52 protein-coding genes, 1 tRNA gene, 3 rRNA genes and 1 riboswitch (2 of these 57 running past the window's edge) are annotated in these 57671 nt (G+C 46.9%); of the genes, 37 read left to right on the forward strand and 19 right to left on the reverse strand.

From position 1 onward, the window contains the following. The 13 genes from MHH57_RS00430 to MHH57_RS00490 form a co-directional block, all read left to right on the forward strand. A 16S ribosomal RNA gene (locus MHH57_RS00430) occupies positions 1 to 18 on the forward strand (it extends 1538 nt beyond the left edge of the window). Between the two features lie 394 nt (positions 19 to 412). Next, positions 413 to 3340 (forward strand): 23S ribosomal RNA (locus MHH57_RS00435). Positions 3341 to 3490: 150 nt separating this feature from the next. Beyond that, positions 3491 to 3607 (forward strand): 5S ribosomal RNA (gene rrf, locus MHH57_RS00440). The 16S, 23S and 5S rRNA genes sit together here, the layout of an rRNA operon. 346 nt (positions 3608 to 3953) lie before the next feature. Continuing rightward, positions 3954 to 5411 carry an IMP dehydrogenase gene (guaB, locus tag MHH57_RS00445; RefSeq protein WP_013308172.1) on the forward strand — a complete coding sequence of 486 codons (1458 nt, stop codon included), beginning with the start codon at positions 3954 to 3956 and terminating at the stop codon, positions 5409 to 5411. Positions 5412 to 5747: 336 nt separating this feature from the next. After that, positions 5748 to 7136, forward strand: coding sequence for a D-alanyl-D-alanine carboxypeptidase family protein (locus MHH57_RS00450; RefSeq protein WP_029514963.1), 1389 nt, complete (start codon positions 5748 to 5750; stop codon positions 7134 to 7136). 131 nt (positions 7137 to 7267) lie between these two features. Beyond that, positions 7268 to 8149, forward strand: a complete 882-nt coding sequence (gene pdxS / locus MHH57_RS00455; RefSeq protein WP_025720037.1) for a pyridoxal 5'-phosphate synthase lyase subunit PdxS — start codon at positions 7268 to 7270, stop codon at positions 8147 to 8149. A 16-nt stretch (positions 8150 to 8165) separates the two neighbouring features. Further along, a complete protein-coding gene (gene pdxT / locus MHH57_RS00460) occupies positions 8166 to 8732 on the forward strand; it encodes a pyridoxal 5'-phosphate synthase glutaminase subunit PdxT (RefSeq protein WP_029514961.1) in 567 nt (188 codons plus the stop codon). Positions 8733 to 8767: 35 nt separating this feature from the next. Beyond that, entirely contained in the window at positions 8768 to 10051 is a 1284-nt protein-coding gene (gene serS / locus MHH57_RS00465) for a serine--tRNA ligase (RefSeq protein ID WP_025720034.1), read from the forward strand. Between the two features lie 89 nt (positions 10052 to 10140). Further along, positions 10141 to 10229 (forward strand) — tRNA-Ser (locus MHH57_RS00470). A 144-nt stretch (positions 10230 to 10373) separates the two neighbouring features. Further along, positions 10374 to 10715 (forward strand): hypothetical protein, encoded by a 342-nt coding sequence (locus tag MHH57_RS00475; protein WP_029514958.1) that lies wholly within the window; start codon positions 10374 to 10376, stop codon positions 10713 to 10715. A gap of 28 nt (positions 10716 to 10743) precedes the next feature. Beyond that, positions 10744 to 10914 carry a hypothetical protein gene (locus tag MHH57_RS00480; RefSeq protein ID WP_007428073.1) on the forward strand — a complete coding sequence of 57 codons (171 nt, stop codon included), beginning with the start codon at positions 10744 to 10746 and terminating at the stop codon, positions 10912 to 10914. A 72-nt stretch (positions 10915 to 10986) separates the two neighbouring features. Further along, entirely contained in the window at positions 10987 to 11142 is a 156-nt protein-coding gene (locus tag MHH57_RS00485; protein WP_029514956.1) for a small acid-soluble spore protein P, read from the forward strand. 198 nt (positions 11143 to 11340) lie between these two features. Beyond that, entirely contained in the window at positions 11341 to 12417 is a 1077-nt protein-coding gene (locus MHH57_RS00490; protein WP_165150530.1) for a hypothetical protein, read from the forward strand. Between the two features lie 87 nt (positions 12418 to 12504). Here MHH57_RS00490 and MHH57_RS00495 read toward each other — a convergent pair whose 3' ends face one another. Beyond that, positions 12505 to 13071, reverse strand: a complete 567-nt coding sequence (locus tag MHH57_RS00495) for a GNAT family protein (protein WP_069011492.1) — start codon at positions 13069 to 13071, stop codon at positions 12505 to 12507. A gap of 60 nt (positions 13072 to 13131) precedes the next feature. Next, a complete protein-coding gene (gene tadA, locus MHH57_RS00500) occupies positions 13132 to 13632 on the reverse strand; it encodes a tRNA adenosine(34) deaminase TadA (protein ID WP_342434701.1) in 501 nt (166 codons plus the stop codon). Between the two features lie 328 nt (positions 13633 to 13960). Here tadA and MHH57_RS00505 point away from each other — a divergent pair, with 328 nt between their 5' ends. Both MHH57_RS00505 and rluF read left to right on the forward strand, forming a co-directional pair. Continuing rightward, the gene (locus tag MHH57_RS00505; protein WP_029514948.1) at positions 13961 to 16237 is read left to right on the forward strand and encodes a PAS domain S-box protein; all 2277 of its coding nucleotides are present in this window, start codon (positions 13961 to 13963) and stop codon (positions 16235 to 16237) included. A gap of 51 nt (positions 16238 to 16288) precedes the next feature. Next, a complete protein-coding gene (gene rluF / locus MHH57_RS00510; RefSeq protein WP_029514947.1) occupies positions 16289 to 16990 on the forward strand; it encodes a 23S rRNA pseudouridine(2604) synthase RluF in 702 nt (233 codons plus the stop codon). A gap of 134 nt (positions 16991 to 17124) precedes the next feature. Here the strand turns inward: rluF and MHH57_RS00515 are convergent, their stop codons facing one another. Both MHH57_RS00515 and motA read right to left on the reverse strand, forming a co-directional pair. Next, a complete protein-coding gene (locus tag MHH57_RS00515; RefSeq protein ID WP_029514945.1) occupies positions 17125 to 17952 on the reverse strand; it encodes a flagellar motor protein MotB in 828 nt (275 codons plus the stop codon). Further along, a complete protein-coding gene (gene motA, locus MHH57_RS00520) occupies positions 17945 to 18739 on the reverse strand; it encodes a flagellar motor stator protein MotA (RefSeq protein WP_029514943.1) in 795 nt (264 codons plus the stop codon). The genes MHH57_RS00515 and motA overlap by 8 nt, the downstream gene beginning before the upstream one ends. Positions 18740 to 18926: 187 nt before the next feature. Here motA and MHH57_RS00525 point away from each other — a divergent pair, with 187 nt between their 5' ends. Then, positions 18927 to 19220, forward strand: coding sequence for a hypothetical protein (locus tag MHH57_RS00525; RefSeq protein WP_013308186.1), 294 nt, complete (start codon positions 18927 to 18929; stop codon positions 19218 to 19220). Between the two features lie 117 nt (positions 19221 to 19337). Then, entirely contained in the window at positions 19338 to 19637 is a 300-nt protein-coding gene (locus MHH57_RS00530) for a 4a-hydroxytetrahydrobiopterin dehydratase (protein WP_007428083.1), read from the forward strand. 78 nt (positions 19638 to 19715) lie between these two features. Here the strand turns inward: MHH57_RS00530 and MHH57_RS00535 are convergent, their stop codons facing one another. The 4 genes from MHH57_RS00535 to MHH57_RS00550 form a co-directional block, all read right to left on the reverse strand. Next, complete coding sequence (locus MHH57_RS00535) at positions 19716 to 20222, reverse strand: GNAT family N-acetyltransferase (RefSeq protein WP_322253038.1); 507 nt, start codon at positions 20220 to 20222, stop codon at positions 19716 to 19718. 301 nt (positions 20223 to 20523) lie between these two features. After that, positions 20524 to 21024 carry a C40 family peptidase gene (locus tag MHH57_RS00540; protein WP_029514939.1) on the reverse strand — a complete coding sequence of 167 codons (501 nt, stop codon included), beginning with the start codon at positions 21022 to 21024 and terminating at the stop codon, positions 20524 to 20526. Between the two features lie 5 nt (positions 21025 to 21029). Further along, positions 21030 to 21167: riboswitch (cyclic di-AMP (ydaO/yuaA leader) on the reverse strand. A gap of 276 nt (positions 21168 to 21443) precedes the next feature. Further along, on the reverse strand, positions 21444 to 22271 hold the full coding sequence (locus MHH57_RS00545; RefSeq protein ID WP_029514937.1) for a hypothetical protein: 828 nt from the start codon (positions 22269 to 22271) through the stop codon (positions 21444 to 21446). An 11-nt stretch (positions 22272 to 22282) separates the two neighbouring features. Next, positions 22283 to 24295, reverse strand: coding sequence for a M1 family metallopeptidase (locus MHH57_RS00550; RefSeq protein ID WP_069011489.1), 2013 nt, complete (start codon positions 24293 to 24295; stop codon positions 22283 to 22285). Positions 24296 to 24419: 124 nt separating this feature from the next. Between MHH57_RS00550 and MHH57_RS00555 the strand changes: the two genes are divergently transcribed. Together MHH57_RS00555 and MHH57_RS00560 are read left to right on the forward strand one after the other, a co-directional pair. Next, entirely contained in the window at positions 24420 to 24926 is a 507-nt protein-coding gene (locus MHH57_RS00555; protein WP_029514934.1) for a YwhD family protein, read from the forward strand. 438 nt (positions 24927 to 25364) lie between these two features. Next, positions 25365 to 25871, forward strand: a complete 507-nt coding sequence (locus MHH57_RS00560) for a PTS glucose transporter subunit IIA (protein ID WP_029514933.1) — start codon at positions 25365 to 25367, stop codon at positions 25869 to 25871. A 100-nt stretch (positions 25872 to 25971) separates the two neighbouring features. Here the strand turns inward: MHH57_RS00560 and MHH57_RS00565 are convergent, their stop codons facing one another. Beyond that, on the reverse strand, positions 25972 to 26718 hold the full coding sequence (locus MHH57_RS00565; protein WP_342434702.1) for an MBL fold metallo-hydrolase: 747 nt from the start codon (positions 26716 to 26718) through the stop codon (positions 25972 to 25974). 141 nt (positions 26719 to 26859) lie between these two features. Here MHH57_RS00565 and MHH57_RS00570 point away from each other — a divergent pair, with 141 nt between their 5' ends. Then, positions 26860 to 27405 (forward strand): histidine phosphatase family protein, encoded by a 546-nt coding sequence (locus MHH57_RS00570; protein ID WP_250241640.1) that lies wholly within the window; start codon positions 26860 to 26862, stop codon positions 27403 to 27405. Between the two features lie 57 nt (positions 27406 to 27462). Continuing rightward, the gene (locus tag MHH57_RS00575; RefSeq protein WP_318628410.1) at positions 27463 to 27816 is read left to right on the forward strand and encodes a hypothetical protein; all 354 of its coding nucleotides are present in this window, start codon (positions 27463 to 27465) and stop codon (positions 27814 to 27816) included. 225 nt (positions 27817 to 28041) lie between these two features. Here MHH57_RS00575 and MHH57_RS00580 read toward each other — a convergent pair whose 3' ends face one another. After that, positions 28042 to 28854 carry a pentapeptide repeat-containing protein gene (locus tag MHH57_RS00580; RefSeq protein WP_069011488.1) on the reverse strand — a complete coding sequence of 271 codons (813 nt, stop codon included), beginning with the start codon at positions 28852 to 28854 and terminating at the stop codon, positions 28042 to 28044. Between the two features lie 118 nt (positions 28855 to 28972). Further along, positions 28973 to 29365, reverse strand: a complete 393-nt coding sequence (locus MHH57_RS00585) for a VOC family protein (protein ID WP_341038287.1) — start codon at positions 29363 to 29365, stop codon at positions 28973 to 28975. Between the two features lie 118 nt (positions 29366 to 29483). Between MHH57_RS00585 and MHH57_RS00590 the strand changes: the two genes are divergently transcribed. Beyond that, complete coding sequence (locus MHH57_RS00590) at positions 29484 to 30560, forward strand: hypothetical protein (protein WP_342434703.1); 1077 nt, start codon at positions 29484 to 29486, stop codon at positions 30558 to 30560. Positions 30561 to 30668: 108 nt separating this feature from the next. Next, positions 30669 to 31133 (forward strand): transporter, encoded by a 465-nt coding sequence (locus MHH57_RS00595; protein ID WP_069011486.1) that lies wholly within the window; start codon positions 30669 to 30671, stop codon positions 31131 to 31133. Between the two features lie 146 nt (positions 31134 to 31279). Here the strand turns inward: MHH57_RS00595 and MHH57_RS00600 are convergent, their stop codons facing one another. Next, positions 31280 to 33337, reverse strand: coding sequence for a PBP1A family penicillin-binding protein (locus MHH57_RS00600; protein WP_029514921.1), 2058 nt, complete (start codon positions 33335 to 33337; stop codon positions 31280 to 31282). 282 nt (positions 33338 to 33619) lie between these two features. On the opposite strand from MHH57_RS00600, the gene speE reads away from it, so the two are divergent. Continuing rightward, positions 33620 to 34447, forward strand: coding sequence for a polyamine aminopropyltransferase (gene speE, locus MHH57_RS00605; RefSeq protein ID WP_029514919.1), 828 nt, complete (start codon positions 33620 to 33622; stop codon positions 34445 to 34447). Positions 34448 to 34719: 272 nt separating this feature from the next. Further along, positions 34720 to 36012 (forward strand): MFS transporter, encoded by a 1293-nt coding sequence (locus tag MHH57_RS00610; protein WP_069011485.1) that lies wholly within the window; start codon positions 34720 to 34722, stop codon positions 36010 to 36012. A gap of 149 nt (positions 36013 to 36161) precedes the next feature. Here MHH57_RS00610 and MHH57_RS00615 read toward each other — a convergent pair whose 3' ends face one another. The 4 genes from MHH57_RS00615 to MHH57_RS00630 form a co-directional block, all read right to left on the reverse strand. Beyond that, the gene (locus MHH57_RS00615) at positions 36162 to 36743 is read right to left on the reverse strand and encodes a TIGR00730 family Rossman fold protein (RefSeq protein ID WP_029514915.1); all 582 of its coding nucleotides are present in this window, start codon (positions 36741 to 36743) and stop codon (positions 36162 to 36164) included. Positions 36744 to 36756: 13 nt separating this feature from the next. After that, positions 36757 to 37071, reverse strand: coding sequence for a MazG-like family protein (locus MHH57_RS00620; RefSeq protein ID WP_029514913.1), 315 nt, complete (start codon positions 37069 to 37071; stop codon positions 36757 to 36759). A 205-nt stretch (positions 37072 to 37276) separates the two neighbouring features. Continuing rightward, entirely contained in the window at positions 37277 to 39016 is a 1740-nt protein-coding gene (locus MHH57_RS00625) for an ABC transporter ATP-binding protein (RefSeq protein WP_069011484.1), read from the reverse strand. Then, the gene (locus MHH57_RS00630) at positions 39013 to 40767 is read right to left on the reverse strand and encodes an ABC transporter ATP-binding protein (protein ID WP_340931155.1); all 1755 of its coding nucleotides are present in this window, start codon (positions 40765 to 40767) and stop codon (positions 39013 to 39015) included. The genes MHH57_RS00625 and MHH57_RS00630 overlap by 4 nt, the downstream gene beginning before the upstream one ends. A 153-nt stretch (positions 40768 to 40920) precedes the next feature. Here MHH57_RS00630 and MHH57_RS00635 point away from each other — a divergent pair, with 153 nt between their 5' ends. The 3 genes from MHH57_RS00635 to argS all read left to right on the forward strand — a co-directional run bounded on the left by MHH57_RS00635 (position 40921) and on the right by argS (position 44020). Further along, on the forward strand, positions 40921 to 41811 hold the full coding sequence (locus MHH57_RS00635; RefSeq protein ID WP_165150572.1) for a LysR family transcriptional regulator: 891 nt from the start codon (positions 40921 to 40923) through the stop codon (positions 41809 to 41811). A 92-nt stretch (positions 41812 to 41903) separates the two neighbouring features. Beyond that, positions 41904 to 42338 (forward strand): DUF1934 domain-containing protein, encoded by a 435-nt coding sequence (locus tag MHH57_RS00640; RefSeq protein WP_318628405.1) that lies wholly within the window; start codon positions 41904 to 41906, stop codon positions 42336 to 42338. Between the two features lie 2 nt (positions 42339 to 42340). Further along, the gene (argS, locus tag MHH57_RS00645) at positions 42341 to 44020 is read left to right on the forward strand and encodes an arginine--tRNA ligase (protein ID WP_307354303.1); all 1680 of its coding nucleotides are present in this window, start codon (positions 42341 to 42343) and stop codon (positions 44018 to 44020) included. A gap of 110 nt (positions 44021 to 44130) precedes the next feature. Here the strand turns inward: argS and MHH57_RS00650 are convergent, their stop codons facing one another. Together MHH57_RS00650 and MHH57_RS00655 are read right to left on the reverse strand one after the other, a co-directional pair. Then, a complete protein-coding gene (locus tag MHH57_RS00650) occupies positions 44131 to 44991 on the reverse strand; it encodes a hypothetical protein (RefSeq protein ID WP_069011481.1) in 861 nt (286 codons plus the stop codon). Between the two features lie 126 nt (positions 44992 to 45117). After that, entirely contained in the window at positions 45118 to 46011 is an 894-nt protein-coding gene (locus tag MHH57_RS00655) for a LysR family transcriptional regulator (protein WP_029514902.1), read from the reverse strand. A gap of 202 nt (positions 46012 to 46213) precedes the next feature. On the opposite strand from MHH57_RS00655, the gene MHH57_RS00660 reads away from it, so the two are divergent. The 4 genes from MHH57_RS00660 to MHH57_RS00675 are packed head-to-tail and all read left to right on the forward strand — an operon-like array spanning position 46214 to position 51360. After that, the gene (locus MHH57_RS00660) at positions 46214 to 47212 is read left to right on the forward strand and encodes an ABC transporter ATP-binding protein (RefSeq protein WP_340883995.1); all 999 of its coding nucleotides are present in this window, start codon (positions 46214 to 46216) and stop codon (positions 47210 to 47212) included. A 20-nt stretch (positions 47213 to 47232) separates the two neighbouring features. Next, complete coding sequence (locus MHH57_RS00665; protein ID WP_029514900.1) at positions 47233 to 48303, forward strand: ABC transporter substrate-binding protein; 1071 nt, start codon at positions 47233 to 47235, stop codon at positions 48301 to 48303. Positions 48304 to 48307: 4 nt separating this feature from the next. After that, positions 48308 to 49978, forward strand: a complete 1671-nt coding sequence (locus MHH57_RS00670) for an iron ABC transporter permease (protein ID WP_318628402.1) — start codon at positions 48308 to 48310, stop codon at positions 49976 to 49978. Further along, the gene (locus tag MHH57_RS00675; RefSeq protein WP_029514896.1) at positions 49975 to 51360 is read left to right on the forward strand and encodes an MBL fold metallo-hydrolase; all 1386 of its coding nucleotides are present in this window, start codon (positions 49975 to 49977) and stop codon (positions 51358 to 51360) included. The genes MHH57_RS00670 and MHH57_RS00675 overlap by 4 nt, the downstream gene beginning before the upstream one ends. Positions 51361 to 51374: 14 nt before the next feature. On the opposite strand, the gene MHH57_RS00680 is transcribed toward MHH57_RS00675, so the two are convergent. Beyond that, a complete protein-coding gene (locus tag MHH57_RS00680; RefSeq protein WP_342434704.1) occupies positions 51375 to 52535 on the reverse strand; it encodes a S8 family peptidase in 1161 nt (386 codons plus the stop codon). A gap of 404 nt (positions 52536 to 52939) precedes the next feature. Between MHH57_RS00680 and rpoE the strand changes: the two genes are divergently transcribed. From rpoE to MHH57_RS00705, 5 genes are all read left to right on the forward strand, one after another. After that, on the forward strand, positions 52940 to 53485 hold the full coding sequence (gene rpoE / locus MHH57_RS00685) for a DNA-directed RNA polymerase subunit delta (RefSeq protein ID WP_029514893.1): 546 nt from the start codon (positions 52940 to 52942) through the stop codon (positions 53483 to 53485). Between the two features lie 402 nt (positions 53486 to 53887). Beyond that, on the forward strand, positions 53888 to 55489 hold the full coding sequence (locus tag MHH57_RS00690; protein ID WP_013368772.1) for a CTP synthase: 1602 nt from the start codon (positions 53888 to 53890) through the stop codon (positions 55487 to 55489). 220 nt (positions 55490 to 55709) lie between these two features. Then, positions 55710 to 56078, forward strand: coding sequence for a response regulator (locus tag MHH57_RS00695; protein WP_342434705.1), 369 nt, complete (start codon positions 55710 to 55712; stop codon positions 56076 to 56078). Between the two features lie 248 nt (positions 56079 to 56326). Next, entirely contained in the window at positions 56327 to 57181 is an 855-nt protein-coding gene (fba, locus tag MHH57_RS00700; RefSeq protein WP_013308219.1) for a class II fructose-1,6-bisphosphate aldolase, read from the forward strand. A gap of 226 nt (positions 57182 to 57407) precedes the next feature. After that, positions 57408 to 57671, forward strand: partial view of a UDP-N-acetylglucosamine 1-carboxyvinyltransferase gene (locus tag MHH57_RS00705; RefSeq protein ID WP_029514892.1) — the 5' end (the start) only. 990 nt of this gene lie beyond the right edge of the window; 264 of the gene's 1254 nt are visible here — the first part of the coding sequence; it begins with the start codon at positions 57408 to 57410; the stop codon falls past the right edge of the window.

Here is a 57671-nt window from a genome sequence, read left to right on the forward strand (position 1 = left end):
GGCTGGATCACCTCCTTTCTATGGAGAATCGTTTCCTGCGATGGAAACATTCAAATCAGCAGGTACATGTACCTGCGACCGGATATTCAATTCGGTTCATCACGTTCATGTGAATGAAATGAATATCCTAAACTTACTCACTCGTTGCTCAGTTTTGAGAGCTCAAACTCTCAAGCTTCGACGGATACTTCATTCACACATCCGTGTGGAACCGAAATATTCATCGGGTTTCGCTTCGATGAAGCGAATTGCACCTTGAAAACTGGATACCGAAACGAATTTGCGTTTTAGAATATTCCTTTAAGCTGATCTTGTGTAAACAAGTGAAATAAAGGTAGCTGCCTTGAATTTCATTCACACATTCGTGTTGAACCGAAATTCAAAGCAAATCGTATTTACGATGTAAATACTAGGTTAAGCTACAAAGAGCACACGGAGGATGCCTAGGCGCCAGGAGCCGACGAAGGACGTGGCGAACAACGATAAGGCCTCGGGGAGCTGTAAGCAAGCTTTGATCCGGGGATGTCCGAATGGGGAAACCCGGCTGTCTTCATCGACAGTCACTTTCTGCTGAATACATAGGCAGAATAGAGGCAGACCAGGGGAACTGAAACATCTAAGTACCCTGAGGAAGAGAAAACAATAGTGATTCCGTCAGTAGCGGCGAGCGAACGCGGATTAGCCCAAACCAAGGAGCTTGCTCCTTGGGGTTGTGGGACGTCTCACATGGAGTTACAAAGGAACCGGTTAGATGAAGAGGTCTGGAAAGGCCCGCCAGAGAAGGTAAAAGCCCTGTAGTTCAAAACTTGTTCTCTCCGAGACGGATCCCGAGTAGTGCGGGGCACGTGAAACCCCGTATGAATCCGGCAGGACCATCTGCCAAGGCTAAATACTCCCTGGCGACCGATAGTGAAGCAGTACCGTGAGGGAAAGGTGAAAAGCACCCCGGAAGGGGAGTGAAATAGATCCTGAAACCGTGTGCTTACAAGAAGTCAGAGCCCAATTTAGGGGTGATGGCGTGCCTTTTGTAGAATGAACCGGCGAGTTACGTTCCCGTGCAAGGTTAAGGTGAAGAGCTGAAGCCGCAGCGAAAGCGAGTCTGAATAGGGCGAATGAGTACGTGGACGTAGACCCGAAACCGGGTGATCTACCCCTGTCCAGGGTGAAGGTGCGGTAACACGCACTGGAGGCCCGAACCCACGCATGTTGAAAAATGCGGGGATGAGGTGGGGGTAGCGGAGAAATTCCAATCGAACCCGGAGATAGCTGGTTCTCCCCGAAATAGCTTTAGGGCTAGCCTCGGAAAGAAGAATCGTGGAGGTAGAGCACTGATTGGGTGCGGGGCCCGCAAGGGTTACCAAGCTCAGTCAAACTCCGAATGCCATAGATTTAGTTCCGGGAGTCAGACAGTGAGTGCTAAGATCCATTGTCGAAAGGGAAACAGCCCAGACCATCAGCTAAGGTCCCCAAGTGTGTGTTAAGTGGGAAAGGATGTGGAGTTGCACAGACAACCAGGATGTTGGCTTAGAAGCAGCCACCATTGAAAGAGTGCGTAATAGCTCACTGGTCGAGTGACTCTGCGCCGAAAATGTAACGGGGCTAAACACACCACCGAAGCTATGGCTTGATGCTTGCATCAGGGGTAGGGGAGCGTTGAATGCGGGTTGAAGGTGTACCGTAAGGAGCGCTGGACTGCATTCAAGTGAGAATGCCGGTATGAGTAACGAAAAGATCTGTGAGAATCAGATCCGCCGAAAGCCTAAGGGTTCCTGAGGAAGGTTCGTCCGCTCAGGGTAAGTCGGGACCTAAGGCGAGGCCGATAGGCGTAGTCGAAGGACAACAGGTCGAAATTCCTGTACCACCGTAATCCGTTATGAGCGATGGGGTGACGCAGTAGGGTAGTGACGCGGACTGATGGATGTCCGTCTAAGCAGTGAGGCTGGTGTGTAGGCAAATCCGCACATCGTTAAGGCTGGGCTGTGATGGGGAGCGAAAATTGTAGTAGCGAAGGTCATGATCTCAGACTGCCAAGAAAAGCCTCTAGCCAGGAGAAGGTGCCCGTACCGCAAACCGACACAGGTAGGCGAGAAGAGAATTCTAAGGCGCGCGGAAGAACTCTCGTTAAGGAACTCGGCAAAATGACCCCGTAACTTCGGGAGAAGGGGTGCCTCGGTAGGGTGAATAGCCCGAGGGGGCCGCAGTGAAAAGGCCCAAGCGACTGTTTAGCAAAAACACAGGTCTGTGCGAAGCCGCAAGGCGAAGTATACGGGCTGACGCCTGCCCGGTGCTGGAAGGTTAAGGGGAGTGGTAAGCTCGCAAGAGCGAAGCTATGAACCGAAGCCCCAGTAAACGGCGGCCGTAACTATAACGGTCCTAAGGTAGCGAAATTCCTTGTCAGGTAAATTCTGACCCGCACGAATGGCGTAACGACTTGGGCGCTGTCTCAACGAGAGATCCGGTGAAATTTTAATACCTGTGAAGATGCAGGTTACCCGCGACAAGACGGAAAGACCCCATGGAGCTTTACTGCAGCTTGATATTGAATTTGGGTACGATCTGTACAGGATAGGTGGGAGCCGTAGAACTTTGAGCGCCAGCTTGAAGGGAGGCATCCTTGGGATACCACCCTGATCGTATCTAGGTTCTAACTTGGTACCGTGAACCGGTGCGAGGACAGTGTCAGGTGGGCAGTTTGACTGGGGCGGTCGCCTCCTAAAGAGTAACGGAGGCGCCCCAAGGTTCCCTCAGAATGGTTGGAAATCATTCGAAGAGTGCAAAGGCAGAAGGGAGCTTGACTGCGAGACCTACAAGTCGAGCAGGGACGAAAGTCGGGCTTAGTGATCCGGTGGTACCGCATGGAAGGGCCATCGCTCAACGGATAAAAGCTACCCTGGGGATAACAGGCTTATCTCCCCCAAGAGTCCACATCGACGGGGAGGTTTGGCACCTCGATGTCGGCTCATCGCATCCTGGGGCTGAAGTAGGTCCCAAGGGTTGGGCTGTTCGCCCATTAAAGCGGTACGCGAGCTGGGTTCAGAACGTCGTGAGACAGTTCGGTCCCTATCTGTCGTGGGCGTAGGAAATTTGAGAGGAGCTGTCCTTAGTACGAGAGGACCGGGATGGACGTACCGCTGGTGTACCAGTTGTTCCGCCAGGAGCACCGCTGGGTAGCTATGTACGGAAGGGATAAGCGCTGAAAGCATCTAAGCGTGAAGCCCCCCTCAAGATGAGATTTCCCAATTAGTAAGACCCCTTGAAGACGACGAGGTAGATAGGTTGGGGGTGGAAGTGCAGTAATGCATGGAGCTGACCAATACTAATCGGTCGAGGGCTTATCCTAAGATAAAACGCAATGAGTTTCGGATCCAGTTTTCAGGGTGTAACCTTGAACGTATGTACAAGTGACATACAACAAATGCATGGCTATTCGTTCACACGATATATCGTGAAGCGAATAACCGTACGATAGAATTTGCACAGCAAATTCATGTTTGGTGGCGATAGCGGAGGGGTTCCACACGTACCCATCCCGAACACGACCGTTAAGCCCTCCAGCGCCGATGGTACTTGGACCGCAGGGTCCTGGGAGAGTAGGACGTCGCCAAGCAACAAGTAAAGAGGACCATGATCTCAATGAGATCATGGTCCTCTTTGGTATATTAGGGTACAAACCACTTGTATAATTGCTTCTATGCTGCGCATTCAAAGAAGAGATACGCTCTTGTGAATAGCTATTACTCTTAAAAACGCTTATTTTTAAAGGTTGTCCTCCGTAGGAGTACAGTTGTTTGTACAGGGAAATACTAAAGGTTAGGGCTATTGTTGAAGGCTTGACACCCCTATACCGCTTTGCTAAGATTGCAATAATATATTTTCAGAGAGCCTTGATTTGTCCATGTCGGACAGACAACAAGACCAATACAGACTAAACAATTTGAAGGAGGATCATCTTGGTGTGGGAAGATAAATTCGGTAAGGAAGGCCTTACCTTTGACGATGTTTTGCTGGTACCTCGCAAGTCGGTGGTTCTGCCCAAAGAAGTAAGCGTGGCGACACGTTTGAGTGATAACGTAAAGCTGAATATTCCTTTGATGAGTGCTGGTATGGATACTGTTACTGAGGCAGTGTTGGCAATCGCGATGGCTCGTGAGGGCGGTATCGGTATTATTCATAAAAATATGTCGATTGAACAGCAAGCGGTAGAGGTGGATCGGGTTAAACGTTCTGAGAGCGGTGTTATCACCAATCCATTCTCATTGACTCCGGATCATTTGGTATCTGATGCTGAAGCAGTTATGGGTAAATACCGTATTTCTGGTGTACCTGTTGTAAACGAAGAAAACAAACTGGTGGGTATTATTACTAACCGTGATCTTCGCTTTATTCACGATTTTAACCTTAAAATCAGTGAAGTCATGACGAAGGAAGAACTGGTAACTGCACCTGTAGGTACGACTTTACAGGAAGCGGAAGTCATTTTGCAAAAGCATAAGATTGAAAAGCTCCCTTTGGTTGATGATGAAAATTATCTCAAAGGTCTTATCACCATTAAAGATATTGAGAAAGCTATTCAATTTCCGAACGCAGCGAAAGATGCACAAGGTCGTCTTCTGGTCGGTGCGGCTGTTGGTATTTCCAAGGATACATTTGATCGGACTGAAGCACTTGTAAAAGCGGGTGTGGATATGATTGTTGTGGACTCTGCTCACGGCCATCATATTAACATCATTGAAGCGGTCCGCAAGCTGCGTGAAGCTTATCCTGATCTGACGATTGTAGCAGGTAATGTAGCTACTGGAGACGGAACGCGCGAATTGATTGAAGCAGGAGCATCGGTCGTAAAAGTCGGTATTGGTCCAGGCTCCATCTGTACAACACGCGTAATCGCAGGGATAGGTGTTCCACAAGTAACAGCAATTTATGATTGTGCAACAGTAGCACGTGAATATAATATTCCGATTATTGCAGACGGCGGTATTAAATACTCCGGTGAAATTACAAAGGCCATTGCGGCAGGCGCTTCTGCGGTAATGCTGGGAAGTCTTTTTGCAGGTACGGAAGAAAGCCCGGGCGAATCTGAAATTTATCAAGGACGCCGCTTTAAAGTATATCGTGGTATGGGCTCTATGGCTGCGATGAAGCAAGGTAGTAAAGATCGTTATTTCCAAGATGACGACAAGAAATTGGTACCGGAAGGCATTGAAGGACGCGTTGCTTATAAAGGACCACTTTCCGACACTGTCCATCAGCTGTTGGGCGGTCTTCGTTCCGGTATGGGTTATTGCGGTACAGCTAATATTGAGGAGCTTCGTAACGATACAAGCTTTATCCGTATTACAGGTGCTGGTCTGCGTGAGAGCCATCCGCATGATGTGCAAATTACGAAAGAAGCACCAAACTACTCTCTATAAAGTTCGGCTGTAGTAGACTTGACGACAGGCAGAGCGTATTTCGCTCTGCCTGTCTTTTTTTAGAGATACCCCTGTGATAGAATAGACAAGTGTCCGCCTTTATGACGAAATTATTGACGAATTAGGGCACGTAGGTCTTTTGGATGATTCCTACCAGTAAAGAAGATTCGAGCAGAAAATGCTCATGACAGGATACAACTAAGAAAACGAAATAAAACGAAATGAAACTGGATTTTAACACTAAAACATTAATTACATTGGCCAAGTAGAGGCTGTAACCACCGTCTCGTTGTACATAACGGATCGGGTTGAGGTACGAGAGGAGTTTGTATTCATTTGAAAGCGAACAATTTAAAGCAAAATACAAAACGCAGCATGATTAAAAAGAGCGTGACTGCAGTCATGGTGCTCAATATGATGTATATGTCGGCATTGCCTGTTGTAGGCAATTTCGATCCGAGCGTGGCTACTTTTGCAGCTGGAGCGGCAACACAGGCAACCAATATTACGGGGACAGGTTCTATTAACCCCCCTAGTCTGGCACTACGTTCTGCCATTTTGATCGAGCCTTCCACGGGGCAAGTATTGCTGTCTATGAATCCAGATGAGCCACTTCCACCAGCAAGTATGACTAAAATGATGACAGAATACATCGTGGCTGAACAGGTTAAGCAAGGCAAACTCAAGTGGACGGATAAGGTTACGGTTAACGAGAATGCTTCTAAGAGCATTGGATCACGTATTTTTTTGGCTCAAGGGGATCAACATACGGTAGAAGAGCTTTATATTGCCATGGCGGTAGGTTCTGCTAATGATGCAACAGTAGCCCTTGCTGAACGCGTATCCGGAACTGAGCAGGATTTTGTAAAACTAATGAATGAAACAGCTCAGAAAATGGGCATGAAAAATACGTATTTTATCAACTCGACTGGTTTGGACCGTGGTGATATGCCGAAAGGCTTCCAGCCGGATACAGACCGGGAAACGGTGATGACAGCGAGAGATGCAGCTACTCTGGCTGGTTACATCATTAAAGATCATCCGGATTACACACGATTCACGACAATTCAATCTTACAAATTCCGTCCTACTGACAAGGCGCCGATTATTAACTATAACTGGATGCTGGAAGCAAACAAAAATATTACTAACTTTAGAAAGTTTGCTTACCCAGGTTTAGACGGGATGAAAACAGGCCATACGGCCAATGCTGGCAACTGTTTTACAGGAACCGCTGAACGCAATGGAATGCGTCTCATCAGTGTAGTTATGGGAGCTGATTCAGATGCACACCGTTTTACAGAGACAGCTAAAGTGCTGAACTATGGTTTTGATAATTTTGAAGTGAAGCAGGTTATTGCCCCAAAGACGGTGGTTAAGGGTGTTGAGAATGTGCCAGTGACCAAAGGTACGGAAACAGAAGTGCCGATCGTTACAAAAGATGCAGTAAGTTTTATCGTACCCAAGGGTGCGAGCAATCCCAAGGTAACCTTTACAACGAACATTACACCAGCAAGCTCTCTTGTAGCACCTTTGAAGCAAGGGGCCAAAGTCGGAACCATTACGTACACGTACAAGACAGACGGTGTGGATAAAGGGCAGACGAAAACCGTTGATCTGGTTACTACGACAGCAGTAGAAGAGGGCGGCTGGTTCCGAATGCTTTTCCGGGCAATCGGTGATTTCTTCGGAGATCTGTTCCAAGGAATTAAGAATCTCTTCTAAATAAGCAGAGCTAAGCGACCTACCTTGTTTTTCATTACTTATTTTGCAGCTTGAAATGATTGTGTATTTGGCATTGGTGCGGTAAAATATTTAGTTAGAATCTAAACGTAACCCTTACAGGAGGCAACGACATGGAAACGGGAACTTCGCGTGTAAAAAGAGGTATGGCAGAGATGCAAAAAGGTGGCGTAATCATGGATGTCATGAACGCTGAGCAGGCTAAAATTGCAGAGGCAGCAGGAGCTACAGCTGTAATGGCTCTTGAACGGGTACCTTCGGATATCCGTGCAGCTGGTGGGGTTGCTCGTATGGCTGACCCAACGATTGTGGAAGAAGTTATGAAGGTTGTTTCTATTCCTGTTATGGCTAAGGCTCGCATCGGTCACTTTGTAGAGGCAAAGGTACTGGAATCTCTCGGTGTTGACTATCTCGATGAGAGCGAAGTATTGACACCTGCGGATGAAGTTTTCCATATTGATAAGCGGGAGTTCACCGTTCCATTTGTTTGTGGAGCCAAGGATCTGGGAGAAGCGCTGCGTCGCATTGGTGAGGGTGCATCTATGATCCGTACGAAAGGTGAACCGGGAACTGGGAATATTGTTGAGGCCGTTCGTCATATGCGTTTTATCAATGGTCAAATTCGCAAGGTGCAAAACTTGTCGAAGGACGAGCTGTATGCAGAAGCGAAAAACCTCGGAGTTGCATATGAGCTGCTGTTAGAAGTGCATGAGCTTGGCAAGCTGCCTGTGGTTAACTTTGCAGCGGGTGGTGTAGCAACACCTGCTGATGCCGCGTTAATGATGCATTTAGGCGCTGATGGCGTCTTTGTAGGTTCTGGTATTTTCAAGTCGGATAGCCCTGAGAAGTTTGCACGGGCAATCGTGGAAGCGACCACTCATTATACGGATTACAAGCTGATCGCAGAAGTTTCCAAGAATTTGGGAACTCCTATGAAAGGCATTGAAATTTCCAAACTGGCACCGCATGAGCGCATGCAGGATCGTGGTTGGTAAGAAAGAAGGGACCGGCATGAAAATAGGTGTATTGTCGCTGCAAGGCGCTGTAGCTGAACATATACGAAGCGTTGAACGTGCGGGTGCGGAAGGTATAGCGGTGAAGAAGATCGAACAGCTCGATGAGCTGTCCGGTCTTATCATTCCCGGTGGTGAAAGTACCACTATCGGTAAGCTAATGCGCAAGTATGACTTTATAGAGGCTATACGTCAGTTTTCCAATCAAGGCAAGCCTGTATTTGGCACTTGCGCAGGATTGATTGTACTGGCTAAAACGATTCAAGGACAGGAAGAAGCACATTTGGGACTCATGGATATTACAGTATCGCGTAATGCATTTGGTCGCCAAAGAGAGAGCTTTGAAACAGACTTGAACATTAAAGGGATTGAGGAACCGGTTCGTGCCGTATTTATACGCGCACCATTAATACAGTCTGTTGGAACGGGAGTAGATGTGCTGTCTGAGTATAACGGCGAGATCGTGGCAGCCCGTCAGGGTCATTTGCTGGCTTCATCCTTCCATCCGGAGTTAACAGACGATTACCGGTTACATCAATATTTTGTGGATATGGTCCGCGAATAGTGAAAGTCAGGTTTGTAGTGTAGGAGGGATTACCTGTGTTAGATATAAAGATTTTACGTAATGAGCTTGGTCGGGTTGAGAAAGCTTTGCAGAACAGGGGAAAATCTCTGGATCTGATTAATGGTTTTACAGATCTGGATGTAAGCCGTCGTGAGTTACTTCAGGAAAGTGAAGGGCTCAAAAATCGTCGGAACGTGGTATCCGGTGAAGTAGCCAAGTTGAAGAAGAATAAGGAAAATGCGGATGATCTTATTGCAGAAATGCGTCAAGTCTCCGATCGTATCAAAGAATTAGATGAGCAAGTACGCGAACTGGAAGTTCAGATCGACGAATTGGTGATGTCTATTCCCAATATTCCCAATGAAACAGTACCTGTTGGCGCATCGGAAGAGGATAATGTAGAAATCCGTCGCTGGTCGGAGCCGCGCGAGTTTTCTTTTACACCCAAAGCGCATTGGGAGTTGGCTCAGGATCTAGATATTCTTGATTTTGAAGCAGCAGCCAAGGTAACGGGTTCTCGTTTTACGTTCTACAAAGGACTGGGAGCAAGACTAGAGCGTGCGCTGATTAACTTTATGATGGATCTGCACAGCAGTGAGCATGGTTATGAAGAAATGCTTCCTCCATACATCGTAAATCGGGACAGCTTGTACGGAACGGGCCAACTTCCGAAGTTTGAAGAAGATTTGTTCAAGCTGCGTGATACGGAGTATTATCTCATTCCTACGGCTGAAGTTCCGGTAACGAACTACCACCGTGAAGAGATCATGAATGCGGAACAGCTTCCGAAATATTATGTGGCATACAGCTCTTGCTTTCGCTCGGAGGCAGGATCAGCGGGACGTGATACACGTGGCCTGATCCGTCAGCATCAGTTCAATAAGGTAGAGATGCTTAAGCTGGTTCACCCGGATACCTCTTATGAAGAATTGGAGAAAATGACGAATAACGCTGAGCGTGTTCTACAACTGCTCGGACTTCCATATCGCGTGCTGGCACTTTGCACTGGAGATATGGGCTTTACGTCTGCCAAAACGTACGATCTGGAAGTATGGTTGCCTGAGAGTGGCATGTACCGCGAAATTTCTTCTTGTTCAAATACGGAGGACTTCCAAGCGCGTCGGGCGAACATCCGGTTTCGTCCAGATTCGAAGGCAAAGCCTGAATTTGTACATACGCTGAACGGTTCAGGTTTGGCTGTAGGGCGGACGGTGGCTGCTATTTTGGAGAACTATCAGCAAGAGGACGGAAGCATCGTGATCCCAGAAGTGCTACGTTCATACATGCGAGGCATTGAGGTTATCGCTCCTAAACAGTAAGTGTTGCATTCTTAGAAGTTCTGTGGTAAAATAATTTTGTTGCGCCTGAGTATGTTTAAAGGGGAAGCAGCTTTATCCATTTACCACCTGGAGAGGTACCGAAGCGGTCATAACGGGGCGGTCTTGAAAACCGTTAGGGGGCAACTCCACATGGGTTCGAATCCCATCCTCTCCGCCATATTCTAAATAAACCAAGCCATTCAAATACGATAGCTGGTACATTGGCCTTTAGATGCTAATGATCAGGAATCGTGGGGAATGGCTTTTTTGTTGTATAAAAAGCTCGTTTTTTTCACACGTTATCAGATGTGGAGGTGCTGGCATGAATCGAGAAATGACAGTAGATCAGCAAAAGCTGGTAGAGGCCTGGCAGGAACAACTGCCGATTCTTTTGAATTCAGGGGACAAATCACAAGTACAAGCAGATGAAGCCGACAACCGGGCTATACGAATCCATATCGAGGTAGAAGGCCGGCAAATGTACTCCTTTGATTTTGCATGTACTTATGTAGACTCTCGGGAAGTACAGGTTAGCTTAGTCGATGTAGAACGGGACGGACAGTCTGTGGATGAACGAACAGATATCATTCAGCAGTTAGTGTCCGATTATACTCGGCATATTCACCAATGTGCCCAAACATTACAGTCATTGACGCACTCGTAGGTCATGAAGGAATGAGGAGGAAGACTACATGACAAAAGCCAAAAACGGACTGGATAAAAACCTGTCTAACATTGTTGATGATTTGGAGCAACGTCCAGTTAATAGTCATCAGGCACAGCAAGTGCAGCAGGATCGTAATGATCGCCGTCATCAGGATTCACTAAATCACGATAAAACGGAAGATCTACACCATCTATAGTCCTATTTTAAATGGTAATAAACGGATTTGTTGATGTACCACAAATATAGACTGAGAATGGAGGATGCATAAATGGGCAAGCCTAAAGCCATTCCTGTCCCCGAAGCACAGGATTCTGGTGGAAGTAACGAAAAGCGTGAGCGTAGTCATCAGCAGGAGCCGTTATCCGGTTCCAAGAAGGTGAAACAGCGGAATCACGTGGATCATCATAACAGAGAAGGATCATAAGTAGACAGACCTTTCTCCTAAAATATATTGCATAGTGTAAGACACTCTGGTTAGAGAGCCAGGGTGTCTTTGTGCTTATTGTAAGAAAATTTTCCAATAAGTATTTCGCCGTTTGAGAATATGAGTTAAAATAGGAGGTGTGTATTTTTTTGTTAGCATAAAAAAAGGGGTTAATTACGAGAGGAGAGAATCTACACAATGAGTAAAAAGTTATCCGTCTTGGTACTCACTATGGTGTTGCTTTTGACGGTAGCCCTGGTAGGTTGTAGCAAGAAGTTAGAACCGAAGGAAGCTGTTACGACCGGTACTGCAAATGCAATGAAATTGAATTCTTATGAATCCAAAAGTCAATTTACCGTTAAGGATCTGACAATTTCATCCGCTACTTTACCAAGTGAACAAAGTGCAATGATAACCAGTATGCTGAAAAATGCAGACATTACGCTGGACGGTGTATATCAAAAAGAACCTTTCCAATCTGAAATGACGCTCGGCATTCATCTGAAAGGTGATCTTTCCACCAGCTTCACGATTCCAATGGTGATGACTAAAGATAAACTGTACGTTAAAATTCCTAATATTCCATTTTACCCGCTTCCACAGGATGTTGTAGGTAAATTCCTGATCATTGATCCACAAGAACTGGCTAAACAATCGGGACAAGAATTTAACCCTGCAGCTATGGATCAAGAAAAATCGCAGAAATTTGCGAATGAAGTGATCGCTGCTATTATGAACGAGTATGATCAAGCTACGTACTTCTTTGATATTGATCCTAAAGACGCTAAGTTGCCACAAGGCGTTGAAGCTAAACAAGTAGTTCAGTTTAAAATAACGAACGACAACGTGAAGCAAGCAACCAATACATTTATCACTAAGGCGCTTCCTAAAGTCCTTGATATAATGTCTAAGGACGAATATGCTAGCATGCTTCAAGTGAAGAAGGAAGAGCTGGCTGAAGCGAAGAAAGAATTGCAATCTAACACCAGCGAAGTTAGCAAAAAGCTGGATGAGTTGAAAAACTACTTGACAGTGAAGCAGTTTGACATTAACACAGCTTTGAACAAGGATAACATTCCTGTGTATCAAGACCTGAATGCGAATGTAGAGATGAATGATCCGGCTACAAAAGACAATGTAAAATTGTCTGTAACAGGCTACACGCAATACAACAAAATCAATGCTAAAGCAGCATTTAAAGTAGGTATTCCAACAGCTGATCAAGTCCTGACGATGGAACAACTGCAACAAAAAATGCAAACTGTTGCTCCTTAAGTATGGGATAACATGATTGCAAGAAAACCGCTCGGCATAGGCCGGGCGGTTTTTTGTTTACTTTTAATGTTGTCCCTGTACAGTCATTTAGCTCTGCCACACGTCATCCTCGGCTAAAAGTCCAAACATCTGGTGATCCTGCCATGTGCCCTGAATCTGTACAAGCTTGCGAGCAATGCCTTCTGGTCGAAATCCACATTTTTCTAATACACGTTGTGAGCGATCATTATGCAAAAGAGTACCCGCTTGGAGACGATGTAGAGATAAGGCACGAAAGGCATATTGTATGATTAACTTTAAGGCAGCGGTCATATGCCCTTTACCCTGTTCATGATGATCCATCATGTAGCCGATATCAGCGAATTGTCCAACTCCACGTACTAGATTGGAAATGGAGATATAACCGATGAGCCGTTCTTCCTTTAAGAGAAAGATACCGAATACGTAACCTCGATCTTCTTCGGCTTGCCGCAATTTCTGACGGATGTAGTCCTGTTGTTTCTCTAATGTGAAAAATGAATCCTCGTAAAGCGGCTCATAAGGCGCATGGGAATCCCTATTTCGGTGCCTAAGGGCGAGAAGGGCTTCGCTATCCGCCAAGCTAAATGGCCGTAAAAAGATACCTTGAGGCGTATTATACAAGCTCATAGGCATGGGGTGATCTCCTTCCATGGGGAATTAGCAATGAGATGAGGTATTTTGGACTGTGTCTCCTCAGAATGAAGACGGGGGAGGAGACAATTTGGCTGCCGCTCTTTTTTGCCGCAGATGCCGAAAGAAGCTCGTTAGCAGCGATGCACATTCCTCCTGCAGTACACCACTAGTTACTTCTGTACAATGATTGAACCGAGGCTCCTGTAATAAATTCATCAGCGTGCCTGCGCAGCCTGCCTTGGGATCTGTAGTGCCGTATATCAAATGGGGAACCCGTGATTGCACAATGGCTCCGGCGCACATTGGACACGGCTCCAGAGTGACATACAGCCTACAATCCAGCAGGCGCCAGGCACCTAAGTGCTCACTGGCCTGACGAATGGCGACCATCTCTGCATGTGCGGTTGGGTCAGCATCCGTCTCGCGCAAATTGTAGCCGCGACCGATGATTTCATTATCTTTTACGATGACAGCCCCGATAGGGACTTCACCTAACATTTCTGCCTTATACGCTTCCTGAATGGCTTCTTTCATCCAATAGGCGTGATCCATGGTGGTCACTGGGAAAATGCTCCTTTCAAAACGCGGAATTATCCAACGAACAAATATTCCGTTGTTAACATGATGTGAATAAAATTGTGGATAACAAGGTACTTGTCCACAGGTTTATCCACAGTTTATAATAAAATCTGTGTATTTGTGGACTACCTGTGGATGATTATCTTTTATATTGTAGGCAAATCCTCGTCTATTGACAATACTGTACACAAGGTGTGTATTTATGTATATCCGGTAAATGTAAATGCTGGTATCACAGGCGCTATTACGGTATCATTGAGTTAGCAATTCCCAGTAATCGCCAGCATGCGGCAAGAGGTGAGAAATCAGTGTGTCGATAAAAATCAGAATAACGATCATTTTGTCGGGGTCCGTCCTGTTTATCCTTTTATTAAACATCGCACTTAATTATTACACGACCCACGAAAACCTAAGAAGTGACAGTGAAACTAAAATGGTTCTGACGGCTAAAATTATCGGAGGAGCTATCGAACAAACCCAACATAGCTGGGAGGCCGTTGACAAACAGCTCGGATATAATCTGTGGCTTTCTGCCACGTTGGCTGCCAATCAGCTCGATCCTGACATTCGAAATATTCAGCAGGAACAGCTTCAAAAGGTGGCCTCACTCCACAGAGATACTAATATTTCCTTGATGATTCGAGACGGGCAGGGGTATAAGGTTGTTAGATCCTCGGATCCTAAAGAAGTAACGCCATCCGATCCATTGACAGGATATTGGAAAAATGCAGTTGACCAATTATATGAGCACGGACAGGCTGCAATGGTGCAAGGTCAGAAACTGGATCATTTTTGGACGGGGTCATTTGACTACACCGGTTCAGACTCCTCAGATATTAACAAATGGGGATTTTATTATGATCAAAAACGTAACTACTTAATTCGAATTTCCTTTCAGGATACTTCAGTACAAAATTTCATAACCATCCTGAGCCCCGATGAGATCGTAAAGCAAACTCAACAAGTGGATTATCGCATCATGGAGATTACAGGAATTAACCCTGCAACCTTTGGTGGCGCTTCGATGGACAAGAACGGAAACGATTCGAAATACTATTACATGTACAACAAACCGATCCAATTCGGCACGTATCAACTAACAAGGGTGCAGGAAGATCGTTTGGCCGTGTCCAGAGCTATCCTCTCGGGGGAGAGTATTGTACAAGACTGCTATATTAAAGGTGAGCGGGTTCTCGTCAGTTACATACCTTTTTATCCGGCTAATCGTGATGCCTATGTTATCCGTATTGTTATGAATTATGATACGATCACTTCTGTTATTTCCAAGCAATTGATAAGTTTAATTGCCATTTCCATTGTCCTTTTAGAGGTGGTGATCATTGGAAGCTATGTGCTGGCAAGTCTGTTTGTCCGCCCAATTCAGTCGATTCTGGGGAAAGTGAATGAGATGGCTGACGGTCATTTTGATACACGGCTAGAAATAAAAGGTGGTCATGAGCTTGCACAGTTGGGTGAGCGCATCAATGCGATGGCCTACAACCTAGGGATGTACACGAGAAGACTCGAGCAGATGTATGAAGAGAACCGTTCTGTAAAGGAACATCTAGAATCGGTTATTAATCAGACAGCAGATGCGATTCATGTAACCGACGAGGAGGATCGCGTCGTTCGGGTCAATCATGCCTTTGAAGCTTTGTACGGCTGGACCAAGAAAGAATTGGTTGGTCGTAAGTTGGAATTTGTACCTCCACAGCAACAGGAGGAATATGAATTTCAGAAGAAGAGCCTGCTTCAGGGAGAGAGCATCGTATCAAGTGAGTCCCTTAGAATGCGGAAGGATGGAAGTACAGTAGAGATTAGTATGAGCACATCGCCTATTCTGGATGAAGAAGGCCAGATTTTGGGGTTTATCTGCGTGTCGCGTGATATCACGGGTCGCAACCGGATGGAGGAGTTGTTGCGCAGATCAGAGAAACTGACAACCGTCGGGCAACTGGCGGCAGGCGTAGCACATGAGATTCGTAATCCGCTAACCACGCTACGTGGCTTTCTCCAACTACAGCAGCAAAATCAAGTGTTGAATATGAAACACAACGATATTATGATGTCTGAGCTGGATCGCATTAATTTGATCGTTAGCGAGTTTTTAATACTGGCGAAGCCACAGGCAGTGCATTTTCAGAAAAAAGATGTTCGTTATATTGTGAGCGACGTGATTTCTTTACTAGATAGTCAGGCGCATCTGCTGGGCATTGTATTCAACCTTCAGGTCACGGACGAGCCTGCCCTGGTATACGCTGAAGAAAATCAGTTAAAGCAAGTATTCATTAATTTACTTAAAAATAGCATGGAGGCTATGAGTAAAGGTGGCATCATCACGATTCATTTGTTCTTGGAGGGAGAAAACGTTAAAATCTTCATACGGGACCAGGGAGCGGGTATTCCCGCAGAAATGCTGTCCAAGTTGGGAGAACCTTTTTTCACAAACAAAGAAACAGGTACAGGACTAGGACTTATGGTCAGCCAGCGTATTATACAGAGTCATAAAGGCACACTGGATATTGAAAGCACAGAGGGAGAGGGAACGACAGCCCTGGTGCAGCTTCCGATTGCCAAGCCGGAGTAACGGGCTGGGGCGCAGGAGGAAGTGTGTTAGTAGAAATGGAGGGTACACAGGTTGCGCATTAACAAGTTTATCAGCGAAACCGGTTTTTGCTCGCGCCGGGAGGCAGACAAGCTGGTAGAGAGCGGTCGCGTGACGATTAACGGCGAAGTGGCTGTGCTGGGTAGTCAAGCGGAAGAAGGCGATGATGTTCGCGTGAACGGCAAGCCACTGCGCGATAAGTCTGATCACGTCTATATTGCATTGAACAAACCGGTGGGCATTACAAGTACAACGGAGAGCCACATTAGGGGCAATGTTGTTGATTTTGTGGGGCACCCGCAGCGGATATTCCCGATTGGACGCCTGGATAAGGATTCGGAAGGTCTCATTTTACTTACCAACGATGGAGACATTGTGAATAAGATTCTACGGGCAGAGGGCAAGCATGAGAAAGAATATATTGTAACAGTGGACCGCCCTGTCGTACCTTCTTTTGTGCAGGGCATGTCTAGCGGGGTGAAAATACTCGGTCAGCGGACGCTACCTTGTGAGGTGACGCGTGTATCTGAGTATGTATTCCGTATTATCCTGACTGAAGGGAAAAATCGTCAGATCCGGCGTATGTGTGCAGCCTTCGGTTATGAAGTTAAAAAACTGCAAAGGCTGCGAATCATGAATATTCGGTTGGGGTCACTTCAGAAAGGTGCCTGGCGTGATCTGACAGAGGCTGAGAAGCTGGAGCTTGGTCAGATGCTCGATTATACGCTTAGCTAATGCCAGAGGGGCTTGTATAGCCTAGAGCGTATGATCGTCGTATCTGAAAGGGCAAAGTACAGGAAGCACTAAACAAAGAGGCACCAGCTGCATAAAAATGCGGCGGTGCCTTTGTTCATATAACATATGCATAATCAACCTTCACTCGAGCTTGAGGTAGGACTGATGACTTGTGTCCCGTTCTGATATTTGCGGAGAACAGATATTTCAACACGACGGTTTTTAGAGCGTCCTTGACCATCTTGATTGCTTGCCAATGGACGATACTGGCCATAACCGATGGATACAAACTTGGTTGGGTCGAGATCTGGATTGAGCAACAAGATACGCAAGAAATTCAGAGAGCGCTTGGCGCTCAAATCAAAATTGGACGGGAACTGGCTGTTGGAGATCGGTACATTATCCGTGTGACCCGATACGATAACATCATAGCCAGGGAACTGCTGGAGCATACTAGAAATGGACTTGGCCAGCTTTCTTGCTTCCGGCTTTACTTCGGCCTGCCCGGATGAAAACAAGGCATTATCACTAATGGTGATCATTAGTTGCGATTGGTTTAGCTTGGTATTCAGCAACGGGGTCAGGCCGTTATTTTGAATGTATTGATCCATCTGTTTTTTAAGCTTTTTTAAATCTTCTTCTTCCCGTTGGGCCAGCTGTTTTTGCAGTTCAGAGGTAGAAGTAGCTTTCGATTTTACGGGTTGTGACACTTGTTCTTTATTTTTGCCCATATCCATGGATTGTGACGACGGATTCGCAGCTGAGTGATCCAGCACGCCAGTGCCGCCATTAAAAGCTGCACTCAGGGATTGAGCCATAGTTTCAAATTTTTTGGCGTCGAGCGAGCTCATACCGAATAAGACAATGAAAAGAGCCAACAGAAGGGTCATTAAGTCGGAATATGGCAACAGCCAGCTTTCGTCAGCATGCTCTTCGTGCGGTTCATGTCTCTTTTTACTCACTGGAATCGCCATCCTTCTGGGTCATCGTAGCCCGTTCGGTCGGAGTCAGGAAGATCGTCAGTTTCTGACTGATGGCAATCGTAGATATCCCCGATTGAATGGAAAGCAGACCTTCGACCATCATTAATTTAAGCTCGACTTCTTTTTTGGATAACCGTTTGAGCTTGTTGGACATCGGATGCCACAGGACATAACCTGTAAAAATACCGAGCAACGTCGCAATGAAGGCTGCTGCAATGGCATGAGAGAGCTTTTCCATGTCACTAAGGTCAGCCAGAGCGGCGATCAGACCTACAACCGCACCGAGTACCCCGAGCGTTGGAGCGTACATACCGGCTTGGGAGAAGATCAGCGCACCAGAGCGATGTCGATCCTCGGTGGCATTGATATCCTCCATCAGAACGTCCCGTACGAATTCCTGATCATTTCCGTCAATAATCATTCGCATGCCGCCACGCATAAAGGGATCATCGATTTCCTCTACCTTGGATTCCAAGGCGAGCAGGCCTTCACGACGGGTAATGGATGCCCACTCGGTAAACGTACCGATGAGCTCTTTGCGGTCTAACAGTTTTTGTTCGGTGAAAATAACCTTGAACAGCTTCGGAATCCGTTTGATTTCTGCCATCGGGAAGGCCATAAATATACTTGCTGCCGTTCCGACGAAGATAATCATGTAAGCAGCGGGGTTATTGACCAGATTGACGACCGGAGCGCCTTTTAAGATCATCCCGACGACCAGTGACAAAATCCCGAGCACAAGTCCAATAATGGTTGAAATTTGCATGATACACCTCATCCATGAGAATAGATTTTGAATCCTTTCATGCCGCCGGGGTCGTCCTTGCCCCAAGCGCGTCATTACAAGACGGATTATAGTATTTATCGACAAAACTCTCTTTTTTGTTAAGTGCGAATTTCCGGTATAATAAGGTGATTATGTATTGAATGGCGGAACCATTGGAGGAAATGGCATGGGAGTAAAGCATGGACGTGAGTATGAACAAATTTTGAACGATTTGACAGAGGCTGTGGGGCGCATCCCAGATAGCTATGAATTTTTTGAGATGGAAGCAGAAGATTGGGACAGGTTGGACCCGGCGGGACGTCAGGAAGTCAATGAAGCTTTGGCAGAAGACTTATTTTATGCACTGGGTACAGAGCCCACAATCACTGTAGGGAGTGGCGTTGTGATCTATGAGCCGGAGCAGCATCGTATCTATGTACTGATTGGGGACGAGGAGCTGACGTCAGTCCCTTTGATTTGAGGTCCGTCTTATGGATTTATCAACGGGGCCGTGGTAATATGTACACCAATATATCGTAGTTTTGGCCGTATTTAAGCGGTCGAAAGGCTTCCGTATAAACGGGGAGGAGTTCGTAACATGCCTTTTACACAAGAAGAGATTGAAGCACATCTGGAGAAACTGGAGGGCTGGGAGCTGGAGGAAGGACGTTGGATCGTTCGGAAATATAATTTTTCCAGTTTTATGAAAGGGATTGCATTCGTGGATGAAGTTGCCGCTATATCTGAAGCATTCAATCATCATCCATTTATTACGATTGATTACAAGACCGTGACGCTGCGTTTGACCTCTTGGGACGATGGCGGTATTATGGCCGTGGATATTAAGGAAGCCCAACAATATAATGAAGCTTTTGAAAAAATGCGTAGCAGTCATTGAGCTTGTAATGATCTGTCGTATGATGATAAAAGCGCCTTCGCTATACAACATCGTGGTTGTATGCCGAAGGCGCTTTTATCATAGTACCCGGGTTGGGTGCTCGGGACGATATACCATACAATAAAACGGTTTTTTGCCATCGGGGGTCTGTCGTTCATAGGTATCTGTAAGCTCAAATCCAGCCGCCTTGTAGGCCCGGATAGCGCGCTCATTCCAAGTGAGCACTTCTAGATCAATTTCATTCTTCGGGTTGCGTCGTTGGGCTTCCTCTGCAATGGCACGGACAAAATCAGAGCCTTTGCCATGTCCGCATCTGTCAGGATGCATGCCAAGGCCTAGCCGGGTCACACCGATCATAGGAAAATATTGAGCAAACCCCATCAGCTTGTTCTCTTCATCCAGTACGGCAACATATTGCTCTTGGCGAAGCGTGGGACTTCCAAATTCGACCTCAAGCGCCTTCATTTGTTCCCAGGGGAGCCAACCGTATATGTTATAAGGTGGATCATAGCGCCACTCACAGATTGCAGCCGCTTGATGCTCGTCCATCGGTACGATCCGATAGTTGGATATTGAGGCCGGCATGTGTTCCATCCTCCTTTTACAGTACTTCAATCATTAACAACAGATTGTAGACAAGTTGCAGGGGAATGGCAAGCGTGTTTATTTTATACCCAAGACGGGTATACATTCAATAAGAAGGAATTACTGCTCATATGCTCCCCCAGCGGTGACGGTAAAACCGACGATGTTTGCTAAAATTGAAACCTTTTGAGGTTTCAGTTCGTCAGTAATGATAATCATTGCTGATGTTGTGGACATAAAAAGCCGCAATTCGATTCCGGCAGAATCAAATTGCGGCTAGAGTTAGCTTGCTGTGCGTTAGTTATTCTACGTTGTCGTCATCAGGAATATCTGAAGCTACAGAATGGTAAGCGTCTGTGCTCATAATTCTTTTTGCACCGACATAGCGGTTAGCGTAATAATTTTCGTTCAGTGAGCTAACTACTACACCACGTGAAGTCGAGGAGTGGGCAAATTTCCCTTCACCTACGAAGATACCTACATGGGAAATGCCTCTTCCTGTGGTGTTGAAGAACACCAGGTCCCCAGGTCTCATTTCATCGCGGGATACAGAAGATCCCATTTTGAATTGTGATCCAGATTGATGCGGAAGTTTAATTCCCAGTTTGTTGAATACATACATTGTGAAGCCGGAGCAATCGAATCCCTCGAGTGTAGTGCCTCCGCTTCTGTAGTTCGTTCCTTTGGCATCTTGGATGACCTGGTCCATCTTGGAGTCTGCAAATGCACTGCCGCCACCGAATGTAAAAGATGTAAAGGCAATGGCAAGACTCATAGCTGCGATCGTTAGCTTCTTCTTCAAAAAAAATATACCCCTTCCAATGCCTGCGAGGTTAGCTTAAGGATTCGGTAGAAGGTTCCCCTATGACCACTCTGTTGCGAGATCAATTCACCCAAACTGGTTCCCCCGCTTCCTAGGTGCCAGGAATTAGGCTTTACTTAAGATGTGCACCTTGGAGAGCAGTATTCACAATAACGATATTTTTGAGATAAAGGTTACAATAAAGATTACAAAGTTGTTACTATCAGTTCACTGCGATTATTGTAACAAAGTCGGCTGGCTTTGGCAAATGTTTCATTGCAAAAAGTTACAAAAAAAATCTGCTCCTAATGTCCCAGGAACAGATCTTGTTAACAGTATTCAGTTATGTGCCGTTTGCGCGGTTATGCATAAAGTTTTTTCGACAGACGGAAATGAAGTGATTAACATAAAGGAAGGGCTTAGCTTCTACTGGAGATATCGGTATGCCATAGTCTGTACTGCGAACTGATATGCCACAGCCTGACCAGACTAGTAACAAAATGATACGATTGTTGGAGAATGAGCGCGAGCATGCCAGTCCAAATCATCGCCACGGTGCCAAATAGACCGAAGACCAGCAGCACACAAGCACCGAGCAAAAGGGATATACCGACAGCTGGGAGAAGCTGGCGAAAGAAGGCGAGCAGGGACGATAGTATGGCGTGACCACCGACAGTGCCTAGTTGCATATACAGGATGCACTGCCGAATGAACCATCCGTATGCCATCCATCCCATGGCATAGGGCAACAAGTGCAGCAGGTAAGAGGGAGATTGAAGCGTACCTGCTACAATAGGGTAGAGTCTCGGTACTACCCAAAAGGCGGGAATCAGCAGCAGTCCCAACTCGATGATGTAATACAACAGCGACGACATGCCATGGCGTTTCATACCTTTGAAAAAGGACAGGCTTTGCGGCTCAGTCGCATCGGTATGCAGGCTTTGATATATTCCGGCTCTAATGAAGGGAGTGATCAGTATGCGTAGTACAGTCGCCCCTAGTAGTATCCACAAATACACATGTACTTCCCGGCTGTCCATCAGAGCAATCTGGCTCTCCATCCAAAACAAGGTCTGTCCCAGCTCGTTTTGACCCTGATCAGGATAACGGAGCAGTAGCGGGATAACGGCAGATTGTACCAGCCGATAGAGAAACACCCCCCACAGTAATCGATACAGAAACAAAATGATAACGATATAAAATCGTATGCGCACCAGCGCCCAGCCCTCTTTTATAACAGTCCGCATCTATAGACACCTCACCATGACAGACTTCCAAGCAGTGTCTCCAACAGCTTGGTTACACTTATACTCCAACGGGTTTGTTGCTTTTCGTCCAATTCGGCTTTTAGGGTATTGTTAATATGCTTGTTCTCCAGTGCAATGGTATATAGGGGATCAAGGGTTACATAGGAAACGGGAGAAGTACTTTTGATCCGAAAAGTTGTGCTTTTGCCCGCACCGTCCCAAGCCTTGAATTTCGTGGTTCCATCCTTGAAGGTAAATTGGACAGGGATCTTGGGATAATCCGCCCCTTTTTTGCTGACCGTCACGACTGCTTCATATCCATTCTCCAGCTTGTGGTTTGTGATGTGATCCACTGAAAAGTCCGCCATCTGGCCGTCATATACATACTGTTCAAAATAGTGGCTCCATGAGCGTCCGGTGACTCTCTCCACGATACGTTGAAAATCCTGTGAGGACGGATGCTTAAATCGGTACGTCTGGACGTAGGTCCGCATAATGCGATCCATTTTTTTCATACCCACCTGACGTTCAATGCCCCGTAGTACCAGCTTGCCTCGAGAGTAGGCATTTTGCGCGTACTCAGCAGCCGAGCCGTACTTCCATGACTCACGGTTTAGCGGCTGTGGGGAGGATACCTGTCCCGATTGTAATGGCAAGTTGGGGGTAAGCCCATATTCTTGCTCCATAAGTCGCTCCTCTGCATAGGAGGTGAAGCCTTCATCCAGCCACGGCTCCTCAAATTCATTATTGGCTACCATTCCATAGAAATATTGATGTCCAATCTCATGAACTAATGTCCGTTCCAGACTATAGCCAGGATTGAGATTACCCGCAGCAGCGGCCGTGATGAGTGTCGGATACTCCATGCCGCCAGCTCCATTGCCTGATTTAGGTGGAACCACGATGGACAGGGTGGAATATGGATAAGGCCCGTACCATTTGCTGTAGTACAAAAGAGCGGCCTTCGCTGCGCTCATATAGCGTCCTTTGAGCTCCTTGTGCGATGGGTCAAGGTAGAGCTTGATTTTGACACCAGGGACTTCAGCAGAAGAAAAGGGTTCTTCTACGGCTACAAAGTTGGGTGAAGCGGACCAGGCAAAATCGTGTACATCATCGGCATAAAATTGATATATTTTTTGTCCGTTCTGTCGGACGGCACCACGGGTGGGAAATCCGGTCGCTGCTACGATATGAGTTTCAGGCACCCGAATCCGTACGCTGTAAATTCCAAAATCGGCATAAAACTCGGAGTTACCATGATACTGGTGGAGGTTCCAGCCCTCCTCGGCGCGTCCACGCTGCCCTGCAGTCTCGTAGACACTGAGCTTCGGGAACCACTGTCCTGCCATTACAAAATCATCTGTCCCACCCATACGAGCAAAGATGGCAGGCAGTTTTACCTCAAACTTCATATATAATGTGATTTCTTCGCCACCTCGTACTGGCTTGGGTAGACGCACCTTCATGAGCGAACGGTCGCCTGCGTTACCGTCATCTGGCTGCACATATTGGATGCGATGCATGAGGGATAAACCGTCTTCTGTTTTTAGTTCAGTCAGCGTCATAGAGCCAAAGCCGTCTTTGGGCATGGTGTCTCCGCGCAGCTTTCCACCGGATTCCTTCATAAAGGTGGTTTCCATGGAAGAGAAGGCGTTCGGGTATAGATGAAGATACAGATCATTCACGGTTTTCTTGCCCGGATGTTTCCAGGTCAGTGTCTCAGTGCCTCGCAAAACCTGTCCCTTTTCCAGAGATACATCAATGTGGTACTCTACCACCCGTTTGCTGAGGATTTCTGTAGCGGGTTGTGGAGGGTTCTTGGGCAGGTCAGGCAGGATGTTTGCCCCTAGAGGCTTGCCCACATTTGGGGCAAGCGCAGACTCAGACAGGGAGCCGTATAGTGGTTGGCCTATGGACTGCGGGTCGGATTGCGATTGGGGCTGCCAGGCAAACCATAACGTCCCTGCGAGGAGACCGAGGGCTAGTGTAGACAATAAAACGATTTTAGTGCGTGCTGGGGTCATACAATGGATACCTCCCGTTGACAAGCATCTACAGCATGTATATGTTTGCTTTCAGGAGATTATTAGTTAAAATATTTATAGTGTAGAATGAGTGTGAAGACGGAAAATGGAGGTCTAGTGACGCATGAGTGAAAATCAGCCGGACGGCAAAAAACAGATTGCACTGAACATTGTCAGTGGCAAGAGTAAACATAAGGGTTTCGGCGCAGGCTCAATTGACCTGAACAGCATGTCACCGGTCATCATTGACCGAGGAGAGGCGAAAATTGATATCGGTGCCATGCATGCCAAAAGTAAAGTAGAACGTGGTATCAAGTTCTCTACGAATAAAGAGGACGTACCGAACGGACGCCAGGTATGGCTCGTATGGGTAGCTGTGGACCGTACAGCCGAAGGACGTATGTACGGCGGCGCCACCGCCTGCGAGATGCTGATTGACGACGAGGCCAAACGCGGCTGGAAAATCCTCGCCGATCACGTCAACCGTATGGATTACGCGCTCAAGCGTCGTTTCATGCTGGAGGATCTCGGCAGCGAAGATAAGGCAGCGCTCAAAAGCCTGCTCATTTCGCATAACGAGGAATGGTGGGACGCTTCGCCTGAGGAATTGAAGCAGGCGCTGGAAGGGTAGGCCAAGCGTTAACACGATTCCAGTGTACACAACTGCTTAAAGAGCAGTCGGCAGTAAGGTTCAGAAGTAGACCGATACCTTGGTTGGGGGCGGTCTACTTCTTTTTCATGTAGGTAAGCAATGCTGAATGAACATGCCAAACATGATCATCAAAGAAATTGCTGGAAAAGTATACTATAAAAAATCTGTTTTTAAGAGATAAAACACTTAAATCCGCAATTTGTTAGAGCACCTCCAAGTTACATGAAAATTATTGTAACAGATATGTAGTTATGAACTGATAGCTCCTTGACATCCTGGAAAGGCATTCACTATAATTCAGATAGAAATCGCTTCCACTCTTCTTTCTATTCATTTTGTGGAACCGGTTCCTTGAAAGATGTAGTTAAGTCCTATTTACTGTTTATGAATGTAATCTCTAAATAAGGTGGCATCGTTATGTTTAAATGGTTGAAAAAGAAGGCGGCTCCTCGTATTGAAGAATTCGAAATGATAGCACCAATCAAAGGAAAAGTGGTTTCCCTGGAGGAGGTTCCAGATCCTGCGTTCTCTACGAAAGCTATGGGGGATGGCATCGCTATTCATCCGTCTGAGGGTAGGGTCACCGCTCCTTTCGCGGGAAAAGTTGCCCATGTCATGGAGAAAAGTAAGCATGCTCTGATTATTGAACATGAATCCGGCGTACAAGTTTTGATACATGTCGGGATTAATACCGTCTCTCTCAAAGGACAAGGGTTTAATCCTCATGTCCAAGTAGGAGATAGCATTAAAGCTGGGCAATTATTGATGGAGTTTGACCTGGATGCGATTCAACAGGGTGGATTGCCTGTAATTACGCCGGTAATCGTTCCAGATGGGCAAGAGATGATTAGCCATGTGGAAATCCTGGAAGGTACATCTGCCTCTCCAGAAGTACCTGTATTAAGAGTTCACTTAAAAGCCTAGTTCTCATTCAAAAAAGACTAACCAGGAATTCCTGGTTAGTCTTTTCTTTAGATGATTCACTGACCAGTCAAGGGGTGGGTACGACCATGTAAATCAAAGGTTAGGATTCATATATTTCAGATATCCGCTGATTACAATTGCCTTCGTACAGCCCTCCATGAAAGCAGACCACTTTTTTAATATCATATGGCAGCAGGTTTTTAAGAGATTCTTTGGCCATATTGAAATCACAGCAATATTGCGGGTCTGGAGCCAGTAATTTGCCGCTTACCACGCGTAGAGCATCTCCTGCAATCAGGGTTTGACTGGATTTATGATAGAAACTTAGGTGTCCTGGTGTATGTCCAGCAGTATCTATAACTACGATCCCCCCACAGAAGGGCAGTTCCTCTCCGGCAACGATGGTGGAGTTTACAATAGCCTTTGGGGGATTTTCAAGTGTACGCCGGAATGCGTGTCTCCACTCTACCGGAACGGATTCGGGCATGGAGCTTACAGCTTGATCTATTGCTTCTGGAGTCAGCTTTATAAGCTGTTTTTCTCCCTGTATATAAGGCTTTTCGATAGAACTGGCTAATACTTGAACTGGGGATGAAGAGGCTCGGATTATATCTGCTAAACTGCCAATATGGTCAAGATCCTGGTGTGTTATTAATATGGAGGTAAGTTGGATTGCTAATCCGGTGTCTACAATAGCCTCATGTAAAAGTGAGAGTTGCCCGGGGTAAGCCGTATCAACTAAAATCATGTTATCTTCGTCCCACATTAAAGTCGGGTGAATACTCTCTATACTTCCCATAATGTTAGCAGAAACCTGAAGCATGTGTATTCCCTTGTCTAATTGCATCGAATCCCTCCCATAAGAGTTGATGTAATACAAAGGAATCGTATCATTAAATCTAAATGTGTAAACCTATATTATATCATAAAAATAATTATTTGTAAATATGTAGAATTTTAAATTTGTGTGACAGTTAGGAGTGATGACGTGAAGAGAATTTATTTTGTCAGACATGCCCAAGCAACAGGACAGGAACCAGATGCCCGACTTACCGATGAGGGTACCCGACAAGCTGAGCAGTTGGTTGATTTTATGGAGAATGTAGGTGTGGAATATATTGTGTCCAGCCCGTGGAAACGGGCCGTGCGAACCATTCAGCCCTTGGCTGAACGGAAACAGTTGCAGGTGTATACTGATGTACGTCTTCAAGAACGGGTACTTAGCCATGAGCATTTGGATCATTGGCTGGACGTGCTGGAACAGACCTATTTGGACGAGGACTTGAAGCTGGAGGGAGGGGAATCATCCCGTGAAGCAGTAGATCGAGGAATCCAGCTTGTTCAGGAGCTTATAGAGCGGGCGGAAAAAACGGTTATCATTGTAACTCATGGAGCTTTACTATCTCTTCTCATTCGACATTACGATCCGCAGTTTGGGTTTGAGGACTGGAAAAAGCTTTCGAATCCCGACGTGTATTTGCTAGAACTGAAAGAAGCAGAAGCCAAGATTCACAGAGTGTGGAATACGGGTTGAAATAAATAAAGCACGTTCACCTTAAGTGCAGAATGGAATCGAAAGGGGAGGCGCATGTTGAAGGCAAACCGTTTTTTAGAATTAGAAAAGGCGTTGTTTCGAGCTTGGTCTTTGGAGTCTAGCTCTAAATGGACCGCAAATAATCCTGCGTCTGGGCAATGTGGTGTCACAGCACTCGTCGTTCAGGACAGGTTTGGCGGCGATATTTTGAAAACATGGCTGGATAGTGGTTGGCACTATTACAACCGCATTGGTGAGGACATTATAGATTTTACGAGGTCGCAATTTTCAAGCCTTCCACAGTATCAGCATGTACACTCCAACCGGGAAGAAGCATTCTCAGACACCAATGCAGAGCAGTATGCAGCCCTAAGTCAGAGATTAAAGGAATTTCTAAACGAAGAAGAATAAGGGGATTTAAATCTGGATGCAGTCATAAAGGCGTGATTTTTGAACCTGATCCAATGGAAGGTGCTTTTTGTTGCCCAATATACATTAAAGAACTGAGTAATCAGTAAAATTCTTGAAGATAAAAGCTGTATTTACGTTATAAAATGAGCTATATACTGAGGTGAGAATAATAAAGGAGTCGTGCGCTAACACGACTCGAATATACAACCACTGCTTAGAAAAAAACTAATGCAGCCAATGGTTTGGAATGCTTAGAGAAGGGGGCAGTTTGGTTTTACAATTGCCCTTAGCCGAATTTAATTGCGCCTGTGTAAGAAAGATACTTCCTTCCAGATTAGCCCCACTTAAATCAGCATCTCTAAAATCCGTACCGATCAAGTCTGTCATTCTCAGATCAGCCTCTCGCAGATCAGCAGCAATCAGTAAAACTCCTCTCAGGTTGGTACCTCTAAGATCAGCGCCTCTCAAATTGGCCCCGATAAGGTCTCTACTCCTGATCTTTTTACTATATTTGTTGTGCTCTATGTTTTTCTTAACTTTTTCTCGTACTAACTCACTTGTTTGTAAAAGTAAATCATTGACTAACGCCCTATGGGTGGGTACATGAAGATTTATGAGAGATTTTGGATCTTGATTCGTAAGCTGCTCGGTTTTCGCCATAGCCTTTTGTAAGTCTGTATAGATGGGATGAGTTTCTTTTAAGTTAAGGGCTTCATTTAGGTAATAAAGCATTTCATGAAGCTGTTGCATGATGGGAAATATATTGAACATTTCCTCAGCTATTGCCGGATCGTCTCGCCAGCTTTTTCCGTTGTATGTAACTTGGGAAACTTTTTGGCCTGCTCCAAAGCAATCATATACTGTACAGCCTCGCAAGCCGTTATTTCTTAGGTTCTTATGAATATTACAACGATAATCGGCATTTAGGTTTTGACAAGGGGTTCCTCCGTCCTTATTAAAAGCAAAATCGGCTGATTTAGCATAAGGCAAGGCTACACAGCATAAACCAAAACATTGTTCACAATTTGCACTATACAATAAACACACATCCTTTTATTGGCACCTATTAAATATAATATTACCAAAAAAAGATGGAGCATGGTCTATTGTTTTTCTATAGACTTCTAGAGTCTGCTGGATCGTTTAGAGAAGAAATTTAGTCTTTTGCCAAATTTAATTGCCATGAAACACCGTATTTGTCTTCAACCCAGCCAAATTGTTGGCTTACGGGCGAGGCTTCAAGGGGCATTAGAACTCGGCCTTCCTGAGATAGCTGACCAAACACACGATGAATTTCTTCTTCCGAATCACAAGTGACGAATAGCGATAGAGCTGGGGTAAAAGGGTGTTTGTCCTGATGGTTATAGTCTATAGCCATAAAGGTTTGCCCTTTGAGGTTGAATACGGCATGTAACACGGTCCCATCTTCCTGATGGAAAATGCTCATGATACCAGACGGCTTAAAGACAGAGGTATAATATTGCAGGGCTTCTTCTGCTTGACCAGAGAACATGAAAAATGTTGTAATTTTTGGATTGGAATCATGCATGAGATCAGCTCCCTAGACTGGATCGTAGATGGTAACATCTTTCCTCTTTTTTAATAGAAATATTCAGCATTAGAGAATTGCTTTATGAAGACGTACACACGTGAAAGGAGAAAACAGGATGATGGACACGACAGCAAGACTTATGGATATGTTCGGCTCAGGCAAGAAGCTGGACGCCAGCATCATTTCCGCCTATACGGATGTGGTTGCCCAATATGGGACAGTGGAGGATGCGTGGGAGTTATATAGGCTTTTTGTAGAAGATCCCCACCATTATATCAGGGGGTTGCTCCTCCAGCCGATCATGAGATGCGGGGATGTTACTTTGGCGCAGGATATGTACGAGCGTTATGTGCGAAATCAGGCATCCCCAGAACATATACCTGACGGCGTGCTGTATGTGCTAGGTTACTTGGGTTATGTGGAGGCTGCTGCTGATCTTGTCGCTTTGGTGAACGGATCGTATGGAGCTGTGTCTGTGGATGCCTGTTTGGGACTGGTACATCTTCCATGCGAACCGTACCGTGAGAAACTGGCGGCTGAATTGGAAAAAGTATTGGATCAGCATTTGTTTAATGAATTCTTACCTCTGCTAAGCTTCAAATGTACTACTGAAGATATGATTCCGCGATTGGTACATTGGGGAGAGCAACATGCCTCGGTAGACTGTAATGCGGGAATTATTGCTGGAATTGCCTTATTTGGAGAGGAGCAAAGGGATACGATTCGGTCTATTTTGTGGAATCCGCTTTGGGAGGCTCATGGAACAGCTACGGGAAGCTGTGTGTGGTCTTATATTGCTATGCAGCATGTAGGGTTGACCTTTAGAGAGCTTATTCAGGATATAAAAAGCTGTGATGTGTCCAAAGCAGGTGTACAGGACTTGGAGTACCGTTTGGAAGTGTTGTATGAGATGCTGGAACTCAAGCTAAGTTATACAGCCCGACCGATCCGGTTCGCTCGCTGTAACGAGGAATCATTTGGTCGGCTCTATAGCGATTTATTTAGCTGGTCCACAGAGCATAAGGATGACTCTATGATAGGCTGGATGAACGACAATTTAGGGTATAAGCATCGGCTGCTGGAACAGTATGATGCGCTCAGGAAACGAGTCGAGATTAAAATGATACATGAAATTGAGCTGGAGCATGTTCAAAAAAGGAAGTTAATCGTATCAGGAAATAAGAATTTTTGATGTAAAAGGACGAAATAGCGGAGTTTGGCGGAGATATGGGGATTCGCCCAGTCCGCGGGCTGGTGTCCCGCATAGGATACATCAGCCTAGACACAAGGAGTGAAACACATGTCTTTACTGCCACAAGTTCCTTTCGGAACGCAACCGGGTATTCCGGGTCCATTCACGCCGTCAAGTCCTTCGATTCCACAATTTCCTGATATGCAGGATTCGTTCCCGTCTCCGATAGGTCCGCCACCAGGCCCAGGATCATTTTCGCCACAGCCGTTCTCACCGCCGCCGCAAGGGCCGTTCGGTCCGCAAGGTGGGCAGCAAGCTCAAGCACCCACTTCTCCACCACCGCAATTTACGCCACCGAAGCCGCTGGTTTCGGCCTATGCTGTTGACCCTGGAGCCATCTTCGGTTGTTTGTTCCGCAACACGTTTGTATGGCTGACGAACGGAGAGCGTTTTTGGCTGTACCCTGTCTTTGTAGGCAGAACATCGGTAGCGGGTTTTCGGTGGAGTGGACGTTTTTGGTTTTATTATGGTGTAGACCTCAACCGTATTGAGTCGTTTAGCTGTTATTGGTAATAGCGCAGCTTTAGGGAAGAGCGGGGTTTAACGGGATGATGGCTGATGGCACTGGCAAGAGAGGTAAATGGGCATATGAGGTAAGTGATGCGAAAATAAAAAGACTGAGAGAGCGCTCATCGCGTTCCCCCAGTCTTTTTTTGCTATTAATCCATCCACCAACGCTTAAAATTGCCCCACCACGATTTCTTTTCAGCTTGTCGCTCCGCTTGGTCAGTTGGTGTGGATGCCGGTTGGTTATCTTGCCCCGATAGCGTCTCCTTCGGCTCCGTGCCGCTGACGAATACCTCCAGCCGCTTGTCCGGGCTGTCCGGTGCAGCCAGCTTGCCGCTGGCCGGGTCAATATAAGCGCTGACTACGCCGTCAGGGATAGGAAAGATTTTGGGTGGCACATTCTCCAGCGCTTTCTCCGTATATTGCGCAAAAATCGGAGCCGCCCGTCGGGCATCCTGTGTGCTGATGTCCTTGCCCTTGTCATAGCCGACCCAGACAGCGGTGGACAGCTCGGGGGTAAAGCCGACCATCCACGCATCGGTGTTGGTCGTGCCGCTCTTGCCGGCAACCGGGCGCTTGATCAGCTTCGCGACCCGGTTGCCAGTGCCGCCTTCCTCGAACACGCCTTCCATAAGGCGTGTGAGGACGTAGGCGGAGGCGGGCTTCACCACCTGCACGGGCGCGGCTTGGGGCGCTTCGTACAGCGACCGCCCGGCAGCATCGGTGATGCGCAGCACTGCCACCGGAGCCACCTTTTGCCCGCCGCTACCGATGACCGAGAAGGCTGAGGCCATCTCGAACGGGCTGACGGGCGACACACCCAGCGCTAGCGAAGGTACGGGCTTGAGCTCGCTTGTAATGCCCATTTTGCTGGCGAGGTCCATGACCTTATCCGTTCCCACCTTCAAAATGGTGCTTACGGCATAGATATTATCGGACGCCGCAATTGCGCGCCGAAGATCTATTTCGCCCAAATATTTGTCTCCAAAATTTTTGGGCTTATAGGTCTTGCGATTGTTATCGTAGTGGAACAACGTCGGTCGGCTTTCGAACTTGGACGTACTCGTCAATTCGCCGGAATCCAGTGCGCTTAGATACATAATCGGCTTGAAGGAGGAGCCAGGCTGCCGGGTTGTGGCCAGCGCATGATTATATTGATTCCCGACATAGTTCGTTCCACCAACCATGGCTTTGACATGTCCGTTGCGCGGGTCCATGGAGATTAACGCGGTTTCCAGTCCGTTGCTGTTCTTCATGCCTTCGTTTACAGCCGCCTCGGCTGCTTGCTGCATGTGCATGTCCAGCGTGGTATAAATACTCAGGCCGCCATGCTCAAGCACCCCTTCGCTAATCCCGAGCTGATGTGTCACCAACTGGCGGACGTAATCGCGGAACCAGGGAGCGGTTTCCACTGTCCGACGCTGGCTCTCGGGCCGCAGGGCTAACATTTCCTCATAGGCCTTGGTGGCTTCAGCCGGTGTAATTTTGCCGATAAGCGCCATGGAGTCCAGAACAATTTTCTGCCGATCCTTTGCATTTTTCATATGATTATACGGTGAATAGTAGGTTGGCCCTTTCGGAATACCTGCTAACAGGGCGCTTTCGGCCAAATCCAGATCTTTTGCGGATTTACCGAAATACATTTGCGAAGCTGCTTCAATGCCATAGGCGCCGTGACCATAGTAAATTTCGTTCAAATACATTTGTAGCAGCTCATTTTTGGTGTACTTCATTTCAAGCTGTGCGGTATAGATAGCCTCCTTGGCCTTGCGCGTCCACGTTTTCTCATGAGATAAGTATAGATTGCGTGCAAGCTGCTGAGTCAGCGTGCTGGCCCCTTGCGACATATCCCAGCGGGTCAGATTAACGATTACCGCCCGGCCCAGACCTTTGAAATCAAAGCCAAAATGATCGTAAAACTTCCGATCTTCCACAGCCAGGGTAGCTGCAATCAAATCGGGTGAAATGTGATCAAGCTGGACCGGAATGGATTCTTTGCCTCCAGCAGAGAAAGTGGCGATGACTTGCCCCTGACTATCGAGCAGACGTGAATTCCGGTCCGTATCCGCGAGCGGAAGGCTGGTCGTGTACAAATAGGCGAGCAGGATGCAGGCGGCGATGACCGTCAGAATCGTGAGAGACATCAGTCCTTGAAACAATCGAAGCCAAAGCGGTTTACGCTTGGGGGATCGTCCGGTCGTATCGGTCATCATGCCACCTCCTTCCATAGTTGATGTTCTCAGTATAGTCAATCCGAAAGCGTCTATTCATCAGATACACATACGTGTCTATTTTAAACAAGATTAAATCTCCAAATTGCTTTAGCAGCTCATTCAGGTATCACTTATAATGCAAAAAGTGTGAAATTCCAATGTGTTTGGTACAATAAATATAGCAAACTTGGCGTTTGCGTGTTACTGATATAAGGAAAGTCAACGTTTATGCTACCGGATTGCCGGACACATACTTTGATCAGAAAGAAGGTTGGAATGATGGACTTGTGGTTTACGGAGAAGCAGACTCCCTCTTTCGGCATTACAGCAAAAATCAAACAAACCTACGTCTCTGAGAAAACAGATTTTCAGGATCTGGCTATGATCGAGACAGAGGAATTCGGCAATATGCTTGTTCTGGATGGCATGGTGATGACAACGGTTAAGGATGAATTTGTGTATCACGAAATGGTAGCACATCCGGCTTTGAATACACATCCGAATCCGAAAAAAGTTTTGGTTGTGGGTGGTGGCGATGGCGGCGTTATTCGTGAGGTCATCAAGCACCCTGAAGTGGAAAAGGCTGTATTGGTGGAGATTGACGGTAAGGTGATAGAATATTCTAAAAAATATTTGCCTGAAATTGCCGGAAAGCTGGACGAGCCTAATGTAGAAGTGCTGGTCAATGACGGATACATGCACATTATTGAACACAAAAATGAATACGACGTCATTATGGTCGATTCGACGGAGCCGGTAGGTCCGGCAGCCCCGCTGTTCGAGCGCGGGTTTTACCAAGGTATTTTTGAAGCATTGAAGGAAGACGGTATTTTCGTTGCACAAACGGATAATCCTTGGTTCAAGGCAGATCTGATTCAGAAGGTTAACAAAGATGTGAAGGAAATTTTCCCGATTGTGCGTGTATATGGTGCGAACATTCCAACCTATCCGAGTGGTCTATGGACATTCACGTTGGGTAGTAAGAAGTATGATCCGCTCGAAGTAGACGAAAACCGAATTCCAGAGATGGACACCCGATATTATAGTCCGCGTTTGCACAAAGCGGCGTTTGTACTACCTAAGTTTGTAGAGGATTTAACGAAGTAAACATTTTAAGAAAAAGCGTCTTAGTGGTCTTTATTGCCTGTTTCTGGGCGGAAAGGAGCGCTATAGGCGCTTTTTTGTCTTGAATAAGATTTAAAAATGGCCATGAAAGCATACTGGACACTGGATTTCCTTTTAAGATAAAAGAAGGAAATTTAAGGGTGTGTGTAGAATATACAAAAAACCAGACATTTAACAGATTTGTAATGTCAACAGGGACGGTTTGGTTATGGAAATACATAAATCGGCGATGTACCAAAGAGGGGGAAACTTTTTTGATCAGACGCTCTTTTTATTACCTGTGGGGGTCCCAGACGATCTCCAACGTAGCAGATATCATCTACATGTTGAGTGTAGTGGTATTGGTGTTCAGCTCAAGTAATTCCTTAATGACGACTATTCTAATCCCGCTGTTCCGATTGTCTGCCCAAGTGCTTAGTGGGCTCGTTGCACCAATCGTCCTCGGCCGATTTCGGCTAACACGCGTGTTGCTATTTTCCCAGTTTGGTCAGTTTGTCATTTTTACGCTACTGCTGCTTTATTTGTGGATCGTACCTGAGCAGAGGTCGTTTCTATTTATTTTTGTGATGGTGTTCGGTATGTCTTTTCTGGATGGCTGGACCAATCCTGCGCGTAATGCGCTTGTACCCCGTTTGGCTACGGGTGAAGGGCTAATGCGTGCCAACGGCATGGTGGCGGTCAGTGATCAGGTGGTCAGGTGTGCAGGCTGGGCGCTGAGCGGAATTATTGTGGCTTGGCTGGGTTCCCTGAATACGCTTGTGATTGCATCCTGTTGTTATCTCGTGGCTGTAACTGTCACGTCCTTTATTCGTGATCCGCTGGATCAGAAGGAATTAAGTCTTGAAGCTTCGGATTCCTCGACAAATGCAGTAGAGCCTGCAAAGGCAAAGGAAAAAGGCTCCCATTGGAAAGAGCTTGGGGAAGGCTGGACAATCATTTGGCACAACCGTCGTATTCGTTCTCTGATGATCGTCGATAGCGTGGATAGTATCGGGGGAGTCTCCTGGCTTGGGGTATTTATTCTGGCGTACGTCAGCCAAGTGCTGCATCGGGATGCGAGCTGGTGGGGCTTTATGAATGCGTCCTTTTTCTCGGGCACGATTTTGGGTGGATTGATTGTCGTTGGCTTGGTCAAGCGATTGCAAAAGAACAGCTTTTTGTACATGCTCGGAGCATTGCTGGTGTATGTACTGATTACCATTGTATTTGCGCTGAATACCATCCCCGTTGCTGCGCTTATTCTTTTTGCTGTATCAGGCTTACCTGTTCAAATGGCGGGGATTATTCGCCGCACCTTGCTGCAAACCAGTGCACCGCCAGCCCAGCTGCCCAAAGTGATGGCGGGAATTGATGTGCTTACAAATCTCGCTTTCGGTCTGTCTTTGTTATTCATGGGCTGGTATGCAGACCGTTTCGGTATGGTGCAGGTGTATTTGTTGGCTGCGGCCATGACTACCGTTGCTGTTCTGATCGGCTGGTTCTACCGCAGGGATTTTCAGGAAAGTGAGCAAATGGACCAACCAACCGCTACGGGCGCTGGGATTTAAAATTGGGGTTCCCGTTAGGCGTGACAGCATTCATTGGATGAGTTCAATTTTACAGGAACACCACTGGAATAACGTTGACGGTGGTGTTCCTTTCATATCATATTAAATTAAATGGTATGTCTGTTGAGCAATACGTGCCATTCCTAATGTCAGGTCCGTTTGCTCGTGAGATATGTTTTGACGGCAGGAGGGGTGTAATTTGTAAATTGCTGTAGGATTCCTTGCGAAGTAGTATCCGTAATTACCAACGCACGATATTTTTCCTGCATAAATTGTTCCTCAACCATACGATTAAACAAGGAAATAAGAGGATCGTAATAATGGTTAATATTTAAAAGACCGCATGGCTTTTCATGCAAGCCTAATTGCGCCCATGTGAAAATTTCAAAGTATTCTTCCATTGTACCTGGGCCACCTGGTAAAACAATGAATCCGTCCGCAATCTCTGCCATTTTAGATTTTCGTTCGTGCATGGAATCAACAATGATTAATTCGCTCAGGCCATTATGTGCAATTTCACGGCTTTGCAAAAAGTGAGGGAGTACACCGATGACGTGACCTCCTGCATGAAGTGCCGCGTCAGCCACTGCACCCATTAAACCAACACTTGCTCCTCCATAAATCAGGCTTATTTCCTGTTCGGCAAGTGCCTTGCCCAGAGCAACAGCATGCTCTCGATAAATCTCAGACGCTCCATTACTGGAACCGCAAAAAACAGCAATGCTTTTCATATGAGATTCTCCTTTATGTATATCTTTTTGCAAGTTTTTGCTGGTGTGTTCGAAATATATCCTCCAAGGTGATGTCATACTTGTTGGCGATCACGATGAGATTACCCAGTACGTCTCCAAGTTCTTCAGTTAAATGCTCCCTGTTCTCCTCGAATGAACCATCGATCTCATCAGGCCGGTCTCTGCCGATCTCCAGGGCGCGAATAGCTCTCGCAACCTCCCCGGTTTCCTCTGCCAAGAAACCAATTCGGACGAAGATATCTAAATCAGACCAGTTCCTCTCTTGATAATATTGCTTGACCCACTTTTGAAATTCATTAATATCCATATTCAGCCTCCCAACTGAAACCCATGCATGATGTTGGCTATACAAACCATAAGGTTTAGATGAAACGGAAACGTTTGTTCTCGTTTTATTATATAATATAGGGGGGGATTTATCAAAGAAAAATAAAAAAGCCAATTGCTTAAAAAGCAACCGACTTTTTTTAAGAACGTTGACCTTACTGATGCGACCGTATCCGGTCAGCCTTTTAAGCCGTAGTAAACTGGCTGTTATAGAGCGAGGCATAATGGCCGCCGCTGGCAAGCAGCCCCTCATGGGTACCACTTTCGACGACATCGCCGTTTTTCATGTATAGAATCAAATCCGCTTCGCGGATGGTCGATAGTCTGTGGGCGATCACAAAGCTGGTGCGTCCGGCAATCATTTTCATAAATGCTTTTTGGATACGTGCTTCTGTCAGGGTGTCTATGCTACTGGTGGCTTCATCTAGGATCAGCATAGGTGGATCGACCAGGATAACCCTCGCGATGGTGAGCAGTTGCTTTTGGCCTTGCGACAGGCTGTCGCCGGAACCGCTGATGACCGTATCGTAGCCATGAGGCAGTCGCTTGATGAAGCTATGCGCATTGGCAGCTGTTGCAGCCGCGATGACTTCTTCGTCCGTGGCTTCCGGCTTCCCGTAAGCGATATTGTCCCGAATGGTTCCGCTGAACAGCCATGTATCTTGAAGCACCATACCAAAGTTAGTCCGCAGGCTGTCCCGGCTCATGTCGTTGATATTCACCCCGTCGATGGATATCGAGCCGCTGTCCACATCGTAAAACCGCATGAGCAGATTGACGAGTGTGGTTTTGCCAGCTCCGGTCTGCCCGACAATGGCCACACGAGTGCCTGGCTTAACTTCTAAACTGAAGTTCGTAATGAGCGTACGTTCCGGGTTATAGGAGAATTTGACATGATCAAAAAGAATCGTGCCTTTGCTGCGCTCCAGCTGTACGGCGTTCGATTTTTCCGGCTGCTCTGGCGGTGAGTCCAAAATCGCAAATATGCGCTGAGCAGAAGCCGTGGCTGCCTGGAACTGGGTGAGAACACCCGTAATTTCATTAAAGGGCTTGGCGAACAAATTGGTATAAATCAGAAAGCTCGACAATCCACCTACCGAGATCCCACCCAAAATAATGGAAATACAGCCAATCATGGCGGTGACTGAAAAAGTCATGTTGTTCACCAATCGGGTAGAGGGGTTGGACAATGATCCGTAAAACTGCGATTTCACCCCGGCTTGATACAATTGTTCGTTTCTGGCGGAAAATTCCTCAAGCGAGCGGTTTTCATAATGAAAAGCAGTAACTACCCGTTGCCCGCCGATCATTTCTTCCACGTAACCGTTCAGGCTTCCTAAAATTTTGGCCTGTTCGCGGAACATACGCTGTGACCTTGTCGTAATGAACCGTGCCACACCGTATGTGATCGGGGCAGACACCAATACGACCAACGTCATGATCGGACTGATATACAGCATGAGTACAATGGAGCCTATAATCGTAATAATCCCGGTAATCAAGGTGGAAAATCCCTGCAGCAATCCATCCGACACAGCATCCATATCGTTCACGAAACGGCTAATGCTGTCTCCTTGCGGATGAGTGTCATGAAAGCTTAACGGAAGGATATTAAAATGATCAAATAACTCCCGCCGCATATCATTTACGGTCTGAAAAGCAATACGGTTCGTCAAATACGTGAGTAGCCAGCTAAACAGACTGCCTACAACATATACAATGCCTAATCCAGCTAGAATCTGTGCAATACCTTTAAAATTCACTGCTCCCTTATCCACCATGTGGTCGATAGCTTGACCAATCATGTAGGGTCCGATCAGACTGGCAAGCACGCTGAGAATCGCACTGACGATGACCCAAAATGTTGTTGTTTTATATTGACCGACATAGGTTAACGATCTTCTCCAGGTTTCCTTGCCACTCATTGGTCCACCTCCTGCGTTGAGAGCTGGGAGCGATTAATTTCCTGATATACCTCCGAGCTGCTCATCAACTGATCATGTGTGCCGATTCCGACAATCCGGCCTTCATCAAATACAATGATTTTATCAGCATGCTGTACGCTGCTTACTCGTTGCGAGACCAGTAGGACAGTCATGCGGGTGCTTTTTTCCCGTAGCGATTTCCGGAGGGCGGCGTCAGTTGCAAAATCAAGTGCGCTTGAGGAATCGTCCAAAATCAGAATTTCCGGATTGCCTACAATAGCTCTGGCAATGGTAAGTCGCTGTTTTTGTCCTCCCGATAGATTAAGTCCTCCTCGGGTGATCGGGGCATCGAATTTTTCCGGCAAGTTAGAAATAAATTCATCCGCTTGCGCGATTGCTGCGGCTTGAGCGACTTCCTCGTCGGTGGCGTGTTCATGTCCCCAACGGATATTATCCGCTATCGTCCCAGTGAACAGCAGCGCCTTCTGAGGAACAATACCGATTTTCTGCCGCAATTGCTCAAGCTTATACTGCCGTACGTCGATGCCGTCAACCTGTACACAACCCTCTACCGCATCATAGAAGCGGGGAATGAGATTCACAAAGGTGGATTTCCCCGAACCTGTTCCTCCGATGATTCCAACCGTTTCACCAGGATAGATGTTTACCACTACATCGTTAAGTGCCAGTTGCCCTGTCGTATTGTATCCAAAGGAAACATGATCAAAAGAGATGGCTGGTACAGCGCCATGCCCACTTGTTCCCTCCCTATCTATAGATGTAGAAGTAGCAGCAGTGTCGGAAATCGAAGCTTGCGTGTCTAGGACCTCCTGAATCCGCGCTGCTGAAGTGGCAGCCTTGGTGAACAAAATAATTAAATTGGTCACCACAATCAGAGCTAATAAAATTTGCGTAATGTAATTAATAAAGGCAATAATCTCCCCTTGTGTAAGTGATCCATATTGGATATGGATGGCGCCGATCCACAGGATTGCAATAATAGCTCCGTTTACCACCAGCAAGGTGGCAGGGCTTAGCAAAGCAGAAATACGTCCGACACGAATAGCGGTCTGAGTCAGGTCATCCGAAGCGGCGTTGAATTTAACTCGCTCAGCGCCTCTTTTGGCAAATGCGCGTATGACCCGTACGCCTGTAAGATTTTCGCTAAGTACCAGAGCGATTTTATCGAGTTTTTTTTGATACCGACGATACAGTGGTGAAGCCTTCGTAATGACCACATACAGGATCAAAGCTAGAACCGGTGTAGCCGCCAACAGCACCAAAGCCAGGCGGAAATCCAGGATCATGGACATGATAATAGCCCCGATACAAATAAAAGGAGCACGAATGACCAGACGAATCAGCATCGCTACAGCCGTTTGGAGTTGATTGACATCATTCGTAATCCGGTTGATGAGCGAGGGCGTACCGAACTTATCGAGATCAGCATAAGAAAACGATGAAATATGTTTAAACATCGTATTGCGCAGCGTAGTTCCGAATCCTTGGGAGGCACGGGCTGCGTAAAACTGACACACTAATGAACTGCCAAAGCCCAGTATAGTCATGAGTAACATCAAAAGACCCATCTGCCAAACATAATGGGTGTCTCCTTTACCTACACCATGATTGATCATTAAGGCAACCATAGTGGGCAGCAATAGTTCCAAGATGGCCTCAATCAGTTTAAATAGAGGCCCAAGAATCGTTTCCTTTTTATAGGGTTTCAAAAAAACAGCAAATTTCAGCAAATAAACCATCACCTAACCTAAATAATGTATATAGCCTCATGCCGCAATAGCATATCTGAATTTGATTATGTCATATCCCCAACCATATGAATAATATTTAATATATATTAGAGGTATAGGTTTTACATATATCAGTACCGGAGGGCCATAATGATGGAATTGAGACATCTCAAGTATTTTTTGGCGATCGCAGAGGCCGGACAGATTACAGCGGCAGCCAAAAAGCTGCAAATCGCACAGCCTCCCTTAAGTCAGCAGCTCATGCAACTGGAGGAAGAGCTTGGTGTAAAGCTCGTGCATCGAGGCTCACGAAGCATCCAGTTGACGGAGGCCGGCATCATTTTACAGAATAGGGCCAAGCAGATTCTGGAGCTGACAGATGCCACAACGAGAGAAATTAACGATTTTGCCTTGGGGATGAAGGGTACGCTTACCATTGGAACGGTCTCCTCTTCCGGCGCAGCCCTAATGAAAGACAGGCTTTCCGAATTTCATAAAACCTATGCGGGTGTAAAATTTGAAATTCATGAGGGAAATACCTTTAGGATTCTCGATCTTTTGAACAAAGGAATTGTCGAGGTCGGTATCGTCAGAACCCCTTTTAATACCACTGATTTAGGGTGCAGATATGCGTCCTCCGAACCGATGATCGCAGTGATGACAGAAGAACATGACTGGAACCCCGAACAGAAGACCATCCCGTTGTCTGGCTTGAAAAACAGGCCGCTCATCGTTTATCGCCGCTTTGAACAATTGATTCACGATACCTGTATAAAGCATGGCTTTGAGCCGAATATCTTCTGCAAAAACGATGATGCCCGCACCACGCTTCATTGGGCTAATGAAGGGCTGGGGATCGGTATGATTTCGCGGTCTGCGTTGTCACTCGGAAGCAATAACCAGTTAATCGTTAAGGAAATTATGTGTGAAGAATTGCATACGCGTGTGGCGGCTGTCTGGATGAAGGATAAATACATGTCTTCTCTAGCCTCTCGATTCATTGAAAGTTTTAGCCAAGCATCTGATGGAGCTGACTTAAGGTAGCTAAATTTTTTGGATGAAAGCATCTTTTTGTAAAAACTCATTTGAATTGCAATCGGGAACTGGATATAGTAGTACAGTAGGATAGCAATAGAATGGAGTTTGAATACATGCCACATAATGCAAAGGTCCGAATCCGTCTTCATAGTCATCATGACGGAGAAGATGTGGTACAGGAACTTCCCGGAGAAGCGATTGTGCGTGGGAAGCATCTATATATAAGGTACGATGAGCCGCAAGATAGTCCTGAGGGCGGTACGACACGGAACACAGTCAAAATCGGACCGGATGAGCTAAAGCTGATTCGTCACGGTGAGGTACAATCAGAGCAGTCATTTGCGCTGGGACGCAGGTTGCCTGGATTTTACCGCTCGCCTTATTTAAACCTGAACATGTCTGCGCATACGCAGAAGCTTGATATTCGGATGGATGGATTCAGCGGACATGTGAGCTGGACCTATGATCTGTACGTATTTGAGGATTTCTCGGGGCATTTTGCCATCAGTTTGCATATACAGGAGGAGCAATAATCATGACAAGCAATCCACTGGAACTTATTAATCAAAAGGTGACTTCAGCAATCGAGGCGGCGGTGCTGGCTGCCGGAATCGTGAGCCGCGAAGAGCTGCCGACCATTACGCTGGAGGTGCCCAAGGACAAGTCACACGGTGATTTGGCTACCAACGTTGCGATGCAGCTCACCCGCATTGCGAAGAAGAACCCACGGCAAATCGCTGAAGACTTAATCGCGAATATGGATTTAGCTTCCGCTTCTATTGAAAGTGCGGAAATCGCTGGACCGGGTTTTATTAACTTCCGTCTGAACAAGAGCTACCTGTATGCAGTCATTGGACAAGTGCAGGAGCAGGGGGCAGATTACGGGCGTATACAGGAAGGTGCAGGCAAAAAGGTACAAATCGAGTTTGTCAGCGCCAATCCGACAGGTAGCCTTCACTTAGGTCATGCACGTGGTGCAGCCGTAGGGGATGCTCTCTGCAACGTGCTTGATTTTGCCGGATACAAAGTAACTCGTGAATACTATATTAATGATGCGGGCAACCAGATTTACAACATGAGCCGCTCTATTGAAGCGCGTTATTTGCAGGAGCTGGGACAGCCTGCGGAGATGCCGGAAGATGGTTACCATGGTGAGGATATCATCGGGTTTGCCAAGGAACTGGTGGCTGAAAAGGGCGATTCTCTGTTGTCCATGGAACCGGGAGATCGTGCTGCTTATTTCCGTGACTACGGTCTGGAAAAGGAACTAAACAAGATTAAGCGTGATCTGGAGCTGTTCCGTGTACCTTTTGACTCCTGGTTCAGCGAAACGTCGCTGTATGAAAATGGTGAAGTGCTTAAAGCGCTGAATGAGCTGCGTGACCGTGAAGAGATTTACGAGAAGGACGGAGCTACATGGCTGAATACGACCAAGTACGGCGACGATAAAGACCGTGTCTTGATCAAAAATGACGGTACATATACGTACCTGACCCCGGATATCGCTTACCATCGCGATAAATATGCTCGTGGGTATGACACGATCATCAACATTTGGGGAGCGGATCACCATGGCTATATTCCACGGATGAAGGCAGCAATGGAAGCACTGGGTAATGACCCGGATAAGCTTAAAGTGTTGATTGCCCAAATGGTCAGCTTGTTCCAAAATGGGGAAAAAGTAAAAATGTCCAAACGTACTGGCAAGGCCGTGACGATGGAAGATCTGATGGAAGAAGTGGGTGTAGACGCGATCCGTTACTTCTTCACTATGCGCAGCATGGATTCGCACCTGGATTTTGACATGGATTTGGCGATTTCCACTTCCAATGAGAATCCAGTATTCTACGTACAATATGCGCACGCACGTGCATGCAGCGTATATCGTCAAGCTGAAGAGCAGGGGATTGCTGTGCTGCCGTTGGCAGAAGTTGACTTGTCCAAGCTGACGGCTGAGCATGAATACGATTTGCTCCGCAAAATCGGCGAGCTGCCGGAGGAAGTATCGGTGGCGGCTGCAAACTTTGCACCACACCGTATGATTCGCTATGTCTACGAGCTGGCTTCATTGTTCCACAGCTACTATAAGGCAGAGCGCGTCATTACAGAGGATGCCGCTCAAACGCAGGCACGCTTGGCGTTGTTTGGTGCGGTGCGCACGACCATTGCCAACGTACTGAAGCTAGTGGGCGTGTCTGCACCGGAACGTATGTAAGCAAGCAACTTTAACATCATGACCTTGTAGTCATATAAATAATAATAAAAGGAACCGAGGCGCCACTCTCAACAGGTTGGCGCCTCGGTTCCTTTTTATGTTGGATTAGCTTAGTAGCGTTCCAGTACTAAATTCGTTTTCAGGGAATCGGCGGGAACCAGCCATCCTTTGGATTGCAACAGGTTCATCAGCTTGGTGCGGTTGCTGGCGGCAACACTGTAATCCGAGGTTTTGAAGGAGATTTCGATAATATTTTCTGTACCTGATCCGTTTGCGCTGCGAATAGGCCATATTTCAACGTCGGTATCCAGTCCCTGAAAGCTACCTTCATATTTGCTGACCTGTACCGGACCGCGTACTCTGGAGTCTGCCAGAGTTTTCTTGCCCCAGTTGCTGGATTTCCAGTTTTGCAGCTTGCCCGGAAGATTATCCTGTAGTTGCTTTAATGCTTGATCTGGGGAAGGCAGAGCCAATCCTTTGGAGGCGTTTGTTTTTTTATCATTGGAAAAACTTAGTGTTTGCTTGCTGTATCCCCAATCCACCTCAGCCTCATAATTATCATCAGACGCGCTGAACCCTTCTTTATTCGCTTGGGTGAGCGCCGCGTCGATATTTCCATTTGTGACCGTATAGCGCTTTTTGTAGGTTAATTCATAATTTTTTTTGTCCTCTTTTTTGCGAAACCTCACGTTCCAGCCCTCGTCATTTAATTGCAATGAATTTGTATCAAAATACTCGACGCTCAATCGTTGTGCATCGTCGCTAATTTGAAACTCGTTCACGATGCCACTTTTTAATGAGCCATCCGCATTGAGCACCTGAGCCGTATCCAGTAGTAGCTTCACCTCATAGCTTGGTGTGGCATTGGCGGCAGCTTGTACCGGTTCTGCTCCTTTCCATCCTGTTACGAGCAGTACTGCACTCAGAGTTACTACCGACATCAATTGGGTGATACGAAGGCCTGTTTTCATTTCATCCTCTCCTGTTCGTCCGAATAGGTTACACGCTACACTTTACGGGTGTATTGTCAGTCGTATGTCAAAGCACGAGGGTACTCCGGTAAAAAAAAGACATAATTTCTATATGACAGGTAAGATTTAATCTTGGTTCCATGATAAATATTCGGTGAATCTGTGAATGAGCGCCGAGCGATGGCGGTCTTTGTTGCTGACCATATAAATATACCGCTCAACAGACTGCCCCGGAATAGGTCTTACAACCAGTAAGCCCCGCTCAACCTCTGACTGAACGGCAATGCGAGAGACAAAGGAGATGTGTTCTCCCAGCATAACCGCCTGTTTGATGGCTTCCAGTGAATCCAACTCCAGATAGGAGGGAAGTCGCCGACTCCCACGCTCCAGCCATTTGTCGGTCACGTGGCGTGTGCTGGAATCCTTGCCATGTAATACGAAGGAGGAAGAAGCGATAAGCTCGGGTGTCAAATCGGTTTCGTTGGCGAGCGGATGAGTGGGTGAGCAGATGAGCATCAGTTCATCTTCGCCCAAGGATTCTGAGAGTAGCGTTGGGGATTGAAACGGCTCTGCCGAAATGATGCCAAGATCAATTTCGTGACGAGCGAGCATGTCCTTGATCACGGGCGCAGTTTTCACAGACAAGGCGATGTGAATGCCTGGATGCTCACGGGCAAAGCGGTGCAACACAGCAGGAAGCAAGTAGGTAGCGGGTACATAGCTTGCGCCAATACGTATGCTTCCCCGCTGGAGCGTATCGAACTCGCGGACGACTCGCTCAGCTTCGGCAGCCAGTGCATTAATTTTGCTGGCATAGTGCAGTAGCGCATTTCCAGCATCCGTCAGGATGATTTTGCCCATGCGTGTGTCAAACAGCTTTACGCCGAATTCACGCTCCAGATTTTTCATATGAAAAGTAACAGTGGGTTGCTTTAGGCCAAGAAGCTCGGCGACCGTGGTAATTTTATGGTGCTTATTCAGCAGTTCTACAATATGTAACTTTAGAAGACTTAAATTCACTTAGAATGCCTCGCTTTCAGGTTAATTGAACAATCATGCCTATTTGTATGGGTAGCAGCATCAATCCCCTCTATATAGATTAAATCTATGAGTGTTAACACAATTCATTGAAATAATTAATTTTGTTTTAACTTTCCAATAACACAGGTTGCGAATTCAAGTTTTACACTGGGGTCAGTCAGAAGAACAGGCAGGTAATGCGATGAATCAGGATCTATATATTCACGGATTAAGTAAAACCTTCAGCCAAATAACAGCGCTGCATGAGACGAATCTGGTCGTACGACGGGGTAAATTCACAACACTGCTCGGACCGTCCGGATGTGGGAAAACAACGCTCTTGCGCTTGATTGCTGGTCTGGAGACACCGGATACCGGCACAATCACGATGGGAGAGGAAATTCTTTTTTCGACTGAACGCAAAAAGGATATTCCCGCGCATCTCCGCCACTTTGGTATGGTCTTTCAGGATTTCGCGTTGTGGCCGCATATGACGGTGTTTGAAAATGTGGCCTTCGGCCTGCGTGCGGGCAAGCGGGGGAAAGGGTTTGCCAGCGCCCGAGACAAGGAACTGCGGACAGTGGTGCTGGAGGCGCTCGACATGGTCAGATTGTCAGGGATGGAGGATCGGTATCCTCATCAGCTATCCGGTGGTCAGCAGCAGCGGGTTGCCTTCGCAAGAGCGGTTGCTATCCGGCCTCGACTGGTGTTGTTCGACGAGCCTCTCAGTGCGCTGGATGCGGTGCTACGGGAGGAGATGCGCATTGAGATGCTGTCGCTTGTGCGCGATCTGGGGCTGACCGCCCTATATGTCACCCATGATCAGATCGAGGCCATGTCCATGTCTGATGAAGTGGTTGTTATGAAAAATGGACATATTTTGCAGACCGGAACACCAGAGGTGATCTACGGTTGCCCAGCTCATCCAGAGGTGGCGAGGTTTATCGGCAAATCCAACTGGCTGGAGTTGGAACGGACACTGTTTCGTCCTGAACATGTCCGTTGGGAACAGGAGCAAGCGGATCAGCACGCTTTTACAGTAGAGATCATGCATGTCAGCTATGTCGGCGATCGTTATGAAATTCGTATACTAGCCGAGAACGGTGAGCAATGGACTGCATATCACTCCACCCGCTTGCCGATTGGCGAAAAAATGCACATTTGGGTATCACCGCAACACATCCACCAACTTGAAGCATAAGGAAAAGGGGTATATATAAGATGATGAATAGGCATGTTTTTCGTACAGGATGGAAAAAAGGGACGATGCTCGCATTAACCTTGACTTTTGGACTCGCTGTGGCGGGTTGCGGAACAGCAACGCCAACCAAGGATGGGGCGCCAGCTAATGGATCAGCAGGACAAGCGGAGGCGGCATCCACCGATCAGAAGTTGGTGGTCTACAGCGCAGGCCCGGATGGACTGGCGAAAAAGCTGATAGCAGGATATGAGGCGCAGAGCGGAGTGAAGGTAGAGTTGTTTCAGGGAACGACAGGAAAAATTTTGGCCCGTATGGAAGCCGAGAAGACGAATCCGGTAGCGGACGTGGTTGTGCTGGCATCGCTTCCGTCTGTACAAGGCTTGAAAAAGGAAGGACTAACACTGCCTTACCCGGATGCCAAAAACGCGGACAAGCTAAATCCAGACTGGTCCGATAAGGAGGGCAACTACTTCAGTACCAGTGCTTCTGCTCTGGGCATTGCGTATAACACAAAGCTGGTGAAAACACCACCAACTTCATGGGCCGATTTAGCGAAGCCTGAGTACAAGGATCAGGTTAACATCCCCGACCCATCACTGTCCGGCTCAGCATTGGACTTTATGACAGGCTATCTGAGCGCCAAGGGCGATGGAGGCTGGACGTTGTTTGAGCAGTACAAGGCAAACGGTGTGGCCATGGCTGGTGCCAATCAGGAAGCGCTGGACCCCGTGATTACCGGAGCTAAAGGTATAGTCGTTGCTGCGGTCGATTACATGACCTACAAGGCTAAAGCCAAAGGCGAGCCGATTGACATCGTCTATCCAACAGAGGGAACCGTCATCAGCCCACGTCCTGCTGCAATTCTCAAGTCAACGCAGCATGAGCAGAATGCCAAGGCATTTATTGACTATCTGTTGTCGGACGACGCACAGAAACTAGTAGCGGATGCCTCCTTACTCCCGGGCCGCACGGATATCAAAGCTGACAAGCGTGCCAATCTGGACGAGATCCCATTGCTGAAGACCAATTGGGAATGGATGGGCGAACATGGATCAGACGTGACAGAGAAGTTCACGCAAATGTTCAAATAAGCCGATGGGAGGCTTATCCGTTAAACACATCAGAGCGTGGTGTCTGACGCTGGCTCTGATCGCGCTTCTTTTCTTGATTGTGATGCCGTTGCTGCAAATCTTTATCCAAAGTGTGTATGTTGATGAAGAATTTCAGTGGGATGCACCTTTTCGAACGTTAGCTGCTTCACCATTTGCGGGAGTGCTATTCAGCTCGATTTGGCTAGGTATCTGTGTGATTGCAGGAACAACGGTACTTGCACTTCCGCTAGCCTGGATCATGTCCAACACTCGTCTTGCGCACTGGCGCTGGTTGGATGTCGTGCTGCTAATTCCGTTTATGACCCCGCCCTATATCGGGTCCATGGGCTGGATTCTGTTTATGCAAAAAAACGGATATCTGGAGCAGTTGTTCCCGGACCTGTATTTCTTAACGCCATCCTTCTTTAGCCTTGGTGGCATGGTGATGATCATGAGCCTACATCTATTTCCATTCCTGTACCTGCTGCTGCGCGGGGCGCTGGTGAGGATTGGCGGGAGTCTGGAGGAGGCGGGTGCCGTAATGGGCGGCGGCTTTCTGTACAGATTCCGTCGAATCATTTTACCGCTGCTGCTTTCGGCTTACGGAATGGGCGCGCTGCTCATTTTCGTTAAAACGATTGCCGAGTTTGGCACCCCCGCTACCTTTGGGCGACGTATCGGGTATGAGGTCATGACTTCAGAAATCCACAAATACATTTCTAGCTGGCCCATAGATTTTAGCAAAGCGACGTCGATGGCCTCGGTGCTGTTAACCGCCTGCCTGCTCATGTGGTATGCGCAGTCGGTGATCAACCGGAAGTTTACGTATAGGCTGGTAGGTGGTAAAGGTTCGCGTCCGTCCCGTCTTCGTATATCCGGTTGGACTACGGGGCTGAGTGTTGCATTCATTCTATTGTTGCTCATTGCGTCCATTGGCATTCCTTATTTTTCAATTCTTTCAGCCTCGACGATGAAGCTGAGGGGAATGGGACTTGCCTGGGATAATTTGACGCTCGACTCTTACAAGGAACTGCTGTCTTGGGGATCAGAGAGTATGGAGGCGCTCCTGAACAGCGTATTTCTCTCTTTGGGCGCATCGACGCTTGCTGTGGTGCTGGGCACTTGGTTTGCACTTGTCATTGGCGGCTCACGCACAAGAATCCAACGGACGGTTGATGCATTTAGTTTGCTTCCGAATACGGTGCCGGGAATTGTTATGGTGGTGGGCCTGATTTTGTGGTGGAACTCACCATGGATGCCGATTCCATTGTATAACACATACGGCATGGTCATTCTGACGTATGTTATCTTGTTTGTTCCTTATACTGTGCAGTATGTCAAAAGCGCCTTTACACAGGTGGACGCTGGCCTTTTTCAGGCGGGGCAGGTATTTGGCGGGCGACTGTCTTATATATTCCGCCGGATTGTACTGCCGCTGATTGTACCGGGAATGCTCGCTGGTTGGATGATGACATTTACCATTGCTTCACGCGAATTGGTAGGATCATTACTGATTTTGCCACCATCCGTTCAGACGTCAGCAACCTACATATTTGCACAATTTGAACAGGGACAGGTGTCGCTTGGGATGGCGATGGCTGTCATATCGGTCGGAATGACCACGTTGCTACTGATCTTAATGGAAAGCTTAAACTCGCGAAGAAAGTGGAAATAATCATGACTAAGCTTAGGATTTGGGGAGGGGCGGGCGAACATGGCCGTTCCTGCTATGTTTTTGAAGGAAAACAGCATCGCGTCATGCTGGATTGTGGCGTGAAAAAGGAAGGAACCGGACAATATCCGGTTTTCCCACCGCAGGTGGCGGAGAGACTGACCGCTGTATTGCTGTCTCATGCACATGAGGATCATTCCATGGCACTCCCCCTACTGTACAAGTATGGATACCAGGGGGAGGTCTGGACGACCAAGGCCACTGCTGAGCAGTTAGGCTCCTATTTTCGCTCCTGGCATACTTATGTTGAATCAAGAGGAGCAGAACTACCATACGACGAACAGAACATCCAATCCATTGCTTATCGCTATCTAGAAGATGAGGCGCCAGCAGGAGAATGGCTTGAGGCTTGTCCGAGTATGAGAATCATGTGGGGACGCAGTGGACATTTGGCTGGTGCAGTATGGTATGTGGTAGAAATGGAAGGGAAGCGGTTGTTTTTTTCTGGAGATTACAGCCGCGAATCTGAGCTTCTTGCTGCCGATGCGCCAGACTTGGGTGTTGGGGAGGGGCTGCATGACCTGCCTGAATGGAAGTCAGAGCCCAATCTAGCGGACATATCCATTATGGACAATGCGTATGGCATGGATATAGACCCGCAGCCTGTTAAGCTGGAGCGGCTGAGGGTCGAGATGGAGCGGATATTATGGTCTGGTGGCCATGTGTTGTTGCCGGTGCCTGCCTTTGGCAGAGGACAGGACTTGATTGTATGGGCTAGTGAGCAATTCCCTGAACAGGCAATGATTGTAGAGCACGACATATGGCAGGGATTGAAACAGTTAAACCGCTGGAAAGAATGGCTGCGTCCGGAAGCTCTAGCGCGAATAAAACATGTGCTAAACAGTGACAGGGTCTTCGTGCCTCGTGATGCTGCGGAACGAGTGAGTCTGCTGGAACAGAACCCAACGGCTATTATCATAACAAGAGACGGCATGATGGATTCCCCACAGGCGCGCTGGTACTATCAGTATCTATCGGATAACCGCAACATGGGGGAGGGTAATGATAGCGGAGAAAGAATCAGCAACAGTGTTATATTGACCGGGCATGCTCCACATGGTTCTTTTGGCAAATATCTGTTGGAACGTGTGGATCAAAATAACAGCTGTGTAGCTCGGCATTTGATTTATAAGGTGCATCAGGGATTATCAGATGTGCGGCAAATGCTGAAGGAGCTGCCTAGCAAACAGGTTGTACTCGTTCATGCGCCGAAGCTGCAGACTGACCTGGTACGAGATGAGTTGATAAGAGAAGAAAATAGTGGATGTGAAGGTCCTTCCAGAAAAGTTCACTCTCTGGAGCCAGGCGATACACTAGAGGTTTAGCATCACATCATCATTCACTTTGTGCCCTCCTGCATCAACCGGAAGGCATCGACTTCGCCAAGTTTGGTCGAGATAGAGCTACGTCCAGCGCTTTTGCGCAGGCGTAGTGGTGTGGCGGTACGCTTAAGCAACGCCTTGATTTCTCCAGGCCCCAGTTCCGGCCTCAGTGAAAGGAGAAGTGCGATGCTTCCGGTCACATGGGAAGTAGCCATAGAGGTACCACTCATTTCGTGATGCTTGCCATGGATCCAGGAGGATGTGATCTTTTCGCCAGGTGCGTACACGTCTACAAATTGCCCTCGGTTGCTGAAAGGTGCAATGCGTCTGTATTTGTCGGTAGCCCCCACTGAGATCGTCTGGGAATAGCGGGCGGGGTAGTCAATACTTCGGCGCTTGCCCTCGTTTCCTGAGGACGCTACAACGACGATGCCGTTATGATATGCCTTATTCACCATATCAAGTAATGCCTTGCTGCGCGACTTCATACCAAAGCTCATATTGATGATATCGACACGATTTAATACACACCAGTCGATACCAAGAATGATATCGGAGACGTAGGCGGCTCCATTATGATCAAATGCTTTTACGGGATGAATTAAAGCTCGTGGTGCTACGCCCACCATACCTTCGTCATAGTTGGACGCCGCGATAGTTCCAGCAATATGAGTACCATGGCCATTATCGTCATAGGGTAGCATGGTTCGGTTAAGCAAATTAATACCTCTGGCGAGAGAATGGCGAAGATCAGGATGTTGAAAATCCGCTCCTGTGTCGATCACACCGATTCTGACCCGATTCCCTGTCGAGGAAGGCCAAGCCTTGTATGCACGTACCTGTTTGACTCCCCATGGCATGGAAGGGTTCTTCTCTGCTTTTGGTATATGAGCAGTTTCAGCGTGAACCTTCATGCGGGTATCTTCTTCAACGGTAACACCGTTGTGATATTTGCCCAGCCTGTCTCCCCCTGAAAGCGGAGCGATTAAAGCACGGATTAGTCTGGCCGGTTGTACTTGCCGTAATCCCGCAAGCTCGGGTTTCAGCTTCCTGAGATAGGACAGGCATTCCCGGTATTGGTGAGGCTTATCGAACGTGATGATCTGTTTGTTCCGTCCACTGCCGGACGGCTCCGAAATACCCTCATGCAAACGCTGCAAAAAATCCGGATAGTCCATTTGAGACGGTCCCCCTCCGATGAGCCATGCTGAGGTATAGTATGAGCAAGCGTCAGCTGCGGCATGGGAAACCTGCCCCTTTTTTAAGTAAATAGGCCTGCTTGTCGTGTCAAAGTGGATGTGGACACATACGATACATGGAGGGCATAAGCTCTTGTGCAACAACTTTGGGGGGTTCTCCCGAAGCGGGTACAGTCGAAGACGGGGGGGACCCCGTCTTTTTACGTGTGCCGTCTTGTTTAGGGGGATATTCCTGGAAATTATGACGATACCCATCTTTAACTTGCAATTTGCTTCCAAATAGGTTTTACTTAGTTTTGATAATGGATATGTTAGTATTGCATGTATCGTGTATGCTCTGAAACATGTTCTTGTGAATTACGTGTGAGAGGAAGTGTCCCTAGGTGAGTACCCCACTCAACTTGAAGATTGACCCGGAGAAAGTCCACGAGACTCCAATGGTGGACTTGGCATTTATGGTATTGAAAGCAGCCAATACTCCATATTATTACCGTGACCTGATGAAGGAAGTCGCCAAATTGCGCGGCTTGTCTGACGAAGAAATTAATGACGTTATTGCTCAGCTATATACTGAAATCAACATTGACGGGCGTTTTGCCTGTGTCGGTACGAATCTGTGGGGCTTGAAACGTTGGTATCCGGTAGATAAATCCGAAGATGCCCTGACAGGCGCCAAGCGTCCTCGTATTATTAACGACGAAGACGATGACGACGAAGATGACTATCATGAAGAAGAAACATACAACTCTGATGACGACTTCGATGCAGATAGCGAAGACGAGGACGGCGAAGACGAGCTGTTCGACGGAGAAGATGATGATGATAGTGATGAAGACGTGGTTATAGACGACGAGGACCTCAGTGATGAGGAAGATTCAGAAGATGAAAATGACGATGAGTCGACGGAAGACGACGATTCACTTCGTTAGGAACAGGCTGCAAGGGGAGATGCGTTCTCCCCTTTTTCATGACCGTTTTATTGAAAACCTCTTCTGATTTAAAGCTTTCAGGTGGATTCTCTCCAATCTGGTTCAATGGACAAATTAACACATATAACTTCCTTGACAGCGGATTGGACACGGGGTAAACTATTGCTTGGGCTTATGATTGATTCACTTATATGTTTGCTTTTTTTATAAAAGTGCCCCGTACTACGGGAGTGCTTTTTTGTTTTTTATAGGGGTGTTTTCACTCATGAAAGAAGGCTAAGGGCGGCGGACATGGAAAATGATTCCGCTGCCTTCTTCATGGATGATAATCCGTGCAAACGGGTTACGATAACATCATAATGTCGCCTGAATTTTGCATCTTATCTAGGAGGGTTTTGAACAGTGACAAAGTATATTTTTGTGACAGGCGGGGTTGTGTCTTCCTTGGGCAAAGGGATTACGGCAGCTTCACTGGGGAGGCTTTTGAAGAACAGGGGACTGAAGGTAACGATTCAAAAATTTGACCCTTACCTGAATGTCGATCCGGGTACGATGAGTCCTTACCAGCACGGTGAAGTGTTTGTAACGGATGATGGTGCGGAAACGGACCTTGACTTGGGACACTATGAGCGCTTTATTGATATTAATCTGTCCAAGAACAGCAATGTCACAACAGGCAAGGTATATTCCAGCGTAATCAGCAAAGAGCGTCGCGGAGAATATTTGGGCGGTACGGTGCAGGTTATCCCTCATATTACGAACGAAATCAAGGAGCGCGTGTACCGTGCAGGCCGTGAAGCGGGTTCGGACGTAATTATTACAGAAATCGGCGGTACTGTGGGCGATATTGAGAGCTTGCCATTTTTGGAAGCTATTCGTCAGCTCAAAAGCGAAGTTGGGCGCGAAAATGTGATGTATATTCACGTAACGCTCATTCCTTATATTAAAGCTGCTGGTGAGGTTAAAACCAAGCCAACCCAGCACAGTGTAAAAGAACTGCGCAGCATCGGCATCCAACCGAATGTCATTGTTTGCCGTACAGAGCATGAACTGTCCTCCGATATGAAGGCTAAAATTGCATTGTTCTGCGATATTGATGCGAATGCAGTGGTAGAATGTCGCGATGCTTCAACCCTCTACGAGGTTCCGTTGAACCTACGTGAAGAAGGCTTGGACGAAATCGTAGTTAACCATCTCAAGCTGACAACACCTGCACCAGATATGACCGAATGGGAAGGGTTAGTTGATCGAATCAGCAAGCTGGATAAAACGGTTGAAATTGCTATTGTTGGTAAATATGTTGCATTACATGATGCTTATTTAAGTGTGGTTGAATCACTTTCGCACGCTGGATTTGATGCGAATGCAGACGTAAAAATCCGTTGGGTGAACGCTGAAGAAGTGACGGACGAGAACGTAGCTGACATGCTGGGCGGCATTGGCGGCATTCTCGTACCAGGTGGCTTCGGCGATCGCGGAATTGAAGGCAAAATTAGTACTATCCGTTATGCACGGGAGCAAAAAATTCCGTTCTTCGGTATTTGTCTGGGTATGCAGGTATCTGTCATTGAGGTTGCACGTTCCCTGGCTGGTCTCGAAGGAGCCAACAGCTCGGAAATTAATCCGGCAACGGATTATCCTGTCATTGACTTGCTTCCCGACCAAAAAGACATCGAAGATCTGGGCGGTACGATGCGTCTTGGCTTGTATCCATGCAAACTGGTGGAAGGTTCCCTGGCTTCGGCTTGCTACAACGACGAGCTGGTGTACGAAAGACACCGTCATCGGTACGAATTCAATAACGAATATCGTGAAGTTATTGAAAAAGCGGGTCTTCGTATTTCCGGTACTTCACCGGATGGGCGCTTGGTGGAAATCGTGGAGCTTCCTGAGCATCCGTGGTTCCTGGCGGTACAATTCCACCCGGAATTTACTTCCCGTCCGAATCGTCCGCAGCCTTTGTTCCGTGAATTTGTAAAGGCAGCATTGCAGCTTCAAGGTTAATGCTACGGCTTGAAAGACCTCCTACGGGAGGTCTTTTTTTATCCCATGCTTCCTGATTATGAAAGAATATTCCACAATTATGTATTAGAGAAGGATTTTCTTTTTGCAGGAGCGAATAGCGAATATAGTTTTAGGTATGGGACGGATATTGTACGTCATCGGACGCTGTTATGGCAATAGCTGCATGATCCTCGTTTTAAGATCTTAGGAGGTTAAAACATTGGAAAAGAAGAAAGTATTAATCGTCGATGACCAGAATGGAATACGGATTTTACTGATGGAAGTGTTCGGAAGTGAGGGTTATGAGACCTTTCAGGCGGCGAACGGGAAATTTGCACTTGAAATTGTTGAGAAGGAACCACCTGATCTGGTTCTGCTCGATATGAAAATTCCAGGTATGGACGGACTCGAAATTCTGAAACATCTAAAAACCATGAATCCCGATATCAAGGTTATTATGATGACAGCATATGGAGAACTGGACATGATTAAAGAGGCGACGGAGCTAGGTGCGCTAATGCATTTTACCAAGCCCTTTGATATTGACGAAATGCGGATTGCTGTGAACAAACAACTCAGAGGTGACTAGGTGAGTCACGGTGGTTGAGAACTCTGTTAACACAACAGGGTTTTTTGTTTGTGATTATGGGAAATACTGAAAGTAAATCCTCTCCTTATACAATTCTATCGAAAAACGGCGTCCTGAGCGTGATTTTTGTATGTGTTGATATGCAAAAGCTTGTTTAGTATTTAACATGGGTTGTGGTATAATAAGCCCGTATGTGATGTCGGCTAAAAATATAGACAAACCCAAACACCTTTAGGAGGACTGTAACCATGCCATTGGTATCTATGAAAGACATGTTGAACAAAGCACTCGAAGGAAAATACGCAGTAGGTCAATACAACATTAATAACCTGGAGTGGACTCAAGCTATTTTGGGCGCTGCTGAAGAAGAAAAATCCCCAGTAATCCTGGGTGTTTCTGAAGGCGCAGCACGTCACATGGGTGGATTCTACACTGTAGTTAAAATGGTAGAAGGTCTTATTCATGACATGAAAATCACCGTTCCGGTTGCGATCCATTTGGACCACGGTTCCAGCTTTGAAAAATGTAAAGAAGCTATCGACGCTGGTTTCACATCCGTTATGATTGACGATTCCCACAGCCCAATCGACACAAACATTGCTACAACGAAAAAAGTGGTTGAATATGCTCATTCCAAAGGCGTTTCTGTTGAAGCTGAAGTTGGAATGGTTGGCGGTCAAGAGGATGATGTTGTCGGCGACGTAATGTACGCTAAGTTGGACGACTGTCTGCGTATCGTTAACGAAACAGGTATCGATACACTGGCACCTGCACTGGGTTCCGTACACGGACCATACAAAGGCGAGCCAAACCTCGGATTCAAAGAAATGGAAGAGATCTGCAATGCAATCAAACTTCCACTCGTTCTGCACGGTGGTACTGGCATCCCAACACATGACATTAAAAAAGCAATCTCCTTGGGAACTTCCAAAATCAATGTAAACACTGAGAACCAAATCGTATTTGCGAAAGTGGTTCGTGAAGTGCTTGCTGAGAAACCGGATGCTTATGACCCACGTACATTCATCGCTCCAGGTCGTGAAGCGATTAAACAAACCGTTATCGGTAAAATTCGTGAGTTCGGTTCCAACAACAAAGCGTAATAATAAGTTAAACTGGTCGTGCGTCTGCACAGGCTAGATGTATTTCTTAGTTGTAGCTGTAGTTCTGCTGCACAAAATACTTAAATCTGTACAGTTGAATAGTTTGGTATGGAAAGCACACCGCTTAGCCGGTGTCTTTCCATTTTCACCACTAAAAAAGTTAAAAATTTTGATTCGAGATTATTGTTTGACCGACTGCAAAACACGTAGGGGGACCCTCAAGCTTATGGAAAAATTGATGATCACCGGTGGACGGCCGCTTCAGGGTACAGTTTCCATCAGCGGTGCCAAAAACAGTGCCATCGCCTTGATTCCCGCAGCCATTCTGGCAGAGTCGGAAGTCATTTTGGACAATTTGCCACTGTTAAGTGATGTGGCGGTGTATTCCGAGATACTGGAGGAACTTGGTGCAACGGTTGCCTGGGAAGGTAGCCAGATGAAAATAGATCCATCCTCTATTAAATCCATTCCTATGCCGAATGGGCCTGTT

The sequence above is a fragment of the Paenibacillus sp. FSL H7-0442 genome (assembly GCF_038593105.1).
GTDB classification, from domain to species: Bacteria; Bacillota; Bacilli; order Paenibacillales; family Paenibacillaceae; genus Paenibacillus; species Paenibacillus polymyxa_D.

Coding starts and splice junctions, on each gene's coding strand:
- MHH57_RS00600 (WP_029514921.1), bottom strand. CDS start 33,337: ATGACCGATACGACCGGACGATCCCCCAAGCGTAAACCGCTTTGGCTT.
- motA (WP_029514943.1), bottom strand. CDS start 18,739: ATGCAAATTTCAACCATTATTGGACTTGTGCTCGGGATTTTGTCACTG.
- MHH57_RS00585 (WP_341038287.1), bottom strand. CDS start 29,365: ATGCATGATTCCAATCCAAAAATTACAACATTTTTCATGTTCTCTGGT.
- MHH57_RS00485 (WP_029514956.1), top strand. CDS start 10,987: ATGGGCAAGCCTAAAGCCATTCCTGTCCCCGAAGCACAGGATTCTGGT.
- MHH57_RS00635 (WP_165150572.1), top strand. CDS start 40,921: ATGGAATTGAGACATCTCAAGTATTTTTTGGCGATCGCAGAGGCCGGA.
- MHH57_RS00565 (WP_342434702.1), bottom strand. CDS start 26,718: ATGCAATTAGACAAGGGAATACACATGCTTCAGGTTTCTGCTAACATT.
- speE (WP_029514919.1), top strand. CDS start 33,620: ATGGACTTGTGGTTTACGGAGAAGCAGACTCCCTCTTTCGGCATTACA.
- MHH57_RS00480 (WP_007428073.1), top strand. CDS start 10,744: ATGACAAAAGCCAAAAACGGACTGGATAAAAACCTGTCTAACATTGTT.
- MHH57_RS00525 (WP_013308186.1), top strand. CDS start 18,927: ATGGGAGTAAAGCATGGACGTGAGTATGAACAAATTTTGAACGATTTG.
- fba (WP_013308219.1), top strand. CDS start 56,327: ATGCCATTGGTATCTATGAAAGACATGTTGAACAAAGCACTCGAAGGA.
- MHH57_RS00660 (WP_340883995.1), top strand. CDS start 46,214: ATGAATCAGGATCTATATATTCACGGATTAAGTAAAACCTTCAGCCAA.
- MHH57_RS00650 (WP_069011481.1), bottom strand. CDS start 44,991: ATGAAAACAGGCCTTCGTATCACCCAATTGATGTCGGTAGTAACTCTG.
- MHH57_RS00615 (WP_029514915.1), bottom strand. CDS start 36,743: ATGAAAAGCATTGCTGTTTTTTGCGGTTCCAGTAATGGAGCGTCTGAG.
- MHH57_RS00475 (WP_029514958.1), top strand. CDS start 10,374: ATGAATCGAGAAATGACAGTAGATCAGCAAAAGCTGGTAGAGGCCTGG.
- MHH57_RS00495 (WP_069011492.1), bottom strand. CDS start 13,071: ATGCCTATGAGCTTGTATAATACGCCTCAAGGTATCTTTTTACGGCCA.
- pdxS (WP_025720037.1), top strand. CDS start 7,268: ATGGAAACGGGAACTTCGCGTGTAAAAAGAGGTATGGCAGAGATGCAA.
- MHH57_RS00530 (WP_007428083.1), top strand. CDS start 19,338: ATGCCTTTTACACAAGAAGAGATTGAAGCACATCTGGAGAAACTGGAG.
- pdxT (WP_029514961.1), top strand. CDS start 8,166: ATGAAAATAGGTGTATTGTCGCTGCAAGGCGCTGTAGCTGAACATATA.
- MHH57_RS00595 (WP_069011486.1), top strand. CDS start 30,669: ATGTCTTTACTGCCACAAGTTCCTTTCGGAACGCAACCGGGTATTCCG.
- MHH57_RS00545 (WP_029514937.1), bottom strand. CDS start 22,271: ATGCGGACTGTTATAAAAGAGGGCTGGGCGCTGGTGCGCATACGATTT.
- MHH57_RS00680 (WP_342434704.1), bottom strand. CDS start 52,535: ATGGACTATCCGGATTTTTTGCAGCGTTTGCATGAGGGTATTTCGGAG.
- MHH57_RS00535 (WP_322253038.1), bottom strand. CDS start 20,222: ATGCCGGCCTCAATATCCAACTATCGGATCGTACCGATGGACGAGCAT.
- argS (WP_307354303.1), top strand. CDS start 42,341: ATGACAAGCAATCCACTGGAACTTATTAATCAAAAGGTGACTTCAGCA.
- MHH57_RS00620 (WP_029514913.1), bottom strand. CDS start 37,071: ATGGATATTAATGAATTTCAAAAGTGGGTCAAGCAATATTATCAAGAG.
- MHH57_RS00625 (WP_069011484.1), bottom strand. CDS start 39,016: ATGAGTGGCAAGGAAACCTGGAGAAGATCGTTAACCTATGTCGGTCAA.
- MHH57_RS00490 (WP_165150530.1), top strand. CDS start 11,341: ATGAGTAAAAAGTTATCCGTCTTGGTACTCACTATGGTGTTGCTTTTG.
- MHH57_RS00555 (WP_029514934.1), top strand. CDS start 24,420: ATGAGTGAAAATCAGCCGGACGGCAAAAAACAGATTGCACTGAACATT.
- MHH57_RS00640 (WP_318628405.1), top strand. CDS start 41,904: ATGGAGTTTGAATACATGCCACATAATGCAAAGGTCCGAATCCGTCTT.
- MHH57_RS00590 (WP_342434703.1), top strand. CDS start 29,484: ATGATGGACACGACAGCAAGACTTATGGATATGTTCGGCTCAGGCAAG.
- MHH57_RS00560 (WP_029514933.1), top strand. CDS start 25,365: ATGTTTAAATGGTTGAAAAAGAAGGCGGCTCCTCGTATTGAAGAATTC.
- MHH57_RS00550 (WP_069011489.1), bottom strand. CDS start 24,295: ATGACCCCAGCACGCACTAAAATCGTTTTATTGTCTACACTAGCCCTC.
- MHH57_RS00665 (WP_029514900.1), top strand. CDS start 47,233: ATGATGAATAGGCATGTTTTTCGTACAGGATGGAAAAAAGGGACGATG.
- MHH57_RS00670 (WP_318628402.1), top strand. CDS start 48,308: ATGGGAGGCTTATCCGTTAAACACATCAGAGCGTGGTGTCTGACGCTG.